Source organism: Roseateles amylovorans, assembly GCF_025398155.2.
Taxonomy (GTDB): domain Bacteria; phylum Pseudomonadota; class Gammaproteobacteria; order Burkholderiales; family Burkholderiaceae_C; genus Roseateles; species Roseateles amylovorans.
Genome location: NZ_CP104562.2, coordinates 5,001,778 through 5,059,448, shown reverse-complemented (window position 1 = coordinate 5,059,448; position 57,671 = coordinate 5,001,778). Strand labels below are relative to the sequence as shown.

Here is a 57,671-nt window from a genome sequence, read left to right as displayed (position 1 = left end):
GCGAGAGCCAGGTCGTGCCCTACGAGGAGCTGTCGGTCGTCTCCGCGCCCTACGTGGTGGACGGCGAGGTGGTGGGCACGCTGGGCGTCATCGGTCCGACGCGGATGGCGTATGACCGGATGATCCAGATTGTCGACATCACCTCGCGGATGGTGAGCAACGCGCTGTCTCAGAAGTAGCGGCCTGGTGGGTGAGTAGAATGCGCGGCTCCGGTGCAAGGCCGGAGCGCTGGGTGATGAGCCCGGTGGCGGTTGCCTGGCGACAGGTGCAGTGTTCCCGTAGGGCCGTTAGCTCAGTTGGTTAGAGCAGAGGACTCATAATCCTTTGGTCGCAGGTTCAAGTCCTGCACGGCCTACCACCCCTCTCCACATGAAAAGAGCCCTTGCGGTTCTTTTTCTCGCCGAACTGTGGGAGGGCAATGCTGTCTCTGATGAGTACCAGCGCCAGTCCCACATCTGCCGCCCTGGGCAAGTCAAGCACAAGCGGTGTATGACTCCAGTTGAGCGACTGCAGCATGGCAGGCCGCGTTGCACATGCATCAGATGCCCAAGCTCGCTCAGGCGGACAGGTTCACCTTTGTGCGGGCTCGCAATGCATCATCCGAAGCGCGCGGGAGCGCGTGCCATCCTCCATCGCCTGCGCTTGTTGCGCAGGGTAGGGGATCAAGGGCGTGGTCGGATGCGCCGCAGGGCGGGATCTGGCATATTCGGGCCCCCTATGCCCTCTTGAGTCGCGTGTGATCGTCCCTGACGTTGCACCTGTTCCGCTCTGCGTTCCTCGCTGCCGGCCACCAAGATGGTGGCCGGCGGGGCGGCGGTGTTGGGCCGACCGCATTGGGTGGCGATGTGTCTTGACCGTTGTGCTGGCGACGGGAGGCGAGGCGCACGCGCACAGCATTCATGACTTCGAGCATACCGGGTGGACCAATAAGAACGGTGTGGTCGGTTCGATGATCTGGGTCGACGACACCCCCAGTGGATTGATGCTGTTGCGCACCTCCGCAGGCTATCAAGTGTTTGACGGCACGGAATTCCATTCCTTCAGCGACGACGCGCCGCCGCCGTTCCAGGATGTGGTGCAAGTCGTTGGACAACGCGCTCCGACCGGCGCTATCTACTTCCAGGACCCCATCACGCGAAAGATCCTGCGCAGCGACGGCGGCCGAGTGGAGGCGGTGGACGACAAGGACCGAGCGGCCGCAATGACGACCCGGTTCCAGTTCGACCCTCGTGGAATCGGCTGGATGGGCGCGCTTAATCAGCTGTATCGGCTGGAAGGCTTGACCGTTCGGGCAGTCAATGAGGAGGTGGGACTTCCCCCAAACCACACGCTCGCGCCTCTCGTTGTCAGTCGGGAAGGGGCGCTTTATCTCACCGTCAAGCAGGGAGACGTCGGTCGGCTGCATTACCTGCTTCCGGGCACGGCTCGTTTTCAAGCGATGGAAACACCGCTGAACTGCTATCCGTTGGTCCTCACCCCTGACGGCAATGCCTTGTGCGCGAGCGGGAGCGGTCTGATGCGGATCTTGATGGAGCGGGGAAGGCCCGTTGGCGTCCAAGTACTGAGCAACCGTAGCCACGGTGCCATGACGGTTGATCGACGAGGCCGCGCCTGGATGAGCTCGCGGGGCCAGCTGTACTTTGCTCAGGACTGGCGCGAACTGTTGAGGCCCGGTCGGATCGACCAACTGATTGCGAAAGGGTTCACTGTCAAGGACGGTCTGACATCCGACGGGATTGGCGCGATTCGCGAGGACAACTTAGGGCAGGTCTGGATCGCGACCGCGGCAGGCTTGGATCGTTTCCGTGAAACGCGCCTGCGGCCTGTCAAGCTGCCTCGCCGGAAGTTCGGCTTTGCGATGCTGCCGGACCCGGAGGGTGGATTGTGGGCGGCGAACTGGGATGGCTTGGTCATGCACCTTCGGGACGGGAAGGTGGAGGATGTGCCGAGCCCCACGAGCGTCACGGCGCTGTACGCGGGTCGTGACGGAACGGTCTGGGTCGCATCGGAATTGGGTCTGTGGAAACGCCCGCCCGGCAAGTCATTTGTGGCGGTACCGAACCCGCCGAATTTTGATCTGCATTACGTGCGCAGTCTGGCGGAGGATGACTTGGGGGCACTTTGGGTGCAGACAGGACGGCGCGTGGTGCGTTGGAAGGCCGGTCAATGGTCTGAACCTGAGGGCCCGGTCGTTCCGCCGCCAGGCACCTTCTACAGCATTGTGAGTGACGCTCGGGGCCGGCTCTGGTTTCAAGGGCGAGGTCCTGACACGTATGTGCTGGAAAACAACCGGTTCAAAAAGCTCCCGTCCGACGCGAACCGCGCCAAGGTGCAGGTCTCGACCGTGCTTTATTCGGCGGGCGATCGCGTCTGGGTTGGGCATCGGCATGGGATAGGGGCCTACATCGGTGAACGTTTCGTCCCGCTTCGTCTCAAGGCAGGGCCGGTTAAGGACATCACGGGAATCGTCCAGACATCGAACGGGGACCTGTGGTTTCACGGGCGCTCCGAGGCGTATCACGTGCTTGCGGACCAGGTGATTGCCGGTCTCGAGGGCCAGCCGGCGGAGGTGGAGATCCTGAGCTTCCACGATGGGCTGACCGGCGCAACCAATGATACGGAGCCCAGGCCGACCCTGGTGCAGGACAGTCAGGGGCTCCTGTGGTTTTCCACAACCGAGGGCCTGTTCTGGCTGGACCCGACGGCCTCCCGCGAAACCTCCCCTGCGCCCCCAGCGGTCATCCTGCGATCCGTGCAGGCCGACGGGATGATTCAGGCGATGCGTGACATGGTCTCCATTCCCCCGCTGTCAGGTCGTGTTGAGGTGAATTACACCGCTGCGGCACTGGGTGTTGCGGATCGAATCCAGTTCCGCTACCGCTTACAAGGTGTGGACAAGGACTGGCAGCAGGTTGGCACCCGGCGCAGCGCCGACTACACCCAGCTCGCGCCAGGTCTTCATCGCTTTGAGGTCGCCGCGACCAATGAACGAGGCGTCTGGTCGAGCGCGCCCAGCGTGCTGCTGATCGACGTTCAGCCCGCATGGTTCCAGACGGCCTGGTTTCGTGGGACGGCGGGCTTCATGCTGCTGGTGGGGCTCTGGGTGGCCTACCGCTTGAGGGTGCGCGTGATCGCACGGCGGGAGCGCGTGCGCATGGGCGACATTGCCAAAGAGCGGGAGCGTATCGCGCGTGACCTGCACGACACGCTGCTTCAGAGCATGCAGGGCGTGATTCTGGGCTTCCATGGTTTGGCGACCACCTTGAGGCCCGACGACCCGGTGCGAACGTCGATTGAAGGGGAACTGGAGCGGGCCGATGAGTTGCTGGGGGAGGCGCGGGACCGGGTTCGCGATTTGCGGACCACCGGACATGACGCAGTCACTCTTCCGGAGGCGCTCGCGCTGGCTGCCACTCAACTGAAGGTAAGCGCGCGCGTCCGCGTGACGCAGGACGGGCAACCTCGGGCGCTGGAGCCGTCCGCGCGAGACGACCTTTATCTCATTGCCCGAGAGGCGCTTCTCAATGCGGCGCTGCATGCCAATGCCAGTGAGATCGAGTTGATCCTGCGCTACCGTTGGCGCCACATGACGCTCACCGTGCGGGATGATGGCGCCGGCATTCCGGAAGATGTGCTTCGCCGCGGCAAACGGGAAGGACATTTCGGTGTGATTGGCATGCGGGAGCGTGCAGAGCGATTGGGTGGCAAGCTTTCGCTGGAGCGCCTGTCGCGCGGCGGGACGCGGGTGATGGTGCAGATCCCCGCCTCTACCATCTACCGAAGCGCCCCCGGAGATCGGCGGCGCAGATTCAGGGCGGCAATCTCCTTGCGGGTCTTCTTGGGCAGCGGCTCAAAACCAAGCCAGCTTTGATTCATGCCCTCATCGTCGCCGACCGACGATCACATCGTCAGTCGGGGTGACGAGGGGTTCTGCAGACCTTCCCTAGCGCTTCCCCAGTAGCGGCGATCGACCAATCTTCTCGACCGTCCCGGCCTTGCTTGGCGCTGGATCGGAGAACCTCGCAGCCGCGATGGACTTATCCAGCGACGGCAGGCTCCATGTTTTCTGAAGACGCAGGCTGTTCATTCCGTCGTTCCACGCATGCAGCATGCGCTTGCCCGTTTCGTAAAACGCAGGGTGCCGCGCTGTGGCCGCAACCACCTGCGGCGTGACCTGAACGATGGCCTCGCAGATGCGCTCAATGCGTTCAAGTGTTTGCGCCGGCATGACGTTGCAGCGCGTTTGCAGAAACCTCTCCAATGCTTTACCCGGCATCCAGGTACTGCGCCCTTCCAAGGGCATGCCTGGCGGATTCGTCGCGTAGTCGTCATAGACCGTGATGGTCAACATGTCGTAGACGGGCACCAACTCGATGTGGTCGCGGGAGCTGTAGAGCAGGGCGATGTTCTTCGTATGGCGGTCGGCATTGCGCAACGCGTAGGTCAGCAGCAGCAGGTCGGCAAGGTGAGAGAGCGCGGCGTTCTGTGGTTCGGCCTGAGGCGTGACGTCCTTGATGCGCCCGACCACGCGCTCCCACGTCGACTCGTACTTCTGCTCGGGCCGCAGCGTGAGCAAGCTGCACAAGTCCTCCATGCCTTTTCGGGTCGTGCCGTCGGGCTCAAAGTCGAAGCGATGCACGACCAGCGCTTGGCCATCGTCGGAGACCTCGGTCGCTGCGGTCGGAAACCCGGCCTGACGCGACACTTCCATGCACAGGTGTTCGTTGAGGGCCACACCCGGCAGACGAGCGGTGGTGCCTTTGACGATGTAGCGCTCGGTGGCTAGGGTGCCCTTGCCGTACTCGCCCAATGTGTTGGGCGAAACGAATTTCGGAACGACGCCGGAGACCCCGGACGCTGCGTGTCGGCGCACCAGCTCAACGAACGCCTCTTCCGAGTTGTCGCCCCTCAGGAGGCCGTTCAAGTCGAAGGGCACCGGCGGCTGGGTTGGGTCGGCGCCAGGTGTGGCCACCTTGACCCGCCCGATGGCGTTGCGTCCGACCACTGAGAGCAGATTCAGAGGCGAGGCGCCGACATGCGGGCCGAGCTGCTCTTGCAGGGTGGAGAGCAGGAAGCCCTCGGGAAGATTCATTCGGAACAGCGGGTGCAGTTCCGGATAGACGTAGGACTCCGTACGCACGGGCATGAGCAGGGAGACGAATTGCTCAGGCTGGACGTCTGGGTGGTAGGTCATCACATGCCGGAAGCCGTCTGTGGACTCCAGTGTGGCGACAGCGTCGTTGTGGCCGCAGACGTGCAGTTCATCGCCGAGTTCGCCCTGAAGCGTTGGTCTCACTTGCTTCCCGAGCCTGACGCTGCCGTTCCGCCAAGGCATCGTCCAGGGTGAAGCCGCTTCGCTTGGGTGTAAACGACAACTGGTGGCCCATGACCTCAAGCAGGCGAAGCAGTTTGCGCGAACCGAACTCTGCGACGCCGCCTGTCTCAAATCGGGCGAGGGTTGACTGACCCATGCCGCAAAGCGCCGCGAGCTGCTTCTGGGTCATTCCGCGCTCCTGCCTGAGTTGCGCCACAGCTCGGCCAAGGGAATAAAGGCTGTCCATTTGCTGGATGTGCTGCCCGTGCACCGGGCTTCAAGCCCTCTCTTCGACGGACGAGTGCTGTATTTGCTATTCGACATCGAGGGGAACTCCGCCAGTTTCCTCTTGTGGAGACGGTCCTTCTGCCCACTGCCGATAGCAAATACGGCATCAACTTGGCAGACGGTTCAGCAGAACGTCAACTCGGCCTCCGTCTCGCCCTGAAGGTCTGAAATCCGCATGCCTTCTCTCCAGTCATGCGGACATCCACACTCCCATCGCCCTTGCGCGCCGCCGGCCGCTGACCAACGCCTTTGCGCTTCAATGAAAGTGCACACACCTCCGCTCCATCACCGGATCGGTCCGCACCGTCGGCAGATCGATGAACTGCGACCCGATCTGCACGCGCGGCATCGCCAGCAGCAGCGCATTCGGCGGCCAGAACTCCAAGAGCCGGAAGTACTCCGGCGTTCCAGGCTCAACGGTGAAGCGGTCAAATCCGGACTTGAAGCGGAAATCCGACCCGACGATCGGTTCAAGCGGCTTGAACCCTTGGCCCTTCATCGGCACGGTGTAGGTCTCCCCGGTCTTCAGGTCGAGCAACTGGAAGGTCGCCTTCTCAAATTGAAGGACGGTGCCCTCATGCACGAAGAGCTTGGCACACAGCGCGGCGTTGCGCGCATCGCCGCCGGCGGGGTTGCCTCTGCAAGGTCCGATGCTGAGCGCAAAGCCAGGGTGATCAAGCCAAAAGTCATCCGCGTTGTGGCTGGTCTTGATGAACGACGCGTCCGTCTGCACGCTCAAGCGTTGAACGGGACGCTCCGGACAGCTCGCGCAACCCTCGAGGAACGCCGCCACGCACAGGACGGTGAGGAGGGTGGCGAAGCGTTGGCGACCTGGCATGTTGGCGGATGGTAGCGCCGCCTCGCACGTTTCCCCACCGCCGCCACTCGCAGCGGCAATCTCATCGCCTTAGCAGTCGGCCAGCCAACCCCATGTTCAATGTCCCGGCTAACAGAATGCAGTTGGCAGGTTTCGTCGCGCGCAGTGACCGCGCCCCATTCACCCGAGAACCCCACCCCCAACCACCCCCAAAATCCCGCCCCACCCCGGAGGACCCCCCCAATCCTCCCGAGCATGCTTCATGCCCATGACATCCCCTCCTCCGATCATGTCCCTGACCAATGGACAGGGATCTCACGGAGGAGCACATGGGCGGGGGCATGGTTGTCAGGCATCGACTGCGCAGCAAGACGCAGCAGGGATTCACGTTGATCGAGATCATGGTGGTGCTGGTGATCATGGGCGTTCTCGCGGCGCTGGTCGTCCCCAACCTGATGGAGCGCCCCGATCAGGCCCGCGCCACCGCCGCACGTCAGGACGTCGGCGCCCTGATGCAGGCGCTCAAGCTGTACCGGCTCGACAACGGCGACTATCCCAGTGCCGCCCAGGGGCTGGGCGCACTGGTCGACAAACCGGTCGCCGGCAAGCCGCCCACCAATTGGCGCAAGTACCTGGAGCGGCTGCCCAATGACCCGTGGGGCCGCCCCTATCACTATCTCAATCCCGGCACCAACGGCGAGATCGACGTGTTCTCCCTCGGCGCCGACGGCGAACCCGGCGGGGACAAGGCCAGCGCCGACGTCGGCTCCTGGCAACTCTAGGCGGCAGCGTGGCTCGCATCTGGCGCACGCTCCAACGCACACCCCGCCCGCCCCACCCCCAGGATCGCGCGCGGCGAGGCGGCATGGCCGTGGTCAGCATGCTGTTGGTGGTCGCCGTGATCGCGGTGCTGGCCGCCGCGCTGCTGAGCCGGCAGACCGCCTTCATCCGAGCCGCTCAGGCCGAGCAGACCTGGGCCCAGGCGCGGTGGCTGCTCCGTGGTGAAATCAGCCGGGCGCAGGTGGTCCTGCGTTTGGACGCGCAACGCGACCCCACCACACGGCTCGACGGCGGATGGAACCAGCCTGTCGTCGCGCAGGTGCTCGGTCAGATCGAGGGCGCGCCGGCGCAGGCGTTCACCGAGATCACCGATGAACAGGCCAAGTTCAACCTTCGCAACCTGGTGGCGTCAGGCCAGTTGGATGCGGTCGAAGCCGGCGTGTTCCTGCGCCTGTGCGGCTTGCTGGGCGTGCCCGCCGATCAGGCGGGGCGCATCGCGCGGCGGGTGGTGACGAGTCTGGTAGAAGCAGATGCCCAGCCCATCGCCGCTGCAGCGCCCGCTTCAGCATCCGAAGCGAGTCTGGATGAAAAGGAAGCGCAAGCCATCGCCCAGCAATTAGGTATCGACGGCCCGCCTGCGCATGACCTGGCCCCGCGGCCACGGGTGATGGACGATCTGCTCGCCACGCCGGGCGTGGAGGCCGGCAGCATCGAGCGGCTGCGGCCCTTCGTCACCGTGTTGCCGCAGCGCACCTGGGTCAATGCCAACACCGCCAGCGCCGAGGTGCTGTCGGCCTGGGTGCCGGGGTTGGACGTCGACCGCGCCCGTGCGGTGCTCCGCACCCGCGATCAGGGTCAGTGGTTCATCAACCGCGGCGACTTCGTCAATCGGCTGCAGATGCCGACGCTGGACGACACCCCGCTGCTCATCGGCATCACCAGCCAATGGTTCCGTGTGTCCACCGCCTTGCAGATGTCCCGCACCACGCTGCTGATGCAGGCCTTGCTGCATGACGACAAGGACTCCCTTCCCCGGCTCGTCTGGCTTCGAGAAGGCGCCTGACGTGATCCAGGCTGAGCTGCTGCGGCTGATGCTGCCGCCGACCCGCATGCTGGAGACCGCGACGGTGCGCGCCGCCTGGCGTCTGCCTCAGGGCGAGTGGCATGAAGCGACCTTCGAGCACCTCGCCGACGTCGCGGTCCGTCTTCGAGCCCGACGTGTGGAAGCCTGTCCGCACCCCAGCGAGGTGTCGATGACCGAGCTCACGCTGCCGCCGCTGCCCGCGAAGCTGCTGCGCACGGCGCTGCTCGGCGAACTCGACCTGTTGGTTCTCTCGGACACGGCCACGCTCGCGGTGGCCTCGGGCACGCGCACCGGCACGGGCCAGGTGCCCTTGGCGTGGATGAGCGCGGAGGCGCTGTCGCAGATCACGCAGACCCTGCAACGGATCGGCCTGCCGGTGCAGGCGGTCCTGCCACCGCCCGCCTTCTTGCCTCAGCCCGAAGACGGCGAGTCGGGCGACGGTCGCGCCACCGCCGTCTGCATCGACGACTGGGTGGTCGTGCGCTCCGCCGCCGATGAGGGCTTGCTGCTGCCGAACGCGGAGGGCTCGCGAGGTGCGGCGCAGATCGAGCAACGCCTGCGCGCCACGCGGCCCGACCATCCCGGCGTGCGGTGGCTCCAATTGAAAGGCGAGGGGGATTTCGTGAGCGATGGCCCGGCGGCCCGTACTCAAGTCGACAGCGAGGACACCGATGGCGGCCACGGCGAAGAGGCCAGCGAGCTGCCCGCCCCGTCCACATCGGCGTGGTCCGGCAGCGGCTGGACCTGGTCGCTCCCGCTGGCGCGACGCCACGGCGCCGGCGCAGACCATCGATGGCTGGCGCCCGCGCTGGGATGGTCCATGGCCGCCGCGATGGTGGCCGTCGTCGGACTTCAGGTGCAGGCGTCGGACCTGGCCGCGCAGGGCAAGGCCCTGTCGCGGCAGATGGCGGCTGATGTGAAGGCGGCCTTTCCGGACGTGCCGGTGGTGATCAATCCTCTGCAGCAGGCGCGCCAGCTTCGCGATGCGCGTCGCGCGGGCGTTGCCGTCGGCGGCGCACCATCGGATGACCCGGCGGCGCTGCTGCGGGCGGGCGCCGCCTTGCTGCCGAACGCCCAGGGGCAGCTTCAGCGCCTGGCGTTCCAGGACGGTCAACTGTGGCTCCAATGGCGCGAGGGCGCGGCCTTTGGTGCCGACGAGCTTCAAGCGCTGCAGGCGCAGGCCCAGGCGCGTGGTCTCACGGTGCTGGCTGACGCGCAGGGCCTTCGGCTGCAGGTGGATGCATCGAAGGCACCGCCCGCAGCGGGAGCGAGCACGGCACAGACGTCCGCCCCGGTGCGCGTCGGGGTGACCCCATGAAAGCGCGTCTGAACGCCCTGCGGTGGCCGCTGCAGCGCCAACTCAAGCCGCTGGTGGATGCAGCGCAGGATCGATGGCGTGCGCTGTCGCCGCGCGAGCGCCTGCAGATCGTCGGCATGGTCGTGGCGGTGGTGGCGACGGCCGTCTGGCTGCTGTGGGCCCGGCCGGCGTTGGCGTCGATCCGGCACTGGGAGAACGAACTGCCGCGGCTTCGCTCCCAGGCCGCTGCGCTGAAGGACATTCTTGGCGCGGACGGCCAGCCCGCGGCTCGCCCGTCTGCGATCACGCCGCAGGATCGTCTCCAGCGCCTGCGCGCCAGCCTCGACGGCGCGGGCTTGGCCGGCGCCTATGTGCTGAGCGATGACGGGGCCGCGATTCACATCGAATTCGATCGTGCGGTCGATCTGTCCAAAGGCATGGCCTGGCTGCTCGCCGGGCCGCCGACGCTGCAGATGAAGGTGGCGCAGTTCTCGCTGCAGCGCCTGGACGACCGACCGATCTCCGCGTCGCGGAGCGACGTCCGATTCACCATCACGATCGTGGCGACATGACCCTTAGGGAGTTGATCATCATGCGATCCCTCACGGATCCGAAGCACCGCCTCGCCGCATGGGCCAGTTGCCTGATGCTGTCGGGCTGCGTCACCCCAGCCTCCCAGTCCAACGATCCGGATGCCCCCTTGTTCCGCGAAGGCACCTATGTGCGCAGCGCACGGGCGACCGAGTCCCCTGATGGCCGATCGCCCGGGCTCCCCTCGGCCATCCCCCAGCCCGTCATCCCTCCGGGCACCGCCGGTGCCGAGATGACGTCGGCCGCAAAGGCCCGCGAGGACTCGGACCGGCCCGCGCGCCGCGGCGCGGACGAGCCACTCACTCGCCGCACCACCAGCGATGTGCCGGGCAAGGCCGCGCTGAACTTCGTCGATGCGGAGATCCCGTCGGTCATCTCGACCTTGGCGCGCTTCCTGGGCCGGAACTTCCTGCTGGATCCGCGCGTCAAGGGGCAGATCACCCTGGTCTCCCACGGCGAGGTGCCGGCCGGCACCGCCTACGACATGCTTGTCGCTGCGCTGCGCATGCGCGGCTTCACCATCGTGGACGTGGGTCGGGTCAGCCGTGTCGTGCCGGTGGCCGATGCCAAGCTGCAGGGCGGCCCGGTGAATGCCCGCGCGCCGGGCGGCGGTGTCGCCACCCGGACCATCCGCCTCGCCTATGAGAACGCGGAAGCGCTGGTGCCGGTGCTCAAGCCAATGGTGGCGCCCGAGAGCAGCATCACCGCCCATGCCTCGAGCAACATGCTGGTCATCACCGACTATGTCGACAACCTGGAGCGCCTCAGCCGGATCATCGAGAGCATCGATACGCCCACCTCGCTCGACACCGATGTGGTGAAGATCCACCACGGTGTGGCGGTCGACATCGCCGGGCTGGCCAGCGATCTGCTCCAGACCGGCGGCAACGACAACCGGCGCGACATCGTCCTGCTCGCCGATCCGCGCTCCAACAACGTGATCATCCGGTCCAGCAGCCCGTCGCGCACCCGGCTCGCACGCGATCTGCTGGCCAAGCTGGACAGCGCCCAGGACGACCCGGGCAATCTCCATGTCGTCTATCTGCGCCATGCGCAGTCCACCTACCTGGCCGGCGTGCTGCGCGGCATGCTCACCGGGGATACCGGCACCTCGGCCCTGGGCAGCGGCGACAACGCCCGCGCCGCACTCGGTGCCGGCGGCATGTCCGGTGGGGCGGCCGCCACGAACAGCAGCGGCACGCCGTCGCGCACCGGCTCGACGCCCTCCGGCGTATCCAGTGGCAGCAGCAAAAGCGGCGGTGGCAGTGCCCGATTTGGCGGCAATGGCAATGGCGGCGCCAATGGCGGACAGGTTGCCGGCGGCGGTTCGGGATCGTCGACCGCGTTCTCGGCCGGTGGCGTCACCGTGCAGGCCGATGCGACCGCCAATGCGCTCATCATCGCGGCGCCGGAGCCGATGTACCGCAGCATCCGTCGCGTCATCGACCTGCTGGACCAGCGCCGCGCACAGGTGATGGTGGAGAGCCTGATCGTCGAAGTCACCGAGCAGGACGCCGCGCAACTCGGCATCCAATGGATGCGCAACAACGGCAAGTTCATCGGTGGCAGCAACTTCGGCGGTGGCGCCAACCTCAACAACAACGCCGCCAACACCATCGACTTCCTGCCCGGTGGCTTGAGCCTGGGCCTCATCGACGGCACGGTGAACCTGCCTGGCGTGGGCGAGATCCTCAACCTGAACCTGCTGGCTCGGGCGCTCAGGACCAAGGGCAGCGTCAACATCCTGTCGACGCCCAACATCCTGACACTGGACAACGAGGCCGCGTCGATCATCGTCGGCAAGACGGTGCCGTTTGTCAGCGGCCAGTACATCACGCCGGGCGGCGGCGGCTCCGACAATCCGTTCCAGACGGTGACCCGCGAGGACATCGGCCTGCAACTGAAGATCCGCCCGCAGATCTCCGAGGGCGGCACCGTCAAGCTGGACATCTATCAGGAGGTCTCCAGCATCGACGACCAGAACTCCGGCGTGGCCGGGATCGTCACCAACAAGCGGGCGCTGGACACCAGCGTGCTGCTGGACGACGGCCAGATCATGGTGCTGGGCGGCCTGCTGGAAGACAGCGTCAACAACGTCGAGGAATCGGTGCCCGGGCTGGGATCGATTCCGCTGCTGGGCCATCTGTTCCGCTACGACAAGCGCCAGCGGGTGAAGACCAACCTGATGGTCTTTCTGCGCCCCTATGTGATCCGTGACGCCAATGCCGGTCGCGGGCTCACCCAGGATCGCTACAACGTGATGCGCGCGCAGCAGAGCAAAGCGCAGCCCGACAAACACCTCTTGCTGCCGGATCTGCCCGCGCCCATCCTCCCGCCGATGGAGGTGCCGATGGTCGGCGCCCGCTCCTCGCTGGACCTTCGCCCGGCGCAGTGGGACCAGACCCGGCAGCAGCCGTCGCCCGAGGTCGAGACCCGGCAGCAGATGCGCCAACGCCCGACGCAGCCGGACGCGGCGCAAGAGCCGCCGGTGCGATCGCGGTTGCCGTCCAACGTCGGCGTCACCGGCGATCCCACCGTGCTCTACGCCACACCGGACAGCAACAAGACCGTGCTGCAGGTCGCCGATGTGGCGGATCAGGATGACGCGGTGCGCATCGCCAAGCGAGTGCGCATCAGCGGCATGCCTGCCTACATCGTGGGTGGACCGGGGGGCATCGGTTATGCGGTCCGGGTGGATGCATCGCGGGATGCGCGGGCGGTCGACACCGCCACCGGCGTGCTGCGCGAGCTCGGCTACCGTCCGGAAATCGTGGTGATGCCATGAGCGTGCCGCCCATGCCACCGATGCCGCAGATGCCGCAGATGCCTGAGATTCTGCTGCGGCCGCTGCCGCATGCCTGGGCGCGTGCGCAACGCATCGTCGTGTCGGACCGGGATGAATCCGGCGCTATGCCCGTGCCGATGCTGATGCTCAGCCCCCGCACGCCCGGATGGGCGCTGTCCGAGGCGCAGCGCCACACCGGCCTGGTCGCCTGGCGCGAGATCAGCGACGAGACCCTGGACACGCTGCTGTCCGCCACCTATGCGGACAGCGGCAGCGCGGCCGCAGTGGTCGGCGCGGCGGAATCGGAGGTCAACCTCGAGCGGCTGATGCAGGACATCCCGGCGGTGACCGACCTGCTCGATGCGCAGGACGACGCGCCGGTGATCCGCATGATCAATGCGCTGCTCACCCAGGCGGCGCGGGACGGCGCCAGCGATGTCCACTTCGAGGCCTTCGAAACCCACTCGGTGGTGCGGTATCGCGTGGACGGCACGCTGCGCGATGTCGTCTCGCCCCGCAAGGCGCTGCATGCCGCGCTGATCTCGCGGATCAAGATCATGTCGCAGCTGGACATCGCAGAGAAGCGGGTGCCGCAGGATGGCCGGATCACGCTACGCGTCGGCGGACGCCCGATCGATGTGCGGGTCTCCACAGTGCCGACGGTTCATGGCGAACGCGCGGTGCTGCGCCTGCTGGAGAAGGATGCGGGTCGGCTGCGGCTGGACCGCCTGGGCCTGGCGCCGGACACCCTGGCCGCGCTCACCCGATTGATTCGTCAGCCGCATGGCATCGTGCTGGTCACCGGTCCCACCGGCAGCGGCAAGACCACCACGCTGTATGCCGCGCTGGGGCAACTGGACAAAAGCGTGAGCAACATTCTCTCGGTGGAGGATCCGGTGGAGTACGACCTTCCCGGCGTCAACCAGATCCCGGTGCATTCGAAGATCGGCATGAGCTTCGGCGCGGCGCTGCGGGCCGCGCTGCGGCAGGATCCGGACAACATCATGATCGGTGAGATCCGGGACCTGGAGACCGCGCAGATCGCCGTGCAGTCCTCCCTCACCGGCCACGGCGTGCTGGCATCCCTGCACACCAATGACGCCATCTCCGCCGTGACGCGGCTCACCGACATGGGCATCGAGCCCTTCCTGCTGTCATCCTCGCTGCTGGGCGTGCTGGCGCAACGCCTGGTGCGCTGCCTGTGCCCGCAATGCAAGCGGGAAGCGCCGCTGCCGGACGGCACCCTGCAATGGATGCCTGTGGGCTGCCCGCATTGCAATCAATCCGGATACAAGGGCCGGACCGGCATTCACGAGCTCTTTGTGATTGATGACGATGTGCGCCGGATCGTCCACGATGGTGGGAATGAGCACGCGTTGCGCGACCTGGCCCGCCAACGCGGCATGCGAACCCTGCGCGAGGACGGCCAGCGCTGGGTGGCCGCCGGCATCACCACCTCGGACGAAATCCTGCGCGTCACGCGAGACGATCAGTAGCCATGCCGCGATTCCACTTCGAGGCGGTCAATGCCGGCGGCGAGATCCAATCCGGCTCGACCGAGGCTGAATCCGCGCGGGCGGTGCGGCTGCAATTGCGCGAGCGGGGCTTGACTGCGCTCGGCGTGCGAAAGACCTCGATTGGCACCGGCGTCGCCTGGATGACGCCGCGCCTGCCAGCTTCCGAGCTGTGCTGGGCCACCCGTGAGCTGGCCAGTCTGCTGGGCGCCAGCCTGCCCTTGGAATCGGCGCTCACCGCAACGATTGAGCAGGCGGAGAAGAAGGTGGTGGTGGAGTCGCTCACGGCGGTTTGCGCGCATGTGCGCGGCGGCATGCGCCTGGCTGATGCCTTGGGCGAGCGACCGCGCGACTATCCGGCGATCTACCGCGCGCTGGTGAGTGCAGGGGAAGATTCGGGTGATCTGGCCCGGGTCATGGAGCGGCTGGCGGATTACCTCGAGAACCGCGACCACTTGCGCAGCAAGATGCTGACCGCCTTCATCTATCCCGCGGTGATGGCCTTGGTATCGGTCGGCATCGTGGTGTTTCTGCTCGGCTATGTGGTGCCGCAGGTGGTCAGCGCCTTCACCCAGGCCCGCCAGGATCTGCCCACGTTGACCACACTCATGATCGATGCCAGCGGCTATGTCCGTGAATGGGGCGGATGGACCGTGCTGCTGATCGCGGCGGCGGCGCTGCTCGTGCGCCGGGCCCTGCGCCACGACGCCACGCGGCTGCGCTGGCATGCGGCGCTCCTGCGCCTGCCGCTCATCGGCCGTTATGTGCTGGGCGTCAACACGGCGCGATTCGCCTCCACGCTGGCCATCCTGATGGACGCTGGCGTGCCCCTGCTGCGCGCGCTGGAGGCGGCCCGCCAGACCATGGGCAATGATTGCCTGAGGCAGTGCGCCGCCGACACGACCGCGCGGGTGCGCGAGGGCGCTCCCTTCGCCGCCGCCTTGCGGGTGCAGAAGCTGTTCCCGTCCAACCTGATCCACCTGGTCGCCAGCGGCGAGAAGACCGGCGCGCTGGCGCCGATGCTGGAGCGCGCCGCTGCGAATCTCTCGCGGGATCTGGAGCGCCGCGCCACGCGGCTCACCGCGCTGCTCGAGCCCATGATGATTCTCGGCATGGGCGGTGTGGTGATGCTGATCGTGCTCGCCGTGCTGCTGCCGATCATGGAAATCAATCAGATGGTGCAGTGAGTTCCGCGCGCACCGAACACCGGTGCGCGCGCGAAATCGTCAGGGTGCTGCACACCGAATGTGACGGTTCTCACGAGCGATTTCCGTGTGTTCGGGAGGATGCAGCCCTCGCGACGTTCCGGAGCGCGGCGAATGGGTCGGCACGGGGTCGAAAACACGGGTGAATGTCGATTCGTGTTGGGGATTCTTGTTCAAGACCGCGTCACCGTGGAATCGAAGAATCCATTCATCGTCAACCGATTGGCGATACGTCGATCAACAGGTCGATGAGGGAAGCAAAAGCAGCAATCGACCGATGGCTGATCCCGCATCCAACGGGCGGTCAATGGGTCGTGGTCTTTCACTACTGGTTTGTTCAAGGAGCATTTCAATGAAATCCGCGAATATCAAGATGAGCGTCATCTCCGCAGCCGTCGCCGCTGGCCTGCTGGCCGTGGCCGGCGCCGCTTCGGCACAGAACGTCACGTCTGGCGGCGCCACGCTGCCGCAACTGATGTACCAGGACATCTTTGCCCACGGCCCGATCAACGGCACCTGGTCCTACGCCGGCACCGGCAGCGGCACCGGCCTGAATGCCTTCCTCACCAACAATGCCGCGCTGTTCGGCACCAGCGGCACCGTGCACATCGTGGGCAGCGACTCCGCGTTGACCTCCGCTCAGATCACCACCTACAACGGTGCCTACAACAACGGCGCGTCCTCGTCGGTCGCCAACTACGGCCGCCTGGTGCAAGTGCCGGCCTTCGCCACCCCGGTGTTGCTGCCGTTCAAGGAAACCGGCCTGGCCTCGCTGAACCTGAGCTCCGAGCAGATCTGCCGCATCTTTTCCTACGATTCGGCCGCCCGCAACTGGAACCAGATCAGCTCGGCCGCGACGGCCAGCGCCATCGCCGTGGTCTACCGCGTCGAGACCAGCGGCACGACCGAGCTGCTGTCGCGCTTCCTGAGCGCCGCCTGCGGTTCTTACCTGCCTGCCGGCAAGTCGTTCACTGTCTCCAACAACTTCAAGACCGTGGTCGCCAGCGCCCTGCCGACGCTGACCGCTGCGCAAGACGCGAACGCCGACGGCATCCCTGACGCCTGGGTCGGTGCCAGCGGCAGCTCCGGTGTCTACGGCGCCCTGGCGCAGGACCATCGCCTGGGTTTCCTGACCCCGGACCGTGACCTCTACACCGGCAACGGCAGCAACGTGGCCAGCATCAACGGCTTCACGCCGTCGGCGGCCTCGATCCAGAACGCCATCCAGGCAGTCACCCCGCCGGCCACCGCCATCGCCCGTGCCAACCCGCTGAACTGGGTGCCGGCCTATTCGCTGCCCACCGCGGCCTACCCGATCTACGGCACGACCAACCTGGTCCTGGGCCAGTGCTACGCCGGTGGCGTGGCCGCCGGCACGGCCGGTGGCGCCGCCAAGAGCTTCCTGAGCAACCTCAACAGCGGCGCCTACGACGCCTACCTGTCGGGTCACAACTTCGTGAAGCTGCCGGCCAACTGGAACACCGCGATCCAGCAAGCCTTCCTGACCTCGGGCGCCGCCCTGGAAATCGGCAACACCTCGGTGTGCAACGCCATCGGCCGCTGAGTCGCATGGGCTGATACGGGCGATCACCTGCCACAAGCAGCGTGATCCCACCTGACCGGAACGCCGGGCACGCACAGTGCTCGGCGTTTTTCATTTGGCAGATCGTCGGCTGCCCAGCGCACAGACTGAGCGCATTCGTTGAACGCGTCCGCTGAACGTGCTCGCTGAACGTGCCCGTTGCACTGCCCGTTGAACGTGCCGGTTCTACGCTTCCGCTGTACGCGGCCTTCGTAGGCGCCCGCTGTATGTGCCCACTCGACATGCCCACTCGACGTGCCCGCTGAACGTGGCGGATGAACCTGCCTGCTGCACGTGGCGGTTGGATGCGGCGGTTGGATCCGGCGGCGCCTGCGGGATGCGCCGGGCTCAGCGCAGGGCGATCACTTGGCGGTACAGCAGCACCGGTCCGTCGCCGCGCCGTTGGCCCAGGGTGATCTCCAGGCCGGACGCCACCGCACCGGCACGGCCCAGAGACGGCAACCGCTGCCAACCGGTGCCGGGCTCCCAGGCCCGCACCTCGAAGGACGCGACCTGATCCAGCACGGCGACCTGGTCCGCCGGCAAAGGCGCCGGAAGCGGATAGACCGCCGCCGGTGCGCCCGCAGCCCGGTACAGCGTGCCGGACCGAATCCACCATTGCACCCGCTGCCAATGACCCGGCGCCGCCGGCGCGGCTCTCACCACCTCGATCATGAAAAGCGACTCCGGCTGACGCCGCACCGCCATGCCCACAGGCAGCAGCGCCGCCGAGGGCTGCGGCGCCGCAGCGGCGGTGGCGCCACGCAGCGTCGGTCGCGTGGCGCGCGCGGCGGTCAGCTCGGTGGTGTCCAGTTCCACGGTCGTGCGCCAGGCGAGGTCACGCTCGATCTGCTGCAGGGTCCGCATCCATTGGGCCGTCTGCTCGGTGCGCTCCTGCAGATGGGCGGTGGTACGGCTCAATGTATCCAGGCCGCGCCAGGCGATCAGACTCAGCACCGCCATGATCACGATGGCGATCATTACTTCAATCAGGGTGAAGCCCGAGCCCTGCCGATGCGTCATGGCCGTCGCTCCACCATGCGTGTCTGCAAACGGGCCAGCGCCGGCTCGCCGTGCGTGTCCGAATGCACCGACACACTCACGGTGCGAATGCCGTTCTGATTCGCACCGATCTCCACCCGGCAGACGAGGCGCTGGTCCGCCTGCGGACATGGCACCTGCCGCACGCCGACCGGCAGCGTGTCGTCCATGCGAAGCTCATGGAGGCTGTTCTGTGCCGACAGCATCGCCAGCGATCTGGCGTCGAGCAGGCCCACCTGCGTCGTTGTCTGGCTGGTCAATCGGACAAAGGCGGCCAGGCTGACGCTGATGATCGCCAACGCGATCAGCACCTCGATCAGTGTGAAGCCGGTCGATCGCGGCAGGGCGACGGACGCGTGCGTCGACCCAGGAGGCCTTCGAGGCGATTCCGCACGCATCCGAGTCATCGCACCAGAAAGCGTCCGGTGGCGTCGCGAATCAGCATGACCTTGTCGCCGTCGTGGCGAAGCTCGATCGCAGCCGACGCGCCCACCCATTCGGAGGTCAGCAGCACCGGACCTGCGGGCTGAACCTCCACTTGGCCGGCTCTCCATTCACGCGGCTTCAATGCCTCATCGCGGGCGAAGTTGTCGAGCGTGGCGGCGGTGGTGACCACAGGCACCACGCTGCCGGGACGCGTTGTCCACGTTCCCCGCAGAAACCGATAGCCATGGCCTTGAGGCTCCCACACGATCACTCGGCCGTCGATGCGGACCTCCTGCTGCGCGGCGGCCAGGCGCTGGGCGAGTTCACGCGCGTCCTGCCGCAGCGTGGCGCCGCGGTCCGGTGCAATCTGCAGCGAGATCGCGGCCGTGGCGATGCCGATGATCAGCAGGACGATCATCACTTCGATCAGAGAAAACCCGTGCGGGTGGCGAGGGGAATCCATGAATGAGACCGGGCGTGTCAATGAAGGTGGCGATTCGATGGCGTTGATAGGGCCGATGGGGCCGATGGGGCCGATGCGGCCAATACGGCCAATGCGGCCGATTGAACGGGCTGAGCGGATTGATCAGTTCGAAAGACAGATCCCATTGGATCGATCGAATCAATGCCAATGCGATCGATGGACGCAGACTAGATCGTCAATGTGGCGCCGACATGAATTCCTCATGTGGGTCTGCTACTACTGGAGCCCTGTCGCAGCATCAGCCTCGACGTCGATGCGCGACACCACGACAAGCAGGGAGCATCACAATGAATCGAACACACGTCGGGACGTGGCGGCCTTCCGCCCTTTGGATCACGCATGCCGCCGGTGCGGTGGGACTCATGGCCAGTGCGGCGGTCTGGATCGCGCCGCTCAAGCGGCCTGAAGCACCCGCCGCCTCTGCGCCAGCGCCCGTGACCACGTTCACCGATCCGGCTGCGGCCACGCTCGCCTCATGGCTGGGGCCGGGGGCGGTGCGCATCCATGTCGTTGTCCTGGGACTGGCTACGCGCAATGACCGATCTGTCGCCTTGCTGAAGATCAACGACGCACCGCCTCGGGCCTTCATGCCGGGGGAAACCCTGGCGCGCGGCGTCACCCTGACCGCCATCGAGCCTGATGGCGTGTCGATTGCCCGTGAGGGCGAGGTGATGCGCATTGCCGCACCGACGCAGCAGCGGCTGACTGCAGGGTGGGTCAACGCCCGCTGAGGCGTGGAAGCGTCGGCGGCGAGTCAGCCGTCGTGAACGGGCATCGGGCATCGGGCATCGTTCATCGGTCGTTGACGCACGGTGCACGGTGCTCGGTGCACGTGCTCGCAGTTCGACGGCAGCGTGGCTGCTGGACGGCCTGTCGCGCTGGCAATGGCCCTGCCGTCGGTGTGCCGTCGTGCCGATGTTTGCGGTTTTCCCGGCGTCCGACCGTCTGGAACATGAGTGGCAGACCCTTGCATGTCCAGCGGCGTGCAGTCGGGGTGCAGCCCCCTTCAGGGCAAATGGAGGAAATGAATGAAGAAGAGGAGGCAGAGGTCCGATGTGCCACCAGACAGCATTCAAGGCGTCTCGATGCAGACGCTGGACAAGGAATTGTCCCGACATGTGGAGATTGCCCGGACCAAGCCGGTCTCGGTGGACAAGTACGGTGTGCCGTGGGTGTGGATCGTCTCGCATCCGTTGTGGATGCAGGCCGATCATCTGAAGTCCTTCGTCCCGGAGGGCCATGGCCTGGTCAATCTGCGGGAAGCCATCGACAGCACCCTGGCCTACGAGGGGCTGCTCATGAACGAGCTCACGAGGCAGTGCACCAGCGGCCTCGATGCGCGCATGGTCACCCGGGCCTGGCTGCTGCAGGTGGTGTACTCGCTGTCGGACCCGCGCCGTGTGCGGGAGGGCCTGGTCTACAACATGCTGTGGCGGTGGTTCGTCGGCTATCAGCTGCGGTCGGAACAGCTGCCCGAGATCGAGCCGTTCGTGCACGACCTCAATAGGGTCAGTGCCCATCCGCATGTGATCGACATCGTCCACCGCAGCCTGAACAACGGCGCCATGCTGCATGCGGACACCGAGGAGTTCCGCATCAATCGCGGCCTGCTGCATGCGCTGCGGACGCAGCATGTCGATCTGCCGGTCCGTCTGGATGAGCCCGTCGTGGGTGGTTTGTCCGGCGAACGAGGAGGGCGATCCATGGCGCGTTAGTGCCACGCTGTCGCGCCGTTGTCATCTGATCGCAACGATCCACGGGAACCATTCGTTTCATTTGAATAGGGTTCCTGTGGCTGTGCTGACGCGTTCCGCGACCTGCCCAAGGCGGGCCCGGCTGACAGAGGGCGAAGGGCGGATGGCCTTCGGCCGCGCCTGGCGCGGGCCTTCCCGCCCTGGCTTGCGCCGCTTCAAGCTGGGGCGTGCCGCGGCATGCGCCTGTGCGCTGTCCATGGTGGGCGCCCCGGCGCCGGCGGCCGAACCGGGCTCGCGGCCGATGGCTTCCGAGCCCCGTCAGCAGGATCCGCAGTATTTCGATATCCCCGGTCAGCCGCTGGCCTCGGCGCTGGAGCGCTATGCGGTGGTCACCGATCAGACCGTCCTCTTCAGCGATGACCTGGTCGCGCTTCGGCGCTCCTCGGCGGTGGAAGGCCGCTACACCGCGCGGGAGGCGCTCGACCTGTTGTTGACCGGCACCAGCCTGCGGGCCGAGCGCGTCGGCGCGGGGGCCAAGGCCTCCTTCGTGCTGCGACCCCTCCTGGACGACGCGGCCCCGACCCCGGCCGAGGCGCTGGACCGCCGCTACGACGGCCTGGTGCAGCACCGCATCTGGAAGGCGCTCTGTGCCACCGCGCAGACCGCGCCCGGCGGCTACCGTGCGGTGTTGCGGCTGGAGATCGATGCGGCCGGGCGCCTGAGCCAGCCGCGGCTGCTGACCACCACCGGCAGCCCGCGACGGGATGAGGCGATCGTTGCCGCGCTGCAGGGGCTGCAGGTGGAGGCCGCACCGCCGGCAGGACTTCAGCAGCCGTTGACGCTGGTCCTCCTGCCTCGCCCGGCCGGCCAGCCGTCGGGCTGCCTGACTGAGGGGCGTTCGCCATGACCGAAGGCGTGCTCCCGCAGTTGCGCAACCTCCTGGTCCAGCGGTATGAGCAGATCCGTCAGAGCTTGACGATCAAGCTCGGCAATTCCGATCTCGCCGGCGATGCGCTGCACGAGGTCTGGCTGAGGCTGCAGCGCGATCCGTCGATCGCCGGTCCGGTGCAGAACCCGCAGGCCTACCTGGTGCGCATGGGGATCAATCTGGCCATCGACGTGCAACGCAGTCAAAGCCGGATGCTGTCCACCGAGGAAGTGGACGAGCTGATGCAGTCGCTGCCCGATCCGTCGCCGGGACCGGCCGAACTGGCGGAAATCCGCTCCGAGATGGACGGGCTGATGGCGGCGCTTGCGGACATGCCGCAGCGGCGCCGGGAGATCGTCCTGCTGGTGCGCCTGGAGGGCTGGCAGCAAAAGGAGGTGGCCCGGCAGTTGGGTATCTCGCTGCGGACGGTGGAGTCCGAGCTCAAGGCCGCGCAGGAGTTCTGCGCCGAGCGTCTGAATCGAAAGGTCTGAATCCCAAGGCCTGCATCGCCAGGATCATCGCGCTCGGGGTTGCCGTGCCCCAGCCGCCGCCAGTCATCGCCTGAGGGTCTCGAGGTTCGAGCCGTTCGCGTGTCCCATCTGACAGTTTTTTGAAGATTTCGTTGCTGGTGTTGCGGTTTCGGTCCGCGTCGTTCGTCTAACAGATGAGGACGGATCCCAGGAACGGACGACCCACCCCCGCCTCTCACGACATGATGTTCACCACCGACACCAACCCGTTGCCCGATGTGCTCAAGGATGCACAGGCCTGGGTGCGCAAGCTGCATTCCGGCCGGGTGACGCAATGGGAGGCGAACGCCTTCCGCCGCTGGGTCGATGCGGAACCCGCTCGGCTCGTGGCTTTTCAGGAGGCCGCTCGGCAATGGCGGGCGCTGGGCACGGCCGGCAGCCAGTTGCTGCGCGACGATGCGGCGGTGGCGCGCCATCATCGCGAGGTGCAGGCGCGGGCCCGCCCGGATCGCCGCGCCTTCCTGGGGTTTGCGGCGGGCGGCGCCGGCGCGGCGGCGGTGGCGGCTTATGCGCCGCTGGACCTGTGGCCGTCGATGCAGCTGTGGGGCGCGGATGAGCGCACCGCAGCGGGCGAGCAGGTCAACCTGGCGTTCGGCGCGGTGCAGGTGACCTTGAACACCCGCACCAGCGTGACACGCCTGCAGCCGGACGCGCAATCGATGGGCGGCATGCGGCTGATCGAAGGCGAAGCGGCGGTCGACACGCCGCGCATGAGCCGGCCCTTCCGGGTGGAGGCCGGCGTGGGGCGGATGTTGGTGGAGGCGGGCGCAGGCGGCGCGGCGGAAGCGGTGCGCTTCGAAGTGCGCCAGCTCCATGAGCAGACCTGCGTGACCTGTGTGGCCGGCACCCTGCGCGTGGACCATCCGGCGGGGCAGCGGGTGCTGCGTGATGCCCAGTGGCTGCGCTACGACGCACGCGCCATCAGCGACATCGCCGCCGCCCGTGCCGAGGAGCTGTCGGCCTGGCGGCGCGGCGAGCTGGTCTTCCAGACGACGCCGCTGTCCACCGTGATCGAGGAGATCAATCGCTACCGAAGCGGGCGCGTCGTGCTGCTGGGCGATGCGGTGCGCCGCAAGACCGTCACCGCGCGCATCAAGATCGCAGAGATCGACACGGCCTTGCTGCAGATCCAGCATTCATTCCAACTGCAAGCCAGGAGCTTGCCGTCGCACATCCTCATTCTCAGTTGAGGGTCCCAGGTGACAGCAGCATGAAGGGCGGCCATTTCTGGCCGCCTTTTTTCATTCAGCGGGGGCGAGATTCTTCTGCGGTTCAGTGAACGCCGGATCGTCAAGGGGCAGGGGCTCACTCGCCACAGGCGGTCAACAAGAGCGGCTCCGCAACGGAACTCGGGCAGAACGACTCATGAAGCACACACACAATGGCACCCGCGCCGCAATCGGCTTGAATGAACCGGCATTTGCGCCGGCCCCGCTCGCACGGGCGGTGGCGCTGATGGTGGCCATGGGCGGCGGCGTCGGCGCGGTCCAGGCGCAGGCCGCCTTCAGCCCCGCCTGGTTCGCGAGCAAGGGCGCGACGCAAAGTGCCACCGCGCAGAGTGGCCGTCTTCCGAATGGCAAGCCCGCTGCCCAGGCGGCCACGACGCAGCAGACCGACGCCGCTCGCCAGAAGTTGCAGCAGTCCATGGCCAACCTGGGGCTGACGGCACAGTCGATCGCCGCCCAGCAGGCCCGACAGGCCGCCGCACGCGCCGCTGCGGAAGCCGCCGCCGGCGGCGTGCCCAACGGCCTGGCCCCGGGCGGCCTGGTGGTGGATAGCCAGAGCCTGACCGCCGGATGGATCGGTGCGAAGGGGCCGACCCAGACGGTGGATGCGGGCCGCACCACCGTCACCATCGAGCAGACCCAGAGCCGGGCCATCCTGAACTGGGAGACCTTCAACGTCGGTCGCCAGACCACGGTGCAGTTCCAGCAGCAGTCCGACTGGGCGGTGCTGAACAAGGTCAATGATCCGCTCGCCCGTCCCTCGCAGATCCAGGGCCAGATCAAGGGCGATGGCACGGTGCTCATCGTCAATCGCAACGGCATCGTCTTCTCCGGCACCAGCCAGATCAACACGCGCAACCTGGTCGCAGCTGCGGCCATGATCAGTGACGATCAGTTCCGCAGCGCCGGCATCTACAGCAACGGCAATTCGCCGAGCTTCACCGAGGCACGGGGCAAGATCGAGGTGCAGGCCGGCGCCCAGATCACCACGCCCAAGCCGGGCTCGGTCACCGTGGGCGGCGGCTATGCCATGTTGCTGGGCGCGGAGGTGCGCAACGACGGGCAGATCACCACGCCGTCGGGCCAGACCGTGCTGGCGGCGGGCGACAGCTTCACCATCCGCAAGGGCGCGGGCACCGAAGGCAATGTCGGCGCCACCACCGTGGGCAACGAGGTCGCGGCCTCGCGCCTGCCTGGCAGCAGTGCGGGCACCGTGGTCAACTCCGGCCTGATCACCGCCGCCACCGGCGACATCACCCTGACCGGCCATGCGGTGACGCAAGCCGGCGTGTTGGTGAGCACCACGTCCACGGCCCGGCGCGGCACCATCCATCTCTCCACCCGGGCCAGCGACGACACCGGCACCGTCACCCTGGCCAACGGCAGCACCACCGCGATCCTGCTGGAGGACAGCAGCGCGACCGCCCTGGACAGCCAGCGGGATGCGGCGCTCAAGGACCTGGGGGCGGTCGGCAACAACGCCAGCGGCGTGTTCGACAACCTCAGCACCGTGGTGGATCGGCGCGACCTCTCACGCGTGGAGATCGTCAGCGGCAACACGGTGGACTTCCAGGGCGGCTCGATGACGCTGGCCACCGGCGGCGAGATGGCCGTCACCGCGGTGAAGCGCACCCTGGTCGACAAGGGCGCGGCGCTGGACGTGTCCGGCGCGGTCGGCGTCAAGGTGGCGATGGAGAGCAACAACCTGCTCATCAATGCCCAGGGCAATGAGCAACGGGACGCCCCGACCAACCGCGACGACGAGTCGCTCAACAGCCTGGACCTCTGGGTCGATCGGCGCAAGCTGGTCTTCGTGCCGGCCGGCACCAACGGCTATGCGACCGACCGTTGGTACACCGAGGGCGGCTTGCTGGAAGTCTCCGGCTATGTGGCCACCAGCCACCATTCGGTGGGCGAGTGGATGGCCCAGGGCGGCACCGTCACCGTCACCGGCGGCGATCTGGTCACCCGTGCCGGGTCGGGCATCAACCTTTCAGGCGGCACGCTGGACGTGGCGGCCGGCGTCCTCCGGCAGAGCTGGATCAAGGGCCGCGACGGCCGGCTGCATGAAGTGTCCAGCGCACCCGGCGACCTGCTCTATGCGGGGCTGTACCGGGGCTTCTCGGGCGAGCATGTCCGCTGGGGCACCGATGGGACCGAGGCCTACTACAACCCGCTGATCGCGCCGCAACAGCGGCTGGAGAACGGCTACACCGTCGGTCGCGATGCCGGCAAGCTGGTGGTGGCCACCCGCAGCGCGGTGCTGGAGGGCACCCTGCGGGGCGACACCTACAACAGCCCGCAGCAGCTCAAGGCGCCGCAGGCCGACCTCGACGGCTACCACCAGTCGCAGACGGCCGCAGCGCGCGGTCCCCAACTGATCGTCGGGCAGTACCGGCCGGTCTATGACACCACCAGCGTCATGCTTCGCCACCAGCTGTCGGCGGTGGCCGACCGCGTGTCGTTGAAGGACGGCGTGCCGGCCACGGCGGGTGAGATTCAGTTGGGCGACGCCGTCGCCGCCGACCGTCAGGGCGTGATCACGCTGGACGCCGCACGCCTGAGCGACACGGGTCTCGGTGCAGTGCGCCTGGCGGCGAGCCGTGGCATAGAGGTGCAGGCCGATCTGGCCGTGACCGATGGCGGCGACATCACCCTGTACGCGCCGCAGGTGAATGTCGCGGCCGACCTGACCGCGCACAGCGGCACGATCCGCATCGGCAATGTGCTGCGACAGCCGCAGCAGGTCACCGGCAATCCGGTTCAGGATGGCGCCCTCGCCGTGCCGGGCAACGCGGTCGGCGGCGTCACCGTGCACACCGGCGTGACGCTGGATGCCAGCGGACGCTTCACCGATCTGCGGGCGACTGATGGCAACCCCGCGCTTCAGGCCCATCTCGACGGCGGCAGCGTCAGCATTCGGTCGACCGACAGCGTGAGCCTGGCCAAGGGCGCGCTCATCGATGTGTCCTCGGGCGCGATGGTGGAGGCGGACGGCAGCGTGACCGGCGGCAAAGGCGGCTCGGTGCAATTGGGCGCCGGTCTGGCGCTGGCGGCGGGCGGCTCGAACGCCCCGGCGTCGCTGATCCTGGACGGTGACATCCACGGCCACGGCGTCAACGGCGGCGGCACGCTGTCGATCGAGTCGGCGAGCGGCATCGTCATCGGCGGACAGATGCAGCAGGTGGACGGCGTGCTGAAGGCCGGCGCCTCGTCGCTGGTCGATCTGGTCCTGCTGAACCCGCAGGAGATCAAGGTGCCTGCCGGCGGCGTGCTGCCGGTCAACTACCAGTACATCGTCTCGCACGTCAATCCGGGTGACTTGGTCGGCGCCACCGGCTTCAAGACCGGCGTGAACTTGGTAACCCAGGCCGATTGGCTGCCCCCGGTCGGCAGCTACACCATTCGCGTCAACGGCAATTTTGCGCAGCGCACCGACGGCGGGTTCCTGGTCGACAAGGGCCTGTTCCTGCCGAAGGAGTTCATCCCGTTCATCCCCAAGGGCAGCGTGGTGAGCTTCATCAGCGACCCGCAGAGCGTGGCCTCGTATGCCAAGTTCGTGGTGCCCGCCGACGTCTTCCCGCAGGGCGTGCCGATCCCCGATCGGGTGGTCCGCTTCCGGGCCGGCGAGCGCGCGCCGTTCGATCTGACGCTGCAACTGGCGGCCGGCACGCGCCTGGCCGCGGGCGTGGTGCTGCCGACAGACGTGGCCGTGGCGCCGACGACCACCTTGAGCACCGAGCTGTTCCAGAGTGGTTTCTCGCAATACGACGTGCGCGGCCATCTCGGTGTGGCGGTGCCCGACGGCGTGGCCCTGGACGTCTCCGTGCCGGTGTTGCGCGGCGTGGCGCCGATGCCGCTGAGCGAGCCCGACCTGGCGGCGGCCTTCACGCCTTTCCGGCCCGCGCTCTACCAGGAGAACGCCAGCACTGGCGTGTTGACGCCACGCACCGGCGCCAGCCTGACCCTGTCGGCTGGGCGGCCGACGCTGCAGGCCACGGTGGGCGATGCCGGCGATCTGACGATGGGCGAGGGCGCCCGGATCCGGGTGGATCCCGGACAGTCGATCGTGTTGTCCAGCCGCGGATCGCTCAAGGTGGACGGGCTGCTGGAGGCCAAGGGGGGCGAGATCGCCTTGCTGGGACCGCAGTCCGTCATCAGCCAGCGGGACCTGGATCACGGCGGCCTGGTGGCCGACGGCTGGGCCAGCGATCGGGCCATCGAACTGGGCGCGCAGGCGGTGCTGGATGCCTCCGCTGCGTCGTCCGTGGCGGTGGATGCACTGGGTCGGCGTTATGGCTTGGTGACCGACGGCGGCCGCATCGTCGTCGGCGGCACATTGAAGGACTCGGGCGCGCGCGCCTTGACCTCGGATGCGTTCGTGGTCGTGCATGAAGGCGCGGTGCTGGATGCGTCGGGCGGTTCGGTGTCGCTGGACCTCCCCGGGCAGGGACTGCGGACCGTGGCGAGCCATGGAGGGGACATTCAGTTGAGCTCCGCCAATGGGCTGGTGCTGGACGGCACCCTCCGCGCCCAGGCCGGCGGCGCGGGCGCTTCCGGCGGCCAGCTCACCGTGGCGCTGGAGGCGCCCCAGGTGGCGACCGGCGCGGAGGCCGAGGTGCTCGCGCTGAGGGAGCTGACGCTCCGCCAGCAGCATGTGGCGGGGGCCGCCGGCAGCGCGCTGCGCTATGGCCAGGCGGCCCTGGGTGTCGATCAGGTCCGCGAGGGCGGCTTCTCCTCGCTCGCCCTGTACAGCAACGGCCTGCTGAGCCTGGCCGGCAATGTCGATCTCTCCCTGGACCGCGAATTGCGTCTGTACGCCGGAGCCATCGCGGCCGAGCGGGGGGCGTCGCCGACCGCCGAGGTGCGCCTGAATGCACCGCATGTGGTGCTGGGCGGCATCGTCGACAACATCACCTATTCCGATCTCCATGTGCGGCCGTCCTATCAGGGGGGCGTGAGCACCCAGCCGTCCAACGGCACGCTGACCGTGCGCGGGCAACTGATCGATGTGCAGGGCGTGGTGACCTCCGGCCTGAACCGGACCGTGGCCTTCACCCAGGAGGATCGGGCGGGATTCCGGCAACTCAACCTGCTCAGCGACGGCGACCTGCGCTTTGCCGCCGGTGAGAGCCTGCCGTCCGGCTTCACCGGCAATGAGCTGAATGCCACCGGCAGCATCCTGCTGCAGGCGGCACAGGTCTATCCCGGCACCGGCGTCTCTGCGCGGGTGCGGGCGGGCCGCCTGACCGACTTCGCCTTCGATCCCGACAGCCGTCTGGTCATCGAGCGGGCCGACCCGCAGGGCGCCGATCCGGCCCTGCCGTATTCGGTCTTCGGCAATCTGCAGCTGAGCGCCGCGCATGTGGAACAGAACGGCGTGGTGCGCGCGCCGCTGGGCAACATCACCCTGGGCACCTCGGACGCGTCCAGCGGGTCGGCCTTGACGGTGCAACTCGGTGCGAACAGCCTCACCTCGGTCAGCGCGGCGGGCCTCGTGATGCCGTATGGCGGCACTTCCGACGGCGTGACCTATGCCCAGGACGGCCGCCCGGTGGGCCTCAAGGGCGTGGGCGCCAACGGCAACATCACGCTGTCGGGCGCCGGCATCGATGTCGATCGCGGGGCAGTGCTGGACCTGTCCGGCGGTGGCGATCTGCGCGGCGCAGGCTTTGTCTCGGGACGGGGCGGATCGACCGATGCGCGGATGAACCCGCTGGTGCAGACCGGCAAGGACGGCTTCGTGCTGCCCGATCTGGCGAGCCATCCGGTCTATGCCATCGTGCCGGGCTACCGCTCGGCCTATGCGCCGCTCGACAGCGGCGGTGCGGTGGCCCCGGCGGTGGGCCGTCAGGTCACCATCGGCGCCAACGACGTGCCGGGATTGGCCGCCGGCACCTACACCCTGCTGCCGTCCCACTACGCCCTGCTGCCGGGCGCCTTCCGGGTCGAGATCAGCAGCGATCCGACCGGTCGCAGCGCCGACGGCGCCATTGCCATGCGCAACGGCTCCTACAAGGTGGCGGGCACCCTGGGCACCGCGCACACCAATCAGCGCGACAGCTTGTCCAGCCAGGTCATCGTGACGCCGGCCGATGTGCTGCGCCGCTACTCGGAATACAACGAGACCCGCTATGCCGACTTCGTCCTGCAGCAGGCCAGCCTGTCGGGCACGGTTCGCGCGATGCTGCCGGCCGATGCGAAGACGCTGAACATCTCGCTGCCGTCGTCGGCGGACAGCCATTTCAGCTTCGACGGACAAGCCGATTTCACACCGGCCAAGGGCGGCCATGGCGGCACGGCCACCCTTTCGGCCACCGGCCTGTTCTCCTGGAGCGGGGCGATCGAGGTGCGCGGGGACGGCAGCCGTCCCACCGCCGGATTCGAGGGCCTGTCGATTCAAGCGGGTGATCTGAACGCGCTGGGCGCGGCGCGGTTGCTGGTCGGCGGCACCTTCTCGTCCACCCACGGCGTGCAGGTCAACGGCTCGGACCAGAGCAACTATGTGGATGTGGCCGGCACGGTGGGCCGCATCGCGCTGCGCGATGGCGCGGTGCTGCGCGCGCCCGAGGTGCTGCTGGTCGCCAACAGCCCGACGGGCGGCATCGACATCGAGGCCGGCGCCGGCATCCGCACCATCGGCGCCGGCAAGGCGGCGTTCGACTCGACCGACGGCTATGTCTACCGCCTCGGCGCGGTCGCCTTGGTGGGGGCGTCCAATGGCACGCTCAACCTGCTGGCGCCGCAGGTGGGCACCTCGTCCAACGAGGGCGGCGGCACGATCCGCATCGGCAGTTGCGGCGCCCGCTGCGACGATCCGGCCGAGCTGTATGCCGAGGGCACCCTGGTGGCGGCCACCCGCCGCAGCGTGGACATGAAGGACAACGTGCGCTTCGGGGCGCGGGACCTGGTGCTCGCCGTGGGCGCGGTCAATGCCGGCAGTGCCGAGGAACTGGCCGCCGCGCAGGCGCGCGGTGCGTTGACGCCGGGTCTCACCCTGAATCAAACGGTGCTGGACCGCCTGATGAAGGGCGACACCGCCTACGGCGCACCGGCGCTGCAACGCCTGGTGCTGACGGCGGGTGAGTCCATCAACTTCTTCGGCGATGTGACCCTGGACACCACCGATCCCGCGACCGGCAAGGCCGCGCTGAACCTGGTGCTGTCCACACCGGCCCTGTATGGATGGGGCGATGCGGACGATGTGGCCCGCATCACCACCGGCAAGCTGACCTGGGCCGGTCTGGCCGGCGGTGCGCCGGCGCCGGTGACCGGCGGCCGGGGCACGGGCACCGGTCAATTGCAGGTGACCGCCAATCTGATCGAGTTCGGCATGGACGCCACGGCGCAGCCGACCGGTGTGCAGGATGTCGGCCGCACCATCCTCGGTTTCGGCGATGTGCGGATGAGCGCCAGCGAGCGGATCACCGCCAACCACAAGGGCTCGCTGACGGTGGCCGAATCCATGGTCGCCGGCAGCGACGGCCCGCAGTTCCAGGGCGGCAACCTGGTCCTCAGCACCCCGCTGATGACCGGCGCGGGCGGCTCGGTCAACCGCATCACGGCGGGCGGCTCGCTGGCCGTGGTCGCGCCGACGGGCGGCAGCACCGCCGCGGTGACGCCCACGGTGGAGACCGGCGCCGAACTGAGCCTCACCGGCCAGACGGTGCGCCTGGATACCGCCGTGGTGCTGCCCAGCGGCAAGCTCACCGTGAAGGCCGATGGCGACGTGCTTCTGGGCGATCAGGCGCAATTGGATCTGGCCGGTCGCGAGATCAAGCTGCATGACATCAGCCGCTATTCGTGGGGTGGCGATGCCACGCTGCAGAGCGCCACAGGCAACGTCACACAGTCCGCGGGGTCCCGCATCGATCTCTCGGCGAAGAACAACCACGCCGGTCTGCTGAGCGTCATTGCGCTGGACGAAGAGGCGGGCCGGGTCGTCTTGCAGGGCAAGGTGCTCGGCAGTGCCAGCGGGCACGATGACGCCGGCGGCACGCTGGTGCCCTACCGCGCCGGCGGTGTGAACATCCGCGCCCAGCATCTGGGCACCGGTGACGATCTGACCGGTGAATTCGCCGCCTTCAACAGCCGGCTCAACGAGGGCGGTGTCACCGGCAGCCGAAGCTTCCAGCTCAAGCAAGGCGACCTCACCATCGGCAGCGAGTTGCGTGCGCACGAGGTATCGGTCTCGCTGGACCGCGGACAGCTGACTGTCTCCGGCACCATCGACGCCAGCGGCGAGCAGGTGGGCAGCATCCGCCTGGCGGCCGCGCGCGGCCTGACGCTGGCCGGCACTGCCGTGCTGGATGCGCATGGCACGGTGCTGCGTGTGGACAGCGACGGCCAGATCATCGACAGCCCCAACCGGGCGACGGTGGAACTGGATTCGGGCACCGGCATGCTGGCGATCGGCAGCGGCGCACGCATCGACCTGCGGCACGGCACCGCCAGCACCGGCGGTGACGGACGCGATCGCGGCACGCTGGACCTGTACGCACCCCGCGTGGGCAGCACCGGCCGCATCACCGATGCCGATGCAGCCACCTACGGTGACATCGCCATCGATGCGCGCGGCAATGTGACGATTCAGGGCGCGCGGTCCATCGCCGTGTACGGCAAGCAGGTCTATCAGGATGCGCCTTTCGGCACCGATCCAGCGGCCAGTGGTCGCCCCTATCAGGTCATCGACCAGGCCTACCTGGACGGCAAGCATGCCGAATCGGCGCAGTTCATCGACGGCGCACTCGCCAACACCGCGTTGCTGGGCACCCGGCTGGGCGGGCTCAATACCGCCGACTACCGCAATGCGCTGCATCTGCGTCCGGCGGTGGAGGTGGCCAGTGCCACGCCGGACGGTGACCTCATCGTGCGCGGCGACCTGGACCTCTCCGGCCAGCGCTACAGCGGCCTGAATCCCAACACCCCGAAAACCGCCGTCTACGGTTCGGGTGAGGTCGGCATGCTGACCCTGCGCGCTGGTGGCGACCTGTCGATCTACGGCAGCATCAACGACGGCTTCGCGCCCCCACCCGAGACGCCGGACGACCAGGGCTGGATCCTGACCCAGGGCGTGCAACGCTTCGGCGGTGATGTGGTGGTGCCAGCCGCCGGCGTGACGCTGGCCGAGGGGACGACCTATCCGGCCGGCAAGACGCTCAACTACGCGATCACCGCCAAGGACGTGACGCTGCCGGCGAGCACGCTGCTGCCGTCCACCGTCACGCTCGACCGCGCGCTCACCCTGCCGGCCGGCACGGTGCTGGCGGCGGATGTGCGCGCGGCCGACGGCACGGTGCTGTTGGCCGCTGGATCGATCGTCGGCGCGAACGGGGCGGCATTGCCTGCGGGTGCGCAACTGATGGCCGGCACCCGGCTGCCGGTGACGGTGACGCTGGCCCGGCTGGTGTGGCCCAAGGGCACGGCCTTGCCGGTGGCGATGGTGCAGTCCGGTTCGCTCGCACTGCCGGTCGGCGCCGTGATCGCCGCCGGCACGAACGTCGCCTTGCCGGACGATGCCGCCTTCATCCATCTGCGCCATGCGGACGGCAGCGGTCGTCAAGGGCGCAACTGGGCGGTGGCCCAGATGCTGCCGGAGGGCTCGCCGTCGTGGAGCCTGCGGCTGGTGGCCGGCGCCGACCTGGAGGCGGCCGACGCGCGGCTGCGCAACACGCAGGGCCGCGGTCATCTGACGCTGGCCGACACCCATTACGGCGTGCAGGTCACGGCGGGCGGTGTCATCGCTGGCCTGAACTGGGGCGGCGTCAACGAGATCATCAATGCCGCAGGCGGCCTGCCGCCGGGCATCAACGATCCGCATGAGCTGCTGGGCAAGACCGAAGCGGAGATCGTGTCGCTGTACGGCGCCTTCGAATGGGGCGACTTCGGCCTGCCGCTGGACTTCTGGAGCCCCAGCGGCGGCAATATCCTCAAGGGCCTGACCCTGCAGGGCGTGGACGCGGTGGTCAACGTGGCCGGCGGCCTGCCGCCCGGCATCAACGATCCGCGCGAACTGGTCGGCAAGACCGAGTCCGAGCTGGTCACGCTCTACGGCGCCTTCTCGTGGGACGACTTCGGCATGCCGGCCGACTTCTGGACTCTGGCTTCGGGCAACGGCGCGACGCTGAACCTTCCGTCCACCGTGGCGGCGAAGTCGCCCACTTTCAGCGTGGTGCGCACCGGTACCGGCGATTTGTCGCTGATCGCTGGCGGCAACTTCTCGATGCGGTCGGCCTACGGCGTCTACACCGCCGGCACCGCCACCAGCCTGGGCAGCGCCGGACTCGATGCGGCGTACAACCAGGGTCGCGGTCTGGTTGCCGGCGGCAGCTCGGTGCTGGGCAATGCGGCCCAGGGCTTGTCGAGCCGCTATGAAGCGCTCGTCAGCGGCGCCGACAGCCTCTACAAGGCCTGGTATCCGAACGGCGGCGGCAACCTCTGGGTCGACGTCGGCGGCAACCTGACGGGCGACGCCTGGAGCTCCAGCGGCGAAACCGGCTGGGCCAGCGCCAGCGTCGGCAACTGGCTGTGGCGCCAGGGCACTGGAGATACGGCCGGCGTGGACCCGGTGCCGACGGCCTGGTGGATCAACTTCGGCAGCTATGCCTCCCGTGAGAACAACGGCGTCGCCTACTGGCCGACGGTGGTGGGCTTCACCGGACTGGGTACCCTCGGCGGCGGCAATGCGGCCATCCGCGTGGAGGGTGATGCGGGCGTGGTCGCGTTGAAGACGACGGCCGCGGCCACGCTCAACAACAGCGGCAGCACGGCGGCGCGGAGCGAGGGCGTGACCCTGGCCATCGGCAGCACCGGCCGTGTGCTGGACGACGGCCGCGTGGTCCTGACCGGGGGAGGCGATCTGGATGTGCGCCTCGGCGGCGGCTGGAACAGCCATCTGGACGCGCGTCTGAGCGGCGGTGGCGCAGGCGTGGCCCAGACCCACGAGCTGTATGGCAGCGCGGTCAACCTGCGTGGCGCGATCAACCTGACAGCGGGGCAGATCGGCACGGTCGAGCTGTTCTACGGCGCGGTCCAGGATGCCAAGGAACTGCGGGCGGCGGATCCGACGGTCGCCACCGCGTCGCGGGCCACCGGCGGCCTGATGCTGATGCAGGGCGATGCCAGCGCATCGATCACCAGCCGCGGCGACTTGGTGCTGGGCGGCACCGGCGATCCCGGGCTGGTGATCACGCCCAACGGCACGGCCTTCACCTCGGCTGCCGGCAACGGTCAGATGGGCACGAGCTGGTTCACGCTGTGGACCGACCGCACCGCCTTGCAACTGGTCTCCGCCGGCGGCCAACTGGCCTTCGACACACGGGCCAGCGAAACCAGCGCCCAGCCCGCCAACGGCAACTGGGACTACACCAGCAACGGCGGCTGGTTCCTGCTGCCAGGCAAGGTGAGCGCTTTGGCGGCCACCGGCAGCATCTATTACGGCAGCTCGGCCTCGTACGGCAACACCTCGGGCGGCGCAACCCAATGGAACACCGCCGGCCTGCTGCTCGCGCCGCTGGGCGAGCGCCGCATCGAGCTGCTGGCCGGACAGTCGCTGTACGGCGGCGGTCAGGCGATCAGCAATTCCGGGGCCGACAGCGCCATCATGGCGACGGTGCAACATCCGGCCTTCGCCGGCTATGACATGGGCGCCAGCACGAGCCCGGCCCTGGCGTCCAACGGCCAGGCGGACGGGGCGCTGATCGGCTATGGATTGCAGCCGCTGCTGGCCTTCGGCGCCAACACCATCGGCGATGCCGCCGTGGCCGCCACGGCCGCCCAGCCGTCGCGGTTCTATGCGGTGACCGGCGACATCGTCGGTCTGCGCACCGGCACGGTCGTCAACTACACCAGTGGCCTTCGCGCCGGGCAGCACGACCAGGTGGCCGCCGGACCGGTCTCGGTGAAGGCGGGACGGGACATCGTCTACACCGGCACCCGCGTCGGCGACAGCGTGCCGCTGGTCTCGGGCCTCACCAGTGACGACGCCGCGGCGGCGGTCTCCGGCAACCTGATCATCAACACCCACCCGAACGACGTGTCGATGATCCAGGCGGGACGCGACATCCTCTATGCGAATGTCGACGTGGCCGGCCCCGGCACCCTGGAGATCACCGCGGGACGCAACCTCATCCAGAACGACCGGGCCAACCTCACCAGCATCGGACCGGTGCTGTCCAGCGACGCGCGGCCGGGTGCCGGCATCGTGGTGCAGGCGGGTGTCGGCAGCCAGGGCGCGGACTACGGCCGGTTGCTGGCCCAGTACCTGGATCCCGCCAACCTGGCTGTGGCCGGCACGCCGCTGGCCGACCAGCCGGGCAAGGTGATCAAGACCTACGGCGCCGAGCTGGCGGACTGGCTCAGCGGTCGCTATGCCTTCAAGGGGACGGCGGCGGAGGCGATGAGCTTCTTCAGCACTTTGCCGCCGGAGCAGCAGCGCCTCTTTGCGCGCCAGGTCTTCTTTGCCGAGCTGCGCGAGGGCGGTCGGGAGTACACCGCCATTGGCGGCCCGCGCACCGGCAGCTACCTGCGCGGACGCAATGCCATCGCCGCGATGTTCCCCAACCAGAATCCGCAATCGCCGACCCTTGCGGGCACCGGAAATCTGCTGATGTATGGCGGTGCCGGCATCCACACCGACCTCGGCGGCGACATCCAGGTGCTGACGCCTGCGGGTGCCCAGACCTATGGCGTGGAAGGCGCGGCCCCGCCGGCCACGGCGGGCCTGATCACCCGCGGCAGCGGCGACATCCAGCTCTATGCGCTGGGCAGCATCCTGCTCGGCCAGAGCCGGGTGATGACCACCTTCGGCGGGGACATCCTGGCTTGGTCGGCGCGCGGGGACATCAACGCGGGCCGAGGGGCCAAGACCACGATCGTGTTCACGCCGCCGCGTCGCGTGTACGACGAGCTCGGCAATGTGAGCCTGTCGCCGGATGTGCCCAGCACCGGCGCCGGCATCGCCACGCTGAACCCGCTGGCCGAGGTGAAGGCGGGCGACATCGACCTGATTGCGCCCCTGGGCACCGTCGATGCGGGGGAGGCCGGCATTCGCGTGTCCGGCAACATCAACATCGCCGCGCTGCGTGTGGCGAATGCCGCGAACATCCAGGTGAAGGGTGAGTCCGCCGGCCTGCCGGCGGTGGCGGCGGTGAACGTCAATGCCCTGACCAGCGCCAGCACGGCGGCCAGCACCGCCGCGGCTGCCGCGCAGGAGGTGCTCCAGCGCGAGCGCGAGGCGGTGCGCCAGCAGCAGCCGTCGACCTTCACCGTCCGGGTGCTCGGCTTGGGCAATGACCCCGCGCCGACACCGTCGATGCCGGCGAGCCCGCCGACCAGTCGCGCGCCGGTGCCCTACGACCCGAGCAGCCCGGTGCAGATCGTCGGCCACGGCAAGGCATTGGATCCGGCCGTGATGGCGCAGTTGACGGAGGCCGAGCGGCGCGCCCTGGCCAACAAGCCGTGACCGCGGACAAGCCCTCGGGCCGGCGCTGAACCCATCGATCGGACGGCGACTGCCGTCCACCACGAAGGCCCCTGCCGGAAGGTTCGGCGGGGGCCTTCTCCTTTTCAGCGCGGGTTCAGCGCGGTCCTGGCGGTTCATGTGCAGGCGCGGCGCGCTGGGTCGGGCTGGCGCGGCGCTGAGCTGAGCTGAGCTGAGCTGAGCTGAGCTGAGCTGAGCGGAGCTGGTGGGGCAGTGCGGTGCGGTGCGGCACCTGCGTCCGAAGATTTTTATGAAGTTTTCGTGACTTCGCGTGGTTTCTCCCTTCGTGCGCCGTCTATGTATCGGGACGTGACGCTGACATCTGTCGCCGCCAGCATGGCTGGCCGAGGCAAAGGGTGGACGACGTCGGCGTCAATCAAAGAAACAGAGGAACGGGGTCGATGAGATGAGGGAGTTGTCAATGACCGGGCCACCGCCATCGGGTCAGGCGGCATGGCGGGCGATGCTCGGCGGCGTGGTCGTCGTCGGCGTCAGTGCCGTGGCGATGTCGCCGGTGTCCGTGCTGGCGCAGGGGCTGCCGGCATCGTCGCAGACACCTGCGTCGGCCTCTGGGCCTGCGCCTGCATCCGAATCCGCATCCGCATCCGCATCCGCATCCGCATCTTCGGACGACTCGGGCTCTCCGGCCGCCGGTGCTGCCACGCAGATCTCGAGCGATGCGGCAGTGACCACGTCGCCCGTGGATGTCTTCGAATACCTGGTCCGTGGCAATACCGTGCTGGACGCCCGCACCATCGAGCGTGCGGTGACACCGTTCCTGGGCCCGGCCCGTACGCGTCAGGACATCGAGGCCGCACGGGACGCGCTGGCCGCGGCCTATCAGGCGGCGGGCTACCAGTCCGCCTATGTGGACCTGCCGGATCAGCCGATGGTCGACGGCGTGGTGGTGCTGCTGGTCAACGAGGTGCGGGTGGGTCGGCTGCGGGTGACGGGCAGCGAATACACCTCGCTGCAGGCGGTGCGGGAGCAGGTGCCGTCGCTGAGCGAGGGCGAGGTGCCGAACTTCCAGCAGGCGCAGGTGGAGCTCAACACCCTCAACCGCGGCGGCCAGCGCCAGGTCATGCCCCTGGTGCGCCAGGGCAGCCTGCCGGGCACGATGGATGTGGACCTCAAGGTGGACGACCACAGCCCCTGGCGCGCCAGCATCGGACTCAATAACGACAAGAGCGCGGACACCCGGGACCTGCGCCTGAGCCTGTCGGTCGGTCATGACAACCTCTGGCAGCTCGGCCACAGCGCCTCGCTCAACCTGTATGCGACGCCGCAGGACTTCAGCCAGACCCACGTCGTCTCCGGCGCCTACACCGCGCCGCTGCGCGACAGTGCCTGGAGCGTCGAGGCCTCGGGCTATGTCTCCGACAGCAACATGGCCACGCTGGGCGGCACCACGGTGCTGGGCAAGGGCTACTCGGCGGGATTCAAGGGCAGCTATGTCGTCCCCGACAGCGGGGCGTGGTGGCACAGCTTCAGCCTGGGACTGGACCTCAAGCGCAATCGGGAGTCGCTGCGCGTGGGCGCGGCCGGTGACACCGTGCCGCTGGACTATGCGCCCTTCACCCTCGGCTACGCCGGTGTCCGCCAGGGGGAGCGCAGCCAGTTGAGCGTGGCCTTGTCCGCCGTCACCGGTGTGCGCAGCGTTCTGGGCTACGGCAGCGACTGGCGTGAGTTTGACTACAAACGCTACAAGTCGTCCCCCAGCTTCCTGGTGCTGAAGGGCGACATGAACGGCAGCCTGACGATGGAAGGCGGCTCGCAAGTCGCGCTGCGGGTGGCGGTGCAGGCGAGCGATTCGCCGCTGGTGTCCAGCGAGCAGATGGCCGCCGGTGGCATGAACTCGGTGCGCGGTTATCTGTCCGCCGAGCGGGTGGGTGACGTGGGCCTGGTGGGCGCGCTGGAATGGCGCACCCAGCCCCTGGCGCTGCCGATGGCGGCGATCGAGAACGCCCGGTTCTACACCTTCTTCGACTTCGGCCATCTGCGCCTGCGCGAGCCCCTGCCCGAGCAGCAGAGCCGCTTCACCTTGTTCTCGCTGGGCCTGGGCACGAGCTTCGGCTTCGGACCGCATCTGAGCGGTCGGCTGGATGTCGGCTACCCGCTGCGGGCCGGCGAACGGACGGATCGACACGATCCGCGTCTCACCTTCCATCTCAATGCCAGCTACTGAGCCGGCAGCCGCCATGTTCATTCGACTCAAGACTTTCGCGGAGACCTCAGTCATGCGACGTTTTCTCTTCCTCGCGTTCTCGTTGCTGGGCGCGCTCTGGCCCGGGCTGTCCCATGCCTGGTGGCAAGCCGACTGGGCCTACCGCAAGCCCATCACCCTGGATGCCGGACCGCAAGGCGCGGCGCTGGGCGGCGACAGCGGCCGGACCCCGGTGCTGCTGCGCCTGCACACCGGCAACTTCAGCTTCCAGGGCGTGTCCGAGACCGGCGCGGACCTGCGCTTCGTCGCCGCCGACGACAAGACGGTGCTGAACCACCAGATCGAGCAGTTCGATCCGCTGCTGGGCATGGCGCTGGTGTGGGTGGATGTGCCGACGCTGTCGGCCGGCGCCCCCCAGAAGATCTGGATGTATTACGGCAATGCCAAGGCACCGGCCTCGGGCAACGGCCAGCGCAGCTTCGATCCGGACTACACGCTGGTCTATCACTTCGCCGAAACCGGCGTCCCGGCGCGTGACACCACGGCCTACGGCAACCATGCGCAGACGGCCACCGCATCGGCGGAAGCCACGGTCATCGGACGTGGTGCCCAGATCGGACGGGCGCCGCTGATGCTGCCCGCGTCGCCGTCGCTGGCCATTGCCGCCGGCGCGCCGTTCACCTTCAGTGCCTGGGTCCGGCCCGACACCCTGAACGATCGGCAGGTGATCTATGCCCGCCGCGACGGCAGCGGCCAGTTGGTGCTCGGCATCGAGCAGGGCATTCCGTTCGTCGAGGTCAACGGCCAGCGCAGTGCGCCGGGCCTGCCGATCCAGGCGGCTCAGTGGTCGCACCTGGCGGTCAAGGCCGATGCGAAGACGGTGACGTTGCTGGTGGGCGGTCGTCCTGCGGCACGCCTGCCGGTCGGCCTGCCGGCACTCAGCACCGCCGCTTCCATGGGCGCGGATGCCGGCGCCGGGCAGGGCGGGGCCTTCGTCGGCTCGATCGACGAGGTGCGGCTGTCCAAGGTGGCGCGTCCCGATGCGCTGCTGCTGGCGGATGCGGTCTCGCAAGGCTCCGATTCGAGACTGACCCAGTTCGGCGCCGACGAGCAGCAGGCCGGCAAGAGCCACTTCGGCTTCATCCTGGCGGCGATGCCGCTGGATGCCTGGGTGGTGGTGGCGATCCTGGGTCTGATGATGGCGATCTCCTGGATCATCATGATCGGCAAGGGCCGCAGCTTCGGATCGATGGAGCGCGCCAATGCGGACTTCATGGTGCGCTTTCGCGAGACCTCGGGCCATGCGCTGGATTCGCTGGTCAAGCGCAACACCGTGGCGGAGGAGGTGAAGTCCGACTCGCCGCTGTGGCGGCTGTATGCCGTCGCGATCGAGGAACTCGAGCGGCGGCATGCCAACGGCTACGACGTGAATGCGGTCTCGGCCTCCACCATCGGTGCGATCCGTGCCGCGATGGACGGCGTGATGGTGCGGGAGGCGGAGAAGATGTCGCGCCGCATGAACTGGCTGTCCACCACGATCGAGGGCGCACCCTATGTCGGGCTGTTCGGCACGGTGATCGGCATCATGCTGGTGTTCGTGGTCGCGGCCATGGCCGGCGCGGTGGACATCAATTCGGTCGCGCCCGGCATGGCCGCGGCGCTGCTGTGTACCGCAGCGGGCCTGGGCGTCGCCATCCCGGCACTGTTTGGCTATAACTGGCTGGCTGCGCGGTCGGAGGCGATCGGCGCGGACATGGCGGTCTTTGTCGACGAGTTCGCGACCCGCCTGGCCGAGGAGCAGGGCGAGGGCCGGCAGATCCGCCCCGTCAGTGCGATGCGGAGCGCCTGACCCATGGCCACCGCAGCGAAATTCGGCGTCAAGCGGCGCACCGGCGGCATCAACATCACGCCCTTTGTGGACGTGCTGCTGGTGGTGCTGGTGATCTTCATCCTCACCAGCAATGCCAGCATTCCCGGCATCAAGGTCGAGCTGCCCAAGGCCAGTTCGTCCACCCCGCTGGAGAAGCCCAAGACCAAGGCCATCACCATCGACCACGGGGGCCAGATCTTCCTGGATGCCTATCCGGTGACGATCGCGGAGCTCGAGGAACGGCTGCGCACCGAGAAGGCGACGAACCCGGACTTTCCCGTCATCGTGCGCGGCGAGTCGTCGGTGCAGTACGCCAAGGTGGTCGAGGTGCTGGATCTGCTCCGGCGCATCGAGCTCAACCAGGTCGGCCTGGTGACCGGCAAGCCGGCGTGAGGGACAGCGCGTGAACGCGAACCGTCAATCCCCGAGTGCCGGCCGGGCGCTGTGGCGCCGGTGGAGCGGCTGGCTGATTTCCGCGGCGCTGTTGGTTGTGGTTGGCGGCGGGCTCTGGCATCTGCTGTCGGACACGGCCAGCACGCGGCGCGAGATGCCGCAGACGGCGTTGCTGTCCCTGCCGCTGCCGCCGCCACCCCCGCCGCCGCCTGAGCTCGAGAAGCCCCCGGAGCCGGTGCCCGAGAAGGTCGAGAAGATCACCGAGGTGGCGCCCACGCCGGACAAGCCGGCCGAGCCGGTGAGCGACGACAAGGCCCCGGATCCGAGCCGCGATCTGGGCGACCCCGTCACCATCGATGGCGCGGCACAGGCCGGCAATGACGCCTTCGGTGTCCAGTCCGGCCGCGGTGGCGGCATGACCGGGGGCGGCGGGGGCGGTGGCGGCGGGTTGGGCAACGCGTCCTATGCGCGCTATGTCTCCGGCCGGCTGCAGCAGGCGCTGTCGCGCGATGCGCGCACCCGGCAGCTGGCCTTCGAGGACATCCGGCTCGACCTGTGGCTCAACGCCGACGGCAAGCCCGTCCGCATCGAGCTGGTGCAGGGCACCGGCAATGCGCGGATCGATCCGATGGTGCTGGCCGTGGTGCGCGAGCTCGAAGCGATGGACGAGCGTCCACCGGCCGCCATGCGCTATCCGATGCGCGTCGCCATGCGAGGTGTCCGCCCTTGAGGCGGACCGCCGAGGCGGTCATGTCCACGGCCTTGGCCTTGGCGTTGTCCATGTCCTTGTCCTTGTCCAAGTCTGTTCCTGAAGCGGCCGGCCCTTTCCTGGGTCCATCACCGGGGCTGGCGCTTCTTTCCGAATATCGAAAGTCGTCATGACACACACAGCTGATCGATTCCCTCCCACGCCGGTGACGACGGTGCGCTCCGCCCGCCGTCCGTTGGTGCGACGCCTTGAGGCGGTGTCGCTCGTCGGCGCCTTCACGCTGGTCGCCGCCTGTGCCTCGGCCCACGCGCAGACCGCTGCCGCCACCACCGCCGCCCCGGCCGAGCGCGGCGAAAGCACGATGGTTCAGCTCATCCGCGGGCTGATCAAGAGCGGCGCACTCGCCAAGGACGTGGGCGAGGCCTTGCTGGCGCAGGCGCAGACGGAAGCCATGGCCGCACAGCAGGCGCAACGCAAGGCGGCCGCTGGCGCCACGGCCGTGGCCGGGGCGGGCGTGGCGGGATCCGCTGCCGGCGCCGGCTCCAGCGCGGTTGCCGCGGCGACGGGCGGCGCGGTGGCCACGCGCACCGCGGGGGGCGATGTGCGGGTGACCTATGTGCCGGAGACGGTGAAGGATCAGATCCGCCAGGAGCTCCGCGGCGAGGTGATGGCGCAAGCCAAGGCCGAGGGATGGGCGGCGCCCAGCCAGGTGCCGGAATGGACGCGGCGCATCCGCATCGAAGGCGATGTGCGGGTGCGCAATGAATCCCGGCTGTACGGGGGCAACAACAGCAATCAGGAAGTCAATTTCGCGGCGATCAATGCGGGCAGTCCGTATGACGTGAATCCCAACACGACCGCCAGCCTGCCGCCGCTGCTCAACACGCGGCAGGACCGCAGCAACCAGTGGCGCGCCCGCGCACGACTGGGCGTGGTGGCCGCGCTGTCGGAAGCGACCCAGGCCGGTATCCGCGTGGCCACCGGCAGCGATGCGAATCCGGTGTCGACCACCCAGACGCTGGGCGGCGGGCTGGAGAAGAAGTCGATCTGGCTGGACCAGGCCTGGATGTCCCATTCGCCGGTCGCCGGTCTGACGATCACCGGCGGGCGCTTCGGCAATCCGTTCGTCACCACCGACATGCTGTTCTCGTCCGACCTCAATCTGGACGGCGTGGCCGGCACCTTCAAGCGCGCCTTCGAGCGCAGCGGCAACCTCGAGGTGTTCGGCACCGTGGGCCTGATCCCGCTGGAATACCTGTCCAGCGACTTCCCCAAGACCAGCCAGGACAAGACCGCCAGCAAGAACAAGTGGCTGCTCGGGCTGCAGGCCGGCGCCACCTGGAAGGTGGATGCGGCCAACCAGCTGCGCGGCACGCTGGCGTATTACGACTTCCACCACATCAGCGGCGAGCGGTCCACCCCCTGCGCGCTCTATGCGGGCGAGGACCATTGCAGCACCGACTGGTCGCGCCCGGCCTTCATGCAGCGCGGCAACAGCATCATGTCGCTGCGCGATGTGGCGCTCAATCCGCAGGACCCGGCCAACACGGCCATGCCGCAGTATTTCGGCCTGGCCTCGCGCTTTCGCCTGGCCGATGTGAACCTGCGCTGGGACACCCGGGTGGCCAGCAGCTACGGACTTCGCCTGGACGTGAACCTGCTGCGCAACATGGCTTACGACGCGGATGAGATGTTCACCCGCTCGGGCGGCAACATCCTCAACAACTTCGACGGCTCCGGTGGCACCGGCCGTGCCGCCTTCCGCAGCGGAGGCAATGCCTACCAGATGATGGCCACCTTCGGCGCGCTCGCGCCCGAATGGCGCGGAGACTGGAACGTGTTCACCGGCTACAAGCGCATCGAGCCCGATGCGCTGCCGGACGGCTACAACGATTCCACCTTCCATGGCGGCGGCACGAATGCCCGCGGTTTCATCGTCGGCGGCGCCTACGCCTTCGACCGCAATGCCTGGGTCACCGGCCGCTGGATCTCCTCCAAGGAGGTCTATGGCCCGCCCGTGTCCATCGACACGCTGCAGATCGACTTCAATGCCCGCTTCTGAGGACGCCGCCATGTCTTTTGCCCGGATGCACCGCCGTCTGCTGCCGCCGCTGCTGGCAACCGTGACCGCCATGACCCTCGCCGTGCCCGCCATGGCTCAGCAGTCGCCCTCGATGGAGGAACGCCTGCGTACCCAACTGCGTGCCACCACGGTGCAGTTGCAGTCCGCTCAGAACGAATTGGCCGCGCTGAAGGCGGCCGGGACGGCTCGCCCGACCGCCCCCGTGGTGGACCACAGCGCGGAGGTGGCGGCGCTGCGGCGTGAGCTCGCCCAGAGCCGCGCCGAACTGGCCCGGGAGCGCGACACCCAGGCGCAAGGGGTGCAGCGCTCAGCCGACACGCAGTCGGCGGCGCAGGCGGCGGTCGAACGCGCCGCCACCCAGGTGGGGCAGTTCCGTGAGGCCTACAACGAACTGCTGAAGCTGGCCCGCGCCTCCGAGGCCGAAAGCCAGCGGCTGACGGCCAAGGCCGAGCGCCAGGCCTTGGCCCTGACGCAATGCCAGGCGCAGAACGACCAGCTCTATGCGGTCGGCCGCGATGTGCTGAAGGCCTATGAGTCGCTGGATCCGAAAACGGTGCTGGAAGCCCGTCAGCCCTTCGCTGCAAAGGCCAGGGTGCGCTATGACGAGATCACGCAGCAATACGGCGACCGGCTGCATGAGGGCCGGTTCGATGCACGGGCGGTCCAAGAGTCCGCTACCGCCGGTGGCCAATGACCGGCTCCACTTTCAATACCGCTGAATCAGCCGCACAACGCTGAACCAGCCACACACCGCTGAACACAGCAGACCACGCGACCACACCCATGACAGAAGCCCTTGACACCTCGAAGGTCGCGACCGCGACGTCGACTCGCCGTGCCACTCCCTCATCCGCAGCGCCTGCGGCTTCCTCCGCAGCCACTCCGGCTGCGGCCCCTGCTGCAGCTCCCGCTTTACCCGTCGCTTTACCCGTCGCTTCATCCACCGCTTCACCCACCGCTTTACCCACCGCTTTACCCACCGCTTTACCCACCGCTGCCGCATCTTCTTCCGCCGCATCTCCTTCGGCGCCCGCGGCCGCTGCTGCAACTTCGGCTCCTGCCGCTTCAGCCGCGCGCGCTCCCGCGCCCGCCGCCCCGGCCGTAAGTACCGTTGCAGCTCCTGCGCCAGTCGCTGCGCGCACCGAAGCGGTCCTGACGTTTCTGGACGCGGCGGTCGTGGCCGAAGCGATCCGCGCGGCCGGGTGCGCCGTCACGCCGGTGGAGCGGGACGGCGTCATCCATCTGCAAAGCGCCAGCCATGGTGTCGGCTTCCAGGTCCTGTGGGGCAATGTGATGTCGCCGGGCCGCTTCGCCGACCTGACGATGAGCTGCGCGATGCGTGTTCAAGCGGGCACGCTGCCGGAGGGGTTGCTCGGCGAATGGCATCGTGCCAAACGCTTCGCCCGTGCGGCGCAGCACGGCGACTTCGTGGCCCTTGAACTCGACATCGTTGCCGCCGGCGGCATCACCCAGGCCAACCTGCAGGTGATGATGCAGCTGTGGGTGCAGATGATGGGTGAATTCTTCCTGCACCTGAGGAGCTATTCGCCCGCCAAGTCCGCCTGAAGTCAGGAAGCGGTCAAGCGGCGCTCGGTTCCAGCTTGAACGCACTCACCGCATCCACCAGCATCCGCGCCTGCTGACTGAGACTGTCCGCCGCCGCCGCGGATTCCTCCACCAGGGCCGCGTTCTGCTGCGTGGTCTCATCCAGTTCCGCCACCGCGGAGTTGATCTGGATGATGTCGCGGCTCTGCGCCTGCGAGGCCTGGCCCAGTTCGCTGATCAGGCCCACCACGCTCATCACCTGGGAGCGGATCTCCTGCATGCTGCTGCCCGCAGTCCCCACCAGCCGGGAGCCGGCCTCGACCTTGTCGACGTTGCTGGTGATCAACTGCTTGATCTCCCGCGCCGCCGTGGCCGAGCGTTGCGCCAGGCTGCGCACCTCGGAGGCCACGACCGCGAAGCCGCGTCCCGCTTCGCCGGCGCGGGCCGCTTCCACCGCCGCATTCAGCGCCAGGATGTTGGTCTGGAACGCAATGCCGTCGATCACGCTGACGATGTCACCGATCCGCTTGCTGGCCTCGTTGATGTCGGTCATGGTGTGGATCACCTCACCCATCACCTCCGCCCCGCGCTGCGCCGCGCCATTGGCGGCGGTGGCAAAGTCGGTGGCCTGGCGCGCGGTCTCGGCGCTGTGGGTGACCGTGCCGGAGAGTTGCTCCATGGACGCTGCAGTCTGTTGAAGACTGCTGGCCTGTCGCTCGGTGCGTTGTGACAGATCGCCGTTGCCCACCGCGATCTGACCGGCGCCGGTGGCCACCGAGTCACTGCTTGCGCGCACCACGCCGACCAGATTGCGCAAGGCCTCCTGCATCTGCTGCAGGGACAGCATCAGCTGCCCGACCTCATCCCGCGATTCGGCCTCGATGCGGGAGCTCAGGTCGCCCTTGGCAATCCGCTGGGTGATGTTCATCGCCGACAGCAGCGGCCGCGTGACACTGCGGGCCATCCATCCCGCAATGCCCCCGCCGAGCAAGGCAGACAAGGAAAGCAATCCCACCATCGCCCAGGCCGCGCGCTGAATGGTGGTGTCCGCATCGGTCCTGGACTGGTCCATCGCCTTGCGTTGCAAGGCGATCAGTTCGTCCAGCGCAGCGAAATAGGCCACTTGGGCCTGGCTGACCTCGCCGACAAGGGCATCCCGCGCGGCGTCATTCTTGCCTTCCAGGCCCATCTTGATGGCGGGATTGATGACCTTGACATACGCCTCTCGGGTGCGGGTGACCCGTTCCAGCAATTCACTGCCGGCGTCCGCGGCCAGTTGCGCCTGAAGCTGCTTGAGCAGTTCCTGGGTCGAGCTGCGATTGGCATCGATCAGCGCTTTCTCCCGCTGCTTGGCGGCGGGGTCGCTCAGCAGGGCGATGTTGCGGGCCACCCGGGCGGTGACATTGACGTTGTCCTTGAGGCTGGTGAGCAGGCTGACGATCACCATGTGCTTGTCGGTGAGCTCATGCATCTGCATGCCGACCTCCTTCAGCGCCACCCGTCCGAAGCCGGCCACCGCCATGCTCATGACGATCAATAGAGCGAAACCCAGTCTCATGCGTGTGGCGATGGACCGGTCTTTCAATGCTTGCATGACAGCTCCCTGAGAACAGAGACGGCATTGCCCGGTCAGTCGCCGGCGGGAAGGTGGCCGTCGACGCCAATCCCGGAATCCCTTGTTTGAACCATTGTGTGAATCAAACTCGCGCAGCCGCAATGGGGCCGTGCACGGAATCCGCGAACGATTTCATGACTCTTGATGACATCGGATGCCGAGGCGACTACGCGGCCCCGCTGTCCGGCGTGTCCAGGGCGGTGCGCAGGGCGCGGGCGAGCTGGATCAGCTCCGCATTGATGGATTGGGCCGCGGCCTTGCACAGGTCGTCGTCGCCACCGGTCTTCTTCAGCCGGGATTCAAGGTCGCGCAGCTTCATTTCCAACGGGGCCGCCCCCACCGCCCCGCAGGCACCGCGCAGCGCGTGCGCGATCGTCAGCCATCGCTGGGTTCGGTCGGGCGAATCGACATCCATCAGTTCGGCCGCCCCGTCGACATAACGCGCCGCGAAGCGCTGAAGCACGCGGGTGAGTGCCACCATGTTGCCGCCGATCCCCTTCAACGCGAGCGCGAGGTCCATCTCGGAGATCTCGGTCAGCCGCTCTGCCAAGCTGGATTGCGCCACCGATGAGGGCATCGGCGCAACGGTCGAGGCGGTGGACCCTGCCAGCCAGCGCAGCAGCGCGCCATACAGCAGCACGGGATCCACCGGCTTGGCGATGTGGTCGTTCATGCCGGCGTCCAGGCAGGCACGGCGGTCCTCGCCGAAGGCATTGGCCGTCATGGCGACGATCGGCAGGGCGGTGCCCAGCGCCGCACGGATCTGACGGGTCGCTTCCAGACCATCCATCAGGGGCATCTGGACGTCCATGAGGATGAGGTCGAACGCCGCCTCGCGCGCCCGCGCGACAGCGGCGGCGCCATCCGAGACCAGCTCCACGGCCAGTCCCGCCGAGGCCAGCAGTTCGCTCGCGACTTCCTGGTTGATGGGGTTGTCCTCCGCCAGCAGCACACGCCGGCCGGCATGGCGCTGCCGGAGCTCGCTCAGAGCGGCTTCTTCGGTCAGTGGCGGCGACAGTGCCGGGGCGACGGCCTGGGTCCTGCCGTGGCCGGGCGGTTCGGCGGAGCCGATGGGACTGTCGAAATGGCGCGCGTTGACTTCCTCGATCAGGTCTCTGGCGTCCATGGATCGAATGGACTCGTTCGTGGCGAGTTCGTCCGCCGCGCCGACGCGCTCATTGCGCAGCAGACGCCCGATGGTGTCGCACAGGGCGGTCGGCGTCACCGGCTTGGCCAGGACCGCATCAAAGCCCGCCGCGCGCGCCTGCACGCGCAGGCCGGGCTCGTCATAGGCGGTCACCAGAATGCAGGGCGGCATGCCGTGCGACAGCAGCCGGCGCAGCTCGGCCAGGGTGGCGAAGCCGTCGAGCGGCGCCATGTGCCAGTCGATGAGCATGACGTCGAACCGGCGACCCGCCGTGGCCTCGCTGGCCGCATGCGTGACGCCATTGCGGCCGTTCAGGTGGCCGTCCACCGTCATGCCGAGCAGACGGAGCGCGTCGGCCACGGCCTCCAGCGATTCGGGCAGGTCATCCACCAACAAGGCGCGCCGGTCTCGCAGACGGCCCCGCATCTGATCCGGGTCCGCAGTGGCGGCCCGGCCGATCCAGGCGGTGAACCAGAAGGTGCTGCCGACGCCGGGCCGACTCTCCAGGCCGACCTCACCGTCCATCAGGCTGGCGATGTGGCGGGTCAAGGCCAGGCCCAGGCCGGTGCCGCCGAAACGACGCGTGGTGGAAATGTCGGCCTGCTCGAAGGCGCTGAACAAGTTGTGCTGGCGCTCTGGCACGATGCCGATGCCCGAATCCCTGACCTCGAAGCGCAGGGCCAACCGGTCGCCCTGCTGGGCATCCAGTTGACCGCGCAGGCGCACCCAGCCGCGCTCGGTGAACTTCACCGCATTGGCCACCAGGTTGATCAGCGCCTGCGCCAGGCGCTTGGGATCGCCGCGCATGCGCTCCGGCAGGTGGTCGGTGTCGAGCACCAGTTCCAGGCCTTTGGCGTTCGCCTCTTCGCCGACCATCTCCAGCACACCCGAGAGCAATTCATCGCGGGAGAACTCGAGGTCCTCCAGCACCATCTTGCCGGCTTCGATCTTGGACAGGTCGAGGATGTCGTTGATGACCTGCAGCAGATGTCGCGCCGCGCGCTCGATCTTGTGCAGGCGGTCCTGCTGCAACGGATCGCGGTTCTCCCGCCGCATCAGATGGGTCAGCCCGATGATGGCGTTCATCGGCGTGCGGATCTCATGGCTCATGTTGGCCAGGAAGGCGCTCTTGGCGCGGCTGGCGACCTCCGCGTGCTCGCGCGCTTCGATCAGGTCGGCGGTGCGGGTCGACACCAGCGTTTCGAGTTGATCGGTATGGACCTTCAACTGCGCTTCGAAGTGGCGCCGTTGCACCTCGGCCCGCGCCACGCGAATGCCCAGCGCCAGGTCGTGCGAGGCCTCTTCCAGGACGTCGATGGTGGCGGGTTCGAAGATGTGTTCCTCGGCGGCACAGATGTTGAGGATGCCGATCACGGCGCCATCGATCTCCAGCGGCAAGGACAGCGTGGCGCGACAACCCCGCGCCAAGGCGCCGGCCTTCCACACCGCATCCGCAGGTCGGCTGTCGGACTGGGTCCAGACCTGGATCGCGCGCTCGCGGATGGCGCGCCCGACCGGACCGGTGCCGTGTTCGGAGCCGTCCCAGGTCACATGCAGGCCATCGAGCAACCCCGGCTCCACGCCGTACATCGCCATCAGCCGCACCGCGCCGTCCTCCTCGGCATAACCGACCCAGGCAATGCGGAAGTGGCCCGCCTCGATGATGGCGCGGCACATCTGGTTCAGCAGGGCCGCTTCGTCATGCCGCTGCAACAGGGTGCGGTTGCCGGCAGACAGCACACGCAGCGCGCGGTTGCTGGACTCCAGCCGGGCTTCGCGCTCCTCGATCTTGGCGGACGCCTCGTCGATGGCCTGGGCCAGATGACCGATCTCGTCGCCACCGTAGGGCAATTCGCTGCGAACGCCTCGCTCGCCGGAGCGCTGGCGCTGCACCAGGTCGGACAGATGCTGCAGGGGACGCACGAACCAGCGATCCAGTCCGAGGAGCAGCGCGGCGCCGGTGGCCAGCAACACGGTCAGCAGGATGCCGAAGGCCGTGATCGCCTCGCGACGCGCCGGGGCTTCGACGGACGCCATGGAGGTGGCCAGGACCAATTGGTAGCGGCTCCCTGAGCTGGATCGCAGCAGCGGCACATGCGCGATCATCCGCCGCTCGCCGGCGCGGTTGAGGGCCTCGAAGGCGCCGGATTCGCCAGTGCCCAGCCGCTCGGCCAGCAGACCCGCGCCCAGTGGTGTGCCGGTCCACTGCTCCGGGTCCGGATGGCGGGCCACGATGTAGCCCCGGCCATCGACGATGGTCAACGCTTCGCCCGGCAGGCGATCCGAGGCGGCCACCGTGCGCGCCAGCCAGTTCAGGTTGAGGCCGCCGTAATAGACGGCCAGCACCTTGCCATCGGCATCGCGACGAGCCTTGCTCAGCGTGACGGTGGGCCGGCCCAAGGTGCGGCTGATGGTGACATCGCCCACTGCAATGGTGTTGGAGGCAATGGCCTGCTTGAACCAGCCGCGGTCGGCGAAATTCAATGGCTTGCCCGGATTGACGGCCGAGCACAGACGGTCCCCTTCCGGGTTGGTGACACCGAATTGATCGTAGTCGGGCTGATGTCTGAGCAGCTCCGCCAATTGGGCGTTGCAGGCCTCGGTGCCCGCCCCGGGGCGCGGTGTGGGATTGGCCATCAGCGCATCGAGGATCGCCTCCGCGCGTTCGACCAGGATGTCCTGCTTCGCCGCAATCAGGCGGACGCGGACAAGCAGGTTGTCTTCGGAGGTCTGGATGCGGGCGCGCCGGTCATCGACCAGGTGCCAGGCCAGCAGCGCGCCCAGGGCCGAGAAGGCCGCCAGCACCAGACCGATGACACGGGTTCTGAGCCGGGTGCGCCTCACCGTGGGACCCCATTCTCTCGGTGCGAGGCATCGGGCCCGGCCACCGCGTAGCACTCATCCATGAGCGGACTCTCAGGCAAACCAACGACTGACCTCGTCAAGATGCTCGCTCCGACATCTCTCGCGTCTGCGCCAGGGGCACCGCTTGATCCCACACGGTGGACTGCGAACGATGATCCACCAATTCCAGGGCGTCGTCCAGAGAGGACGTCGTCGCTCGACGCAGTTCCGTTCGGGGACCTGCGGGCCACGCCGATGCCTGCCGTCCGATCGGCCACCCGAGCGGGATGACCGAAAACGGGGCATCGATCCGAGGGTCTGAAGGGGAGGCGAGGGAGGCGAGGGAAGCGATGGAGGCATGGGGCCTGGCACGGGTGACTCAACCGTCCAGGTGGCCGTCTCCACTCTGATGAGGTCGCTGCGCCTTGGCAGCCATTGCTGCGAGGACTTCATCGGCGAAGCGGGTGACGTCGATGGGCTTGGCAATGTAGGCATCACAGCCGGCCGAGCGCAGTTGCGCTTCGTCGTCCTTCATGGCGAAGGCGGTGAAGGCGATGACGACGATCTCGGCGGTGGCGGGATCGGCTTTGAGTTGGCGCGTCAAGGACAGGCCATCGCCGCCGCCGAGCTTGATGTCCATGAGGATCACATCGGGGCGGAACGAGGCGACCTTGCGCATCACGTCCGTGGCATCGGAAACGGCGTCGACGATGAACCCCTCGTCGAGCACGAAGGACGCCAGCTCGGCGTTCTCGAGGTTGTCCTCCACGATCAGTGCGCGAGGTTTGCTCATCGAGTGACTCCGCTTGAATCTGGACCTGGGGTGTTGCCGCACCGGTGGAGGTTGAAGGCTCACAGCGATCGCTGCGAAAGCGGCTCGGGATGTTCAGGTTTCTCAGCGCGGTCAGCGGTGGCGGACGGGTGACCCGCCGGGACGACGGCGGCATCGGTGCCATGGCGGCGATTCAGTCGGGCGTGGAAGACGCTGCCTCGGCCGGGCTGACTTCGAACGCCCACCTGGCCGCCCTGGGCTTCGACCAGTCGCCGCGTCAGCGCCAGGCCCAGCCCGGTGCCCTGGTGCTGTCGGTCGCGGCCGGCATCGATCTGTCCGAATTCGGTGAAGAGACGGTGAATATTCTCCGGCGCAATGCCGACGCCGGTGTCCTCCACCTCCAGCCTGAAATGATGCGGCTCCTCGCGGGTCACGCGGATGGCGACTTCACCGTCCGGTGGTGTGAACTTGATGGCATTCGAGAGGTAGTTGTAGAGCACCTGCCTGAACCGGACCGGATCGAGGAACACCGCGTCCAGCCCGTTGTCGACCTGCAGGCTCAGACGGATCCGTTTCTGGTCCATGCCCGCATGCAGCGAATCGCTGACCTGTTCGACCAGCGCCGGCAACGAGATCGTCTCGGGAAAGAATTCGAACTTGCCCGATTCGACCTTGGACAGATCCAGCAAATCATTGATCAATTGCAGCAGATGCCGGCCACTGGTGGCGATGTGCCCGAGAAAGGTTTTCTGTTTGGGCGAATCCGGGCTCACCCGGCCTGCGAGCATCAATTCCGAGAATCCAATGATGGCGTTCAATGGCGTTCGGAGTTCATGGGACATGTTGGCAAGGAACTGGCTTTTGAGGCGGCTCGCCTCCTGGATCTGTCGCTTCTCGGCCTCCAGTCGCTCGGTGCGATTTCGGTCGGAGACATCCCGGACGATCATGGAGGCGCCGGCCATCACGCCATCGGCGTCATGAATCGGTGAAACTGTGACCGACACCTCCAGGGGACGGCCGTCCCGGCTCTGCCAGGTGCTCTCGAAGGCGGGCGTGCGGACGCCGCGGCTGAGTCGGGAGACGAGGCGCAACGCCTCGTCCTGTCGATCGAGAGGAATGAGTCGCCGCACCGAATGGCCGATGACTTCCTGAAGCGGGTAGCCGAACAAGGCGGTCGCTGCGCTGTTCCAGGTCTTGACGTGGCCGTCCAGGCTCATGCCGATGATCGCGTCATGCGAGGACTCGACAATTGCCGCCAGTTGGCTCGCATCGATCTCCGCCTGCAGTTGGCGGGTGCGGTCCCGCAGCACCAGGGCGGCGCCGCGCTGTTGGCCATCGTCGCCGAAGGTCAGGGCCGCTTTGACCTCGGTGGGCGTGCGGGTGCCGTCGCGTGCGATCGACACCACATGATGAACCACGTCGACGGTGAGGCCTTGGTCGCCGATCACGTCGACCGGGTTGGCGGCGAGCAGGGCAGGGTCTCGACCCTCGCGCATGAACACGTCCCACAGCAACTGGCCATGGGCATCGGATTGGGTCCAGCCGGTCAGACGCTCGGAGACGTCATTCATTTGCGTGACACGTCCGAGGCGGTCGGTGGCAATGAAACCGGCATCGATGCTCGCCAGCGTGACCGCCAGGCTCTGCTGGATATCGATCAACCGGTCCTCGGCGGTGCGCCGCCGCCGGATCTCTTCTTCCAATGCACTGATGGCGCTTCGCAGGCTCGCTTCAGTCTTTTTGAGATGGGTGATTTCGGTGACCGAGACGATGATGCCCTCGACCTGACCGTTCTGGATATCGGGCCGGTAGTTCGCGAGGCTGTGACGATTCACGCCATTGGGACCCGGGACCACACGCTCGAAGGTCTGCTCTTCGCCGCGAAGGGCGGCCTGAATGTAGGGTTCATTCAAGGCGTAGAGCGTGGGTCCCAGCAGATCACGCAATGAGGTGCCGATCAGCCGATCGGGGTCGGCACCGAACCAGGTCTCATAGGCGCGGTTGGCGAATCGGCACAGCAGATGGCGGTCCCAGTAGGCCAGCATCGACGGCACATGGTCCACCAGCCGACGCCAGGCTTCAGACGTCTCTGAGAAAGGTGCAGTCTCCATTCGCCTCCCGTCGGGGGTCGCATCGAATCGGCGCCGCATGGACGTGTCGTCTGGCTCCGAAACGGGCTGACGATCGAGTGTGAGGCATCGTACGCCTCAATGGACGATTGATGGAGGGGACATCGCAGCGGTGGGCCGCCGATTGCCGCTGTCTGCATGGGGCGGGACGTCATCCTCAAGTTTGAGGATGGCGAAAGCGCAGCATGCTGAAAAGCGCTTCACAGCCCCCGCAGTCAATCGGCGCCCGCTCTGGGTGGTCAGCGCGATTGGCGGACTGGCCTATGGCGTCGCGTTGGGTGGGCTGCGCCGCCAGGCTTTGCGCGCGCGGCGCTGTACCGCGGCAGGGCCCGACGCCGGCGAGCGGTCCCGCGTGGCCAGTGCCTCCTCAAGGTTCAATTGACGGAAGCGGGACGCCGGGCGCTCCATGAGGGCACGGATGTGCCGGGCGGAAAAGGCCCGACCGCGCTAGGCGTTCGCGTTTGTTTTGGCATCCGCGGGCGCCGGCAGCGGCCAGCCTTCATGCTGCGCCACGCGTTCCAGTGCCGACTCGAAGCGTGCCCTCGATTCGGCCGCCACCTGCCGCAGGTAGTCATGCAAGGCCGCGTCTGCCGGCCCGCGGTTTTCGCATTCGGCGCTGTAGCCCTCGAAGTGGGAGAGCTGCATCAACAGCTCCGCCACATGCCGAGGGCATTCGCAGGCCACGGTCGAGGATCGGCTCGCAAAGGCCACCAGCGTGTCGTCGTCCCAGCGCCGTGCGGGCCAGGGGTTGCCAGGGGCCGGCGGTGCCGCCATCGCGACGGTCATCTGGCCATCGTCGCCGGTCTCCAGGCCGAAGTGCCGCAGCCAGTGGCCGATCACCACATCCGGCTGGGGCTCGCGCAGCAGCGTGATACCGACGGCGGCCAGCGATTCGCAGACCGCGTCCGCCGCAAAGCCATAGAGCACCGCCATCGGCACGCCCATCAGGCGCGGTGCGGCGGCTTCCTGTTCCGCCAGCCAGCCGGCATGCAGATGCGGCTGATGGATGAGGAGCGCATCGATGTCGGTGAGCGCCAGCGATCGGGCGGCGTCGGCCATCGAGTCGAAGGGGCCCACTACCTGCACGGTTCGGCCCAATCGGCGCAGCAGGGAGGGCCGCTGCATGCGCGCACCCAGGGCGGACCCAATGACGGCCAGCCGCCACGGCGCGGGCGATTCAATGCCGCTTGGCGCGTGTTCACGGCGTGTGGCCACCGACAGCGCGCCGACATGGTTGGCCGCCACGGCCTGCAGTTGCGACATGTCGAGCGCGGCCAGGCTGCCGATCGCGTGGCCCAGTTCGGTGAGTTGCTTGATCAACGCCAGGCGCCGCACGTCATCCGCCGAATACAGCCGCTGGCCACCGGTGGACCACCGCGGTGGCGTCAACGCATAACGCCGCTCCCAGACCCGCAGGGTGGCGACCGGCATGCGCAGCATGCGAGCGACCGCGCCGCTGCGCCGCAGCGAGACGTCGTCATCGGAGCCGGTGGAGACCGGCGAGGAGGAGATGGGCGGATTCGGCATTTGTCCTCGCGATGAATCGTTATTGACGCAAAGTGTAGAGCGAATATCGCTTCAATGGGGTGAAAGTGAGTCATAAAACCCGTAGTATTGACTCATGTTGAAAGATAAAAGCGCTTCAGTGGCGGTGGTCGGAGCCGGAGTGGCCGGGGCAAGCTGTGCCCAGGCGCTGATGCGGGCGGGCCAAGCGGTCCAGGTGTTCGACAAGGCGCGCGGCGCCGGCGGGCGGCTGGCCACCCGTCGGTTGGAATGGCCGCTGACCGATGGCGACGTCGGTCGGGCCCGGCTGGACCACGGCGCGGTCGGCTTCACGGCGCGCAGTGAGGCATTTCGGACCTTCGTGTCGCAAGCGCAGGCGGCGGGCTGTGTGGCCGAGTGGACGCCGCAACTGGCGTCGGACAGCCTGCCGCTGGAGGATGGCGCGTCGCTCTTTCTGCCCACACCGGACATGCCGGCATGGAGCAAGCATCTGCTGGCCGGTGCGGGGACGCACTGGTCATTTGCGGTCGACCGCCTGGAACGCGACGGACCGACCTGGCGACTCTGCGCCGGCGACGTCACCCATCCGGCGGCCTTTGATGCGGTGGTGCTCGCCGTGCCGGCGGCGCAGGCCGCGCCGCTGCTGAATCGCCACCATGAAGACTGGGCGCGCTTTGCGTCGTTGATTCCGATGCAGCCCTGCTGGACGCTGATGGGCGTGGCGCACGAGGATGCCGCCGCGTCGAGCGCTGTCCGGCCGTGGGCGCTGGCGCGTCCGGAGCTGGGTCCGCTGGCCTGGGTGATTCGCAATGACCGACGGCCGGGCCGGGTGGCGGTCGACGGACAGGCGCACTGGGTGGCCCACGCGCGACCGGGCTGGAGCCGTCTGCACCTGGAGCGGGACGCCGAGTGGGTCCAGCAGCAACTGAGCACGGCGTTGGAGGCCTACTTGGGCGAGTCGGTGCGCTGGGCCCATGCAGTGGTGCATCGCTGGCGTTATGCCTTGCCACCGGCGACCGGCCATGGCGCGGGGCCGTCTGCCCAGCACTGGTGGGACGATCGCCTGGGCCTGGGGGTGTGCGGCGATCTGTTCGGCAGCACCGGTGTGGAAGGTGCGGTCCTGTCGGCGCAGTCCCTGGCCAAAGCGATGAGCGACACCGCTGCCGATGCCGCGCTGCGGCCACCGCAGGCGGCCTGACATGAAACCGTCTCCACCCCGCCTGCGCGACACGGCCAGCCAGCCGCGTGCGGACCGCTCCCACGGCGCGGTCAAACGTTCGAGCGAAACCGCCGTCGCCGCCCATCGGGGCAACAAGGCCTCGCTGCCCAGCAAGCCCTGCGCCGCTTGCGGACTGCCGATGACCTGGCGCCGCCGCTGGGCCAAGAACTGGGCCGAGGTCAAATACTGTTCCGACGCCTGCCGTCGAGCCAAGGGCCACCATGGCTGAGTTGCGCACGCTGGTGCTGGTCCTGGGTGATCAGCTGGACCTGGATGCTTCGGCCTTCGATGACTTCGATTCAGGCCAGGATGCGGTGTGGATGGCCGAGGTGGCGCAGGAGTCGCGCCATGTCTGGTCCGGGCAGCCGCGGATTGCGCTCTTTCTGTCGGCCATGCGGCACTTCGCTCAGGCGCTGCGTTCGGCCGAGCGGACGCTCCACTACACCGCGCTGGACGCGGCCGACAACGCGGGCAGTCTGGACGCGCAGTTGACGGTGGACCTGCAGCGTCTGCGGCCGCAGCGGCTGGTCATGACCGCGCCGGGCGATTGGCGGGTGCTGCAGCTGATCAAGTCGGTCGCTGCGGCGCAGGAGGTGCCGTTGGAGATCCGGG

At 67.8% G+C, this 57,671-nt stretch carries 38 protein-coding genes and 1 tRNA gene (2 of these 39 only partly in view); 27 read left to right on the top strand and 12 right to left on the bottom strand.

Annotated features, from left to right (window positions below; genetic code table 11):
* From hrcA to N4261_RS20890, 3 genes are all read left to right on the top strand, one after another.
* Nucleotides 1–179, top strand: partial view of a heat-inducible transcriptional repressor HrcA gene (gene hrcA / locus N4261_RS20900; protein WP_261757184.1) — the final stretch only. It extends 832 nt beyond the left edge of the window; the window shows 179 of its 1,011 coding nt (coding positions 833–1,011); its start codon lies beyond the left edge, outside the window; its stop codon occupies nucleotides 177–179.
* A 102-nt stretch (nucleotides 180–281) separates the two neighbouring features.
* Nucleotides 282–358: transfer RNA gene (locus N4261_RS20895), tRNA-Ile, on the top strand.
* Nucleotides 359–859: 501 nt separating this feature from the next.
* Complete coding sequence (locus N4261_RS20890; RefSeq protein WP_261760795.1) at nucleotides 860–3,871, top strand: ATP-binding protein; 3,012 nt, start codon at nucleotides 860–862, stop codon at nucleotides 3,869–3,871.
* A gap of 72 nt (nucleotides 3,872–3,943) precedes the next feature.
* On the opposite strand, the gene N4261_RS20885 is transcribed toward N4261_RS20890, so the two are convergent.
* The 3 genes from N4261_RS20885 to N4261_RS20875 form a co-directional block, all read right to left on the bottom strand.
* Nucleotides 3,944–5,296 carry a type II toxin-antitoxin system HipA family toxin gene (locus N4261_RS20885; RefSeq protein WP_261757183.1) on the bottom strand — a complete coding sequence of 451 codons (1,353 nt, stop codon included), beginning with the start codon at nucleotides 5,294–5,296 and terminating at the stop codon, nucleotides 3,944–3,946.
* Nucleotides 5,262–5,561: a helix-turn-helix domain-containing protein gene (locus tag N4261_RS20880; RefSeq protein WP_261757182.1), complete on the bottom strand. Its 300-nt coding sequence runs from the start codon at nucleotides 5,559–5,561 to the stop codon at nucleotides 5,262–5,264. The genes N4261_RS20885 and N4261_RS20880 overlap by 35 nt, the downstream gene beginning before the upstream one ends.
* A gap of 297 nt (nucleotides 5,562–5,858) precedes the next feature.
* The gene (locus N4261_RS20875) at nucleotides 5,859–6,440 is read right to left on the bottom strand and encodes a hypothetical protein (protein WP_261757181.1); all 582 of its coding nucleotides are present in this window, start codon (nucleotides 6,438–6,440) and stop codon (nucleotides 5,859–5,861) included.
* Between the two features lie 320 nt (nucleotides 6,441–6,760).
* Between N4261_RS20875 and gspG the strand changes: the two genes are divergently transcribed.
* From gspG to N4261_RS20835, 8 genes are all read left to right on the top strand, one after another.
* Complete coding sequence (gspG, locus tag N4261_RS20870) at nucleotides 6,761–7,201, top strand: type II secretion system major pseudopilin GspG (RefSeq protein WP_261757180.1); 441 nt, start codon at nucleotides 6,761–6,763, stop codon at nucleotides 7,199–7,201.
* Between the two features lie 83 nt (nucleotides 7,202–7,284).
* Nucleotides 7,285–8,262: a type II secretion system minor pseudopilin GspK gene (gspK, locus tag N4261_RS20865; protein WP_261757179.1), complete on the top strand. Its 978-nt coding sequence runs from the start codon at nucleotides 7,285–7,287 to the stop codon at nucleotides 8,260–8,262.
* Entirely contained in the window at nucleotides 8,210–9,601 is a 1,392-nt protein-coding gene (gene gspL, locus N4261_RS20860; RefSeq protein ID WP_261757178.1) for a type II secretion system protein GspL, read from the top strand. The genes gspK and gspL overlap by 53 nt, the downstream gene beginning before the upstream one ends.
* Complete coding sequence (locus tag N4261_RS20855) at nucleotides 9,598–10,152, top strand: type II secretion system protein M (RefSeq protein WP_261757177.1); 555 nt, start codon at nucleotides 9,598–9,600, stop codon at nucleotides 10,150–10,152. Before gspL ends, N4261_RS20855 begins: the two co-directional genes overlap by 4 nt.
* 20 nt (nucleotides 10,153–10,172) lie before the next feature.
* Entirely contained in the window at nucleotides 10,173–12,956 is a 2,784-nt protein-coding gene (gspD, locus tag N4261_RS20850; RefSeq protein ID WP_261757176.1) for a type II secretion system secretin GspD, read from the top strand.
* A gap of 29 nt (nucleotides 12,957–12,985) precedes the next feature.
* On the top strand, nucleotides 12,986–14,452 hold the full coding sequence (gene gspE, locus N4261_RS20845) for a type II secretion system ATPase GspE (protein ID WP_435532086.1): 1,467 nt from the start codon (nucleotides 12,986–12,988) through the stop codon (nucleotides 14,450–14,452).
* A gap of 2 nt (nucleotides 14,453–14,454) precedes the next feature.
* Nucleotides 14,455–15,657 (top strand): type II secretion system inner membrane protein GspF, encoded by a 1,203-nt coding sequence (gene gspF / locus N4261_RS20840; RefSeq protein ID WP_261757175.1) that lies wholly within the window; start codon nucleotides 14,455–14,457, stop codon nucleotides 15,655–15,657.
* A 370-nt stretch (nucleotides 15,658–16,027) separates the two neighbouring features.
* Nucleotides 16,028–17,239, top strand: coding sequence for a substrate-binding domain-containing protein (locus N4261_RS20835; RefSeq protein WP_261757174.1), 1,212 nt, complete (start codon nucleotides 16,028–16,030; stop codon nucleotides 17,237–17,239).
* A 366-nt stretch (nucleotides 17,240–17,605) separates the two neighbouring features.
* On the opposite strand, the gene N4261_RS20830 is transcribed toward N4261_RS20835, so the two are convergent.
* Genes N4261_RS20830 through N4261_RS20820 form a run of 3 tightly spaced genes read right to left on the bottom strand, consistent with a single transcriptional unit; the run spans nucleotide 17,606 to nucleotide 19,187 of the window.
* Entirely contained in the window at nucleotides 17,606–18,280 is a 675-nt protein-coding gene (locus N4261_RS20830) for a prepilin-type N-terminal cleavage/methylation domain-containing protein (RefSeq protein ID WP_261757173.1), read from the bottom strand.
* A complete protein-coding gene (gene gspI, locus N4261_RS20825; RefSeq protein ID WP_261760793.1) occupies nucleotides 18,277–18,696 on the bottom strand; it encodes a type II secretion system minor pseudopilin GspI in 420 nt (139 codons plus the stop codon). The genes N4261_RS20830 and gspI overlap by 4 nt, the downstream gene beginning before the upstream one ends.
* 5 nt (nucleotides 18,697–18,701) lie before the next feature.
* Entirely contained in the window at nucleotides 18,702–19,187 is a 486-nt protein-coding gene (locus tag N4261_RS20820) for a prepilin-type N-terminal cleavage/methylation domain-containing protein (RefSeq protein WP_261757172.1), read from the bottom strand.
* 308 nt (nucleotides 19,188–19,495) lie between these two features.
* Between N4261_RS20820 and N4261_RS20815 the strand changes: the two genes are divergently transcribed.
* The 6 genes from N4261_RS20815 to N4261_RS20790 all read left to right on the top strand — a co-directional run bounded on the left by N4261_RS20815 (nucleotide 19,496) and on the right by N4261_RS20790 (nucleotide 37,048).
* Nucleotides 19,496–19,939: a hypothetical protein gene (locus N4261_RS20815; protein ID WP_261757171.1), complete on the top strand. Its 444-nt coding sequence runs from the start codon at nucleotides 19,496–19,498 to the stop codon at nucleotides 19,937–19,939.
* 297 nt (nucleotides 19,940–20,236) lie between these two features.
* The gene (locus N4261_RS20810; RefSeq protein ID WP_261757170.1) at nucleotides 20,237–20,923 is read left to right on the top strand and encodes a transposase; all 687 of its coding nucleotides are present in this window, start codon (nucleotides 20,237–20,239) and stop codon (nucleotides 20,921–20,923) included.
* Between the two features lie 280 nt (nucleotides 20,924–21,203).
* On the top strand, nucleotides 21,204–21,809 hold the full coding sequence (locus N4261_RS20805) for a secretin and TonB N-terminal domain-containing protein (protein WP_261757169.1): 606 nt from the start codon (nucleotides 21,204–21,206) through the stop codon (nucleotides 21,807–21,809).
* Complete coding sequence (locus N4261_RS20800) at nucleotides 21,806–22,321, top strand: RNA polymerase sigma factor (protein ID WP_261757168.1); 516 nt, start codon at nucleotides 21,806–21,808, stop codon at nucleotides 22,319–22,321. Before N4261_RS20805 ends, N4261_RS20800 begins: the two co-directional genes overlap by 4 nt.
* 221 nt (nucleotides 22,322–22,542) lie before the next feature.
* Nucleotides 22,543–23,550 (top strand): FecR family protein, encoded by a 1,008-nt coding sequence (locus N4261_RS20795; RefSeq protein ID WP_261757167.1) that lies wholly within the window; start codon nucleotides 22,543–22,545, stop codon nucleotides 23,548–23,550.
* Nucleotides 23,551–23,725: 175 nt separating this feature from the next.
* Nucleotides 23,726–37,048 (top strand): filamentous hemagglutinin family protein, encoded by a 13,323-nt coding sequence (locus N4261_RS20790; RefSeq protein WP_261757166.1) that lies wholly within the window; start codon nucleotides 23,726–23,728, stop codon nucleotides 37,046–37,048.
* A gap of 462 nt (nucleotides 37,049–37,510) precedes the next feature.
* Here the strand turns inward: N4261_RS20790 and N4261_RS20785 are convergent, their stop codons facing one another.
* Entirely contained in the window at nucleotides 37,511–37,759 is a 249-nt protein-coding gene (locus N4261_RS20785; protein WP_261757165.1) for a hypothetical protein, read from the bottom strand.
* On the opposite strand from N4261_RS20785, the gene N4261_RS20780 reads away from it, so the two are divergent.
* From N4261_RS20780 to N4261_RS20750, 7 genes are all read left to right on the top strand, one after another.
* On the top strand, nucleotides 37,752–39,251 hold the full coding sequence (locus N4261_RS20780) for a ShlB/FhaC/HecB family hemolysin secretion/activation protein (RefSeq protein ID WP_261757164.1): 1,500 nt from the start codon (nucleotides 37,752–37,754) through the stop codon (nucleotides 39,249–39,251). The two genes, N4261_RS20785 and N4261_RS20780, sit on opposite strands and share 8 nt — an antisense overlap.
* Nucleotides 39,252–39,303: 52 nt before the next feature.
* Entirely contained in the window at nucleotides 39,304–41,079 is a 1,776-nt protein-coding gene (locus N4261_RS20775) for a DUF2341 domain-containing protein (RefSeq protein WP_261757163.1), read from the top strand.
* 3 nt (nucleotides 41,080–41,082) lie between these two features.
* The gene (locus N4261_RS20770) at nucleotides 41,083–41,493 is read left to right on the top strand and encodes an ExbD/TolR family protein (RefSeq protein WP_261757162.1); all 411 of its coding nucleotides are present in this window, start codon (nucleotides 41,083–41,085) and stop codon (nucleotides 41,491–41,493) included.
* A 10-nt stretch (nucleotides 41,494–41,503) separates the two neighbouring features.
* Nucleotides 41,504–42,223 (top strand): hypothetical protein, encoded by a 720-nt coding sequence (locus N4261_RS20765; RefSeq protein WP_261757161.1) that lies wholly within the window; start codon nucleotides 41,504–41,506, stop codon nucleotides 42,221–42,223.
* A 148-nt stretch (nucleotides 42,224–42,371) separates the two neighbouring features.
* On the top strand, nucleotides 42,372–44,264 hold the full coding sequence (locus N4261_RS20760; protein WP_261757160.1) for a putative porin: 1,893 nt from the start codon (nucleotides 42,372–42,374) through the stop codon (nucleotides 44,262–44,264).
* 10 nt (nucleotides 44,265–44,274) lie between these two features.
* A complete protein-coding gene (locus N4261_RS20755; protein ID WP_261757159.1) occupies nucleotides 44,275–44,979 on the top strand; it encodes a hypothetical protein in 705 nt (234 codons plus the stop codon).
* 482 nt (nucleotides 44,980–45,461) lie between these two features.
* Nucleotides 45,462–45,851: a YbjN domain-containing protein gene (locus tag N4261_RS20750; RefSeq protein ID WP_261757158.1), complete on the top strand. Its 390-nt coding sequence runs from the start codon at nucleotides 45,462–45,464 to the stop codon at nucleotides 45,849–45,851.
* Between the two features lie 13 nt (nucleotides 45,852–45,864).
* On the opposite strand, the gene N4261_RS20745 is transcribed toward N4261_RS20750, so the two are convergent.
* The 5 genes from N4261_RS20745 to N4261_RS20725 form a co-directional block, all read right to left on the bottom strand.
* Nucleotides 45,865–47,424 carry a methyl-accepting chemotaxis protein gene (locus N4261_RS20745; RefSeq protein ID WP_261757157.1) on the bottom strand — a complete coding sequence of 520 codons (1,560 nt, stop codon included), beginning with the start codon at nucleotides 47,422–47,424 and terminating at the stop codon, nucleotides 45,865–45,867.
* Between the two features lie 187 nt (nucleotides 47,425–47,611).
* Nucleotides 47,612–51,436: a response regulator gene (locus N4261_RS20740; RefSeq protein ID WP_261757156.1), complete on the bottom strand. Its 3,825-nt coding sequence runs from the start codon at nucleotides 51,434–51,436 to the stop codon at nucleotides 47,612–47,614.
* A 379-nt stretch (nucleotides 51,437–51,815) separates the two neighbouring features.
* The gene (locus tag N4261_RS20735; RefSeq protein WP_261757155.1) at nucleotides 51,816–52,229 is read right to left on the bottom strand and encodes a response regulator; all 414 of its coding nucleotides are present in this window, start codon (nucleotides 52,227–52,229) and stop codon (nucleotides 51,816–51,818) included.
* Between the two features lie 59 nt (nucleotides 52,230–52,288).
* Complete coding sequence (locus tag N4261_RS20730; protein ID WP_261757154.1) at nucleotides 52,289–54,319, bottom strand: PAS domain-containing sensor histidine kinase; 2,031 nt, start codon at nucleotides 54,317–54,319, stop codon at nucleotides 52,289–52,291.
* A gap of 465 nt (nucleotides 54,320–54,784) precedes the next feature.
* Nucleotides 54,785–55,864, bottom strand: coding sequence for a MerR family transcriptional regulator (locus N4261_RS20725; protein ID WP_261757153.1), 1,080 nt, complete (start codon nucleotides 55,862–55,864; stop codon nucleotides 54,785–54,787).
* 94 nt (nucleotides 55,865–55,958) lie between these two features.
* On the opposite strand from N4261_RS20725, the gene N4261_RS20720 reads away from it, so the two are divergent.
* The 3 genes from N4261_RS20720 to N4261_RS20710 form a co-directional block, all read left to right on the top strand.
* On the top strand, nucleotides 55,959–57,038 hold the full coding sequence (locus N4261_RS20720; RefSeq protein ID WP_261757152.1) for an NAD(P)/FAD-dependent oxidoreductase: 1,080 nt from the start codon (nucleotides 55,959–55,961) through the stop codon (nucleotides 57,036–57,038).
* Between the two features lie 124 nt (nucleotides 57,039–57,162).
* A complete protein-coding gene (locus tag N4261_RS20715; protein WP_261760792.1) occupies nucleotides 57,163–57,288 on the top strand; it encodes a DUF2256 domain-containing protein in 126 nt (41 codons plus the stop codon).
* Nucleotides 57,281–57,671, top strand: the 5' end (the start) of a protein-coding gene (locus tag N4261_RS20710) for a cryptochrome/photolyase family protein (protein ID WP_261757151.1). Its footprint extends 1,169 nt past the window's final position; the window shows 391 of its 1,560 coding nt (coding positions 1–391); it begins with the start codon at nucleotides 57,281–57,283; the stop codon falls past the right edge of the window. Before N4261_RS20715 ends, N4261_RS20710 begins: the two co-directional genes overlap by 8 nt.

Excerpts from the sequence above, each read along its gene's own strand:
- N4261_RS20760 (WP_261757160.1), top strand. The coding sequence starts at position 42,372 with ATGACACACACAGCTGATCGATTCCCTCCCACGCCGGTGACGACGGTG.
- N4261_RS20730 (WP_261757154.1), bottom strand. The coding sequence starts at position 54,319 with ATGGAGACTGCACCTTTCTCAGAGACGTCTGAAGCCTGGCGTCGGCTG.
- N4261_RS20755 (WP_261757159.1), top strand. The coding sequence starts at position 44,275 with ATGTCTTTTGCCCGGATGCACCGCCGTCTGCTGCCGCCGCTGCTGGCA.
- gspD (WP_261757176.1), top strand. The coding sequence starts at position 10,173 with ATGCGATCCCTCACGGATCCGAAGCACCGCCTCGCCGCATGGGCCAGT.
- N4261_RS20800 (WP_261757168.1), top strand. The coding sequence starts at position 21,806 with ATGACCGAAGGCGTGCTCCCGCAGTTGCGCAACCTCCTGGTCCAGCGG.
- N4261_RS20720 (WP_261757152.1), top strand. The coding sequence starts at position 55,959 with ATGTTGAAAGATAAAAGCGCTTCAGTGGCGGTGGTCGGAGCCGGAGTG.
- N4261_RS20835 (WP_261757174.1), top strand. The coding sequence starts at position 16,028 with ATGAAATCCGCGAATATCAAGATGAGCGTCATCTCCGCAGCCGTCGCC.
- N4261_RS20855 (WP_261757177.1), top strand. The coding sequence starts at position 9,598 with ATGAAAGCGCGTCTGAACGCCCTGCGGTGGCCGCTGCAGCGCCAACTC.
- N4261_RS20790 (WP_261757166.1), top strand. The coding sequence starts at position 23,726 with ATGAAGCACACACACAATGGCACCCGCGCCGCAATCGGCTTGAATGAA.
- N4261_RS20805 (WP_261757169.1), top strand. The coding sequence starts at position 21,204 with ATGGCTTCCGAGCCCCGTCAGCAGGATCCGCAGTATTTCGATATCCCC.
- N4261_RS20770 (WP_261757162.1), top strand. The coding sequence starts at position 41,083 with ATGGCCACCGCAGCGAAATTCGGCGTCAAGCGGCGCACCGGCGGCATC.
- N4261_RS20830 (WP_261757173.1), bottom strand. The coding sequence starts at position 18,280 with ATGACGCATCGGCAGGGCTCGGGCTTCACCCTGATTGAAGTAATGATC.
- N4261_RS20795 (WP_261757167.1), top strand. The coding sequence starts at position 22,543 with ATGATGTTCACCACCGACACCAACCCGTTGCCCGATGTGCTCAAGGAT.
- gspI (WP_261760793.1), bottom strand. The coding sequence starts at position 18,696 with ATGCGTGCGGAATCGCCTCGAAGGCCTCCTGGGTCGACGCACGCGTCC.
- N4261_RS20735 (WP_261757155.1), bottom strand. The coding sequence starts at position 52,229 with ATGAGCAAACCTCGCGCACTGATCGTGGAGGACAACCTCGAGAACGCC.
- N4261_RS20725 (WP_261757153.1), bottom strand. The coding sequence starts at position 55,864 with ATGCCGAATCCGCCCATCTCCTCCTCGCCGGTCTCCACCGGCTCCGAT.
- N4261_RS20745 (WP_261757157.1), bottom strand. The coding sequence starts at position 47,424 with ATGCAAGCATTGAAAGACCGGTCCATCGCCACACGCATGAGACTGGGT.
- gspE (WP_435532086.1), top strand. The coding sequence starts at position 12,986 with ATGCCGCAGATGCCTGAGATTCTGCTGCGGCCGCTGCCGCATGCCTGG.
- N4261_RS20775 (WP_261757163.1), top strand. The coding sequence starts at position 39,304 with ATGCGACGTTTTCTCTTCCTCGCGTTCTCGTTGCTGGGCGCGCTCTGG.
- N4261_RS20810 (WP_261757170.1), top strand. The coding sequence starts at position 20,237 with ATGAAGAAGAGGAGGCAGAGGTCCGATGTGCCACCAGACAGCATTCAA.
- gspK (WP_261757179.1), top strand. The coding sequence starts at position 7,285 with ATGGCCGTGGTCAGCATGCTGTTGGTGGTCGCCGTGATCGCGGTGCTG.
- N4261_RS20820 (WP_261757172.1), bottom strand. The coding sequence starts at position 19,187 with ATGGATTCCCCTCGCCACCCGCACGGGTTTTCTCTGATCGAAGTGATG.
- gspL (WP_261757178.1), top strand. The coding sequence starts at position 8,210 with ATGACGACAAGGACTCCCTTCCCCGGCTCGTCTGGCTTCGAGAAGGCG.
- gspG (WP_261757180.1), top strand. The coding sequence starts at position 6,761 with ATGGTTGTCAGGCATCGACTGCGCAGCAAGACGCAGCAGGGATTCACG.
- gspF (WP_261757175.1), top strand. The coding sequence starts at position 14,455 with ATGCCGCGATTCCACTTCGAGGCGGTCAATGCCGGCGGCGAGATCCAA.
- N4261_RS20875 (WP_261757181.1), bottom strand. The coding sequence starts at position 6,440 with ATGCCAGGTCGCCAACGCTTCGCCACCCTCCTCACCGTCCTGTGCGTG.
- N4261_RS20815 (WP_261757171.1), top strand. The coding sequence starts at position 19,496 with ATGAATCGAACACACGTCGGGACGTGGCGGCCTTCCGCCCTTTGGATC.
- N4261_RS20880 (WP_261757182.1), bottom strand. The coding sequence starts at position 5,561 with ATGGACAGCCTTTATTCCCTTGGCCGAGCTGTGGCGCAACTCAGGCAG.